Source organism: Phormidesmis sp. 146-20 (genome assembly GCF_052939475.1).
The window spans coordinates 1,251-58,921 of sequence record NZ_JBJPHT010000013.1 but is presented as its reverse complement, the minus strand read 5'-3'; the positions used below and the strand labels follow the sequence as shown (position 1 = coordinate 58,921).

52 protein-coding genes and 1 pseudogene (1 of these 53 only partly in view) are annotated in these 57,671 nt (G+C 48.1%); 25 read left to right on the top strand and 28 right to left on the bottom strand.

Annotated elements, in window-relative coordinates; genetic code table 11:
• A pseudogene (arsH, locus tag ACKFKH_RS12960) lies at positions 1–202 on the top strand (arsenical resistance protein ArsH); its annotated part reaches 422 nt to the left of the window's first position; the annotation flags it as partial.
• 102 nt (positions 203–304) lie between these two features.
• Here arsH and ACKFKH_RS12955 read toward each other — a convergent pair.
• From ACKFKH_RS12955 to ACKFKH_RS12935, 5 genes are all read right to left on the bottom strand, one after another.
• Positions 305–664 (bottom strand): hypothetical protein, encoded by a 360-nt coding sequence (locus ACKFKH_RS12955; protein ID WP_446858718.1) that lies wholly within the window; start codon positions 662–664, stop codon positions 305–307.
• A gap of 699 nt (positions 665–1,363) precedes the next feature.
• Positions 1,364–2,323 (bottom strand): XdhC family protein, encoded by a 960-nt coding sequence (locus tag ACKFKH_RS12950; RefSeq protein WP_446858717.1) that lies wholly within the window; start codon positions 2,321–2,323, stop codon positions 1,364–1,366.
• A complete protein-coding gene (gene xdhB, locus ACKFKH_RS12945; RefSeq protein WP_446858716.1) occupies positions 2,320–4,650 on the bottom strand; it encodes a xanthine dehydrogenase molybdopterin binding subunit in 2,331 nt (776 codons plus the stop codon). The genes ACKFKH_RS12950 and xdhB overlap by 4 nt, the downstream gene beginning before the upstream one ends.
• Positions 4,647–6,104: a xanthine dehydrogenase small subunit gene (gene xdhA, locus ACKFKH_RS12940; RefSeq protein WP_446858715.1), complete on the bottom strand. Its 1,458-nt coding sequence runs from the start codon at positions 6,102–6,104 to the stop codon at positions 4,647–4,649. Before xdhA ends, xdhB begins: the two co-directional genes overlap by 4 nt.
• Before the next feature lie 358 nt (positions 6,105–6,462).
• Positions 6,463–7,293, bottom strand: coding sequence for an aldo/keto reductase (locus tag ACKFKH_RS12935; protein ID WP_446858714.1), 831 nt, complete (start codon positions 7,291–7,293; stop codon positions 6,463–6,465).
• A gap of 307 nt (positions 7,294–7,600) precedes the next feature.
• Here ACKFKH_RS12935 and ACKFKH_RS12930 point away from each other — a divergent pair, with 307 nt between their 5' ends.
• Positions 7,601–8,113, top strand: coding sequence for a class I SAM-dependent methyltransferase (locus ACKFKH_RS12930; RefSeq protein ID WP_446858713.1), 513 nt, complete (start codon positions 7,601–7,603; stop codon positions 8,111–8,113).
• A gap of 299 nt (positions 8,114–8,412) precedes the next feature.
• Here the strand turns inward: ACKFKH_RS12930 and ACKFKH_RS12925 are convergent, their stop codons facing one another.
• Positions 8,413–8,664: a c-type cytochrome gene (locus tag ACKFKH_RS12925; protein WP_446858794.1), complete on the bottom strand. Its 252-nt coding sequence runs from the start codon at positions 8,662–8,664 to the stop codon at positions 8,413–8,415.
• Positions 8,665–8,814: 150 nt separating this feature from the next.
• Here ACKFKH_RS12925 and ACKFKH_RS12920 point away from each other — a divergent pair, with 150 nt between their 5' ends.
• From ACKFKH_RS12920 to ACKFKH_RS12895, 6 genes are all read left to right on the top strand, one after another.
• Entirely contained in the window at positions 8,815–9,006 is a 192-nt protein-coding gene (locus ACKFKH_RS12920; RefSeq protein ID WP_446858712.1) for a hypothetical protein, read from the top strand.
• Between the two features lie 173 nt (positions 9,007–9,179).
• Positions 9,180–11,672 carry a CHAT domain-containing tetratricopeptide repeat protein gene (locus ACKFKH_RS12915; RefSeq protein WP_446858711.1) on the top strand — a complete coding sequence of 831 codons (2,493 nt, stop codon included), beginning with the start codon at positions 9,180–9,182 and terminating at the stop codon, positions 11,670–11,672.
• 447 nt (positions 11,673–12,119) lie between these two features.
• On the top strand, positions 12,120–12,836 hold the full coding sequence (locus tag ACKFKH_RS12910) for a DUF928 domain-containing protein (protein WP_446858710.1): 717 nt from the start codon (positions 12,120–12,122) through the stop codon (positions 12,834–12,836).
• A gap of 32 nt (positions 12,837–12,868) precedes the next feature.
• Complete coding sequence (locus ACKFKH_RS12905; protein ID WP_446858709.1) at positions 12,869–15,019, top strand: CHASE2 domain-containing protein; 2,151 nt, start codon at positions 12,869–12,871, stop codon at positions 15,017–15,019.
• 711 nt (positions 15,020–15,730) lie between these two features.
• Complete coding sequence (locus ACKFKH_RS12900) at positions 15,731–16,597, top strand: polysaccharide lyase (protein ID WP_446858708.1); 867 nt, start codon at positions 15,731–15,733, stop codon at positions 16,595–16,597.
• Between the two features lie 412 nt (positions 16,598–17,009).
• Positions 17,010–17,843 carry a cobyrinic acid a,c-diamide synthase gene (locus tag ACKFKH_RS12895; protein ID WP_446858707.1) on the top strand — a complete coding sequence of 278 codons (834 nt, stop codon included), beginning with the start codon at positions 17,010–17,012 and terminating at the stop codon, positions 17,841–17,843.
• A gap of 18 nt (positions 17,844–17,861) precedes the next feature.
• On the opposite strand, the gene ACKFKH_RS12890 is transcribed toward ACKFKH_RS12895, so the two are convergent.
• From ACKFKH_RS12890 to ACKFKH_RS12875, 4 genes are all read right to left on the bottom strand, one after another.
• The gene (locus ACKFKH_RS12890; protein ID WP_446858706.1) at positions 17,862–18,863 is read right to left on the bottom strand and encodes an aspartate carbamoyltransferase catalytic subunit; all 1,002 of its coding nucleotides are present in this window, start codon (positions 18,861–18,863) and stop codon (positions 17,862–17,864) included.
• A 176-nt stretch (positions 18,864–19,039) separates the two neighbouring features.
• The gene (locus tag ACKFKH_RS12885; RefSeq protein WP_446858705.1) at positions 19,040–19,210 is read right to left on the bottom strand and encodes a hypothetical protein; all 171 of its coding nucleotides are present in this window, start codon (positions 19,208–19,210) and stop codon (positions 19,040–19,042) included.
• Positions 19,211–19,268: 58 nt separating this feature from the next.
• Complete coding sequence (locus ACKFKH_RS12880) at positions 19,269–19,967, bottom strand: molybdopterin-dependent oxidoreductase (RefSeq protein ID WP_446858704.1); 699 nt, start codon at positions 19,965–19,967, stop codon at positions 19,269–19,271.
• Complete coding sequence (locus ACKFKH_RS12875; protein ID WP_446858703.1) at positions 19,968–20,594, bottom strand: cytochrome b/b6 domain-containing protein; 627 nt, start codon at positions 20,592–20,594, stop codon at positions 19,968–19,970.
• Between the two features lie 200 nt (positions 20,595–20,794).
• Between ACKFKH_RS12875 and ACKFKH_RS12870 the strand changes: the two genes are divergently transcribed.
• Positions 20,795–20,980 carry a hypothetical protein gene (locus ACKFKH_RS12870; protein WP_446858702.1) on the top strand — a complete coding sequence of 62 codons (186 nt, stop codon included), beginning with the start codon at positions 20,795–20,797 and terminating at the stop codon, positions 20,978–20,980.
• Positions 20,981–21,070: 90 nt separating this feature from the next.
• Here the strand turns inward: ACKFKH_RS12870 and ACKFKH_RS12865 are convergent, their stop codons facing one another.
• The 3 genes from ACKFKH_RS12865 to ACKFKH_RS12855 all read right to left on the bottom strand — a co-directional run bounded on the left by ACKFKH_RS12865 (position 21,071) and on the right by ACKFKH_RS12855 (position 22,813).
• Positions 21,071–21,562 carry a DinB family protein gene (locus ACKFKH_RS12865; protein ID WP_446858701.1) on the bottom strand — a complete coding sequence of 164 codons (492 nt, stop codon included), beginning with the start codon at positions 21,560–21,562 and terminating at the stop codon, positions 21,071–21,073.
• Positions 21,559–22,440, bottom strand: coding sequence for a DMT family transporter (locus ACKFKH_RS12860; RefSeq protein WP_446858700.1), 882 nt, complete (start codon positions 22,438–22,440; stop codon positions 21,559–21,561). The genes ACKFKH_RS12865 and ACKFKH_RS12860 overlap by 4 nt, the downstream gene beginning before the upstream one ends.
• A gap of 181 nt (positions 22,441–22,621) precedes the next feature.
• Positions 22,622–22,813 carry a hypothetical protein gene (locus tag ACKFKH_RS12855; RefSeq protein WP_446858699.1) on the bottom strand — a complete coding sequence of 64 codons (192 nt, stop codon included), beginning with the start codon at positions 22,811–22,813 and terminating at the stop codon, positions 22,622–22,624.
• Between the two features lie 188 nt (positions 22,814–23,001).
• On the opposite strand from ACKFKH_RS12855, the gene ACKFKH_RS12850 reads away from it, so the two are divergent.
• Both ACKFKH_RS12850 and ACKFKH_RS12845 read left to right on the top strand, forming a co-directional pair.
• On the top strand, positions 23,002–24,447 hold the full coding sequence (locus ACKFKH_RS12850) for an aminotransferase-like domain-containing protein (protein WP_446858698.1): 1,446 nt from the start codon (positions 23,002–23,004) through the stop codon (positions 24,445–24,447).
• A 124-nt stretch (positions 24,448–24,571) separates the two neighbouring features.
• A complete protein-coding gene (locus tag ACKFKH_RS12845; RefSeq protein ID WP_446858697.1) occupies positions 24,572–25,468 on the top strand; it encodes a GUN4 domain-containing protein in 897 nt (298 codons plus the stop codon).
• A gap of 92 nt (positions 25,469–25,560) precedes the next feature.
• Here the strand turns inward: ACKFKH_RS12845 and ACKFKH_RS12840 are convergent, their stop codons facing one another.
• The 5 genes from ACKFKH_RS12840 to ACKFKH_RS12820 form a co-directional block, all read right to left on the bottom strand.
• Positions 25,561–26,643, bottom strand: coding sequence for a glycosyltransferase family 4 protein (locus ACKFKH_RS12840; protein WP_446858696.1), 1,083 nt, complete (start codon positions 26,641–26,643; stop codon positions 25,561–25,563).
• A gap of 289 nt (positions 26,644–26,932) precedes the next feature.
• Positions 26,933–27,109, bottom strand: a complete 177-nt coding sequence (locus ACKFKH_RS12835; RefSeq protein WP_446858695.1) for a hypothetical protein — start codon at positions 27,107–27,109, stop codon at positions 26,933–26,935.
• Between the two features lie 6 nt (positions 27,110–27,115).
• On the bottom strand, positions 27,116–27,295 hold the full coding sequence (locus ACKFKH_RS12830; protein ID WP_446858694.1) for a hypothetical protein: 180 nt from the start codon (positions 27,293–27,295) through the stop codon (positions 27,116–27,118).
• A 441-nt stretch (positions 27,296–27,736) separates the two neighbouring features.
• A complete protein-coding gene (locus ACKFKH_RS12825; protein WP_446858693.1) occupies positions 27,737–28,372 on the bottom strand; it encodes a cation transporter in 636 nt (211 codons plus the stop codon).
• 65 nt (positions 28,373–28,437) lie between these two features.
• The gene (locus ACKFKH_RS12820) at positions 28,438–28,737 is read right to left on the bottom strand and encodes an ArsR/SmtB family transcription factor (protein WP_446858692.1); all 300 of its coding nucleotides are present in this window, start codon (positions 28,735–28,737) and stop codon (positions 28,438–28,440) included.
• Positions 28,738–28,997: 260 nt separating this feature from the next.
• On the opposite strand from ACKFKH_RS12820, the gene ACKFKH_RS12815 reads away from it, so the two are divergent.
• The 3 genes from ACKFKH_RS12815 (at position 28,998) to ACKFKH_RS12805 (ending at position 29,923) form a co-directional block, all read left to right on the top strand.
• Positions 28,998–29,162: a hypothetical protein gene (locus ACKFKH_RS12815; protein WP_446858691.1), complete on the top strand. Its 165-nt coding sequence runs from the start codon at positions 28,998–29,000 to the stop codon at positions 29,160–29,162.
• Complete coding sequence (locus ACKFKH_RS12810) at positions 29,159–29,377, top strand: hypothetical protein (protein ID WP_446858690.1); 219 nt, start codon at positions 29,159–29,161, stop codon at positions 29,375–29,377. The genes ACKFKH_RS12815 and ACKFKH_RS12810 overlap by 4 nt, the downstream gene beginning before the upstream one ends.
• A 201-nt stretch (positions 29,378–29,578) precedes the next feature.
• Positions 29,579–29,923, top strand: coding sequence for a hypothetical protein (locus ACKFKH_RS12805; RefSeq protein WP_446858689.1), 345 nt, complete (start codon positions 29,579–29,581; stop codon positions 29,921–29,923).
• Between the two features lie 324 nt (positions 29,924–30,247).
• Here ACKFKH_RS12805 and ACKFKH_RS12800 read toward each other — a convergent pair whose 3' ends face one another.
• The 4 genes from ACKFKH_RS12800 to ACKFKH_RS12785 all read right to left on the bottom strand — a co-directional run bounded on the left by ACKFKH_RS12800 (position 30,248) and on the right by ACKFKH_RS12785 (position 36,456).
• On the bottom strand, positions 30,248–32,779 hold the full coding sequence (locus ACKFKH_RS12800) for a glycogen/starch/alpha-glucan phosphorylase (RefSeq protein ID WP_446858688.1): 2,532 nt from the start codon (positions 32,777–32,779) through the stop codon (positions 30,248–30,250).
• 392 nt (positions 32,780–33,171) lie between these two features.
• A complete protein-coding gene (locus tag ACKFKH_RS12795; protein WP_446858687.1) occupies positions 33,172–34,491 on the bottom strand; it encodes an aminotransferase class III-fold pyridoxal phosphate-dependent enzyme in 1,320 nt (439 codons plus the stop codon).
• 277 nt (positions 34,492–34,768) lie between these two features.
• Positions 34,769–35,332, bottom strand: coding sequence for a hypothetical protein (locus tag ACKFKH_RS12790; protein WP_446858686.1), 564 nt, complete (start codon positions 35,330–35,332; stop codon positions 34,769–34,771).
• 353 nt (positions 35,333–35,685) lie between these two features.
• A complete protein-coding gene (locus ACKFKH_RS12785; RefSeq protein ID WP_446858685.1) occupies positions 35,686–36,456 on the bottom strand; it encodes a DUF554 domain-containing protein in 771 nt (256 codons plus the stop codon).
• A gap of 662 nt (positions 36,457–37,118) precedes the next feature.
• Here ACKFKH_RS12785 and ACKFKH_RS12780 point away from each other — a divergent pair.
• The 9 genes from ACKFKH_RS12780 to ACKFKH_RS12740 all read left to right on the top strand — a co-directional run bounded on the left by ACKFKH_RS12780 (position 37,119) and on the right by ACKFKH_RS12740 (position 44,822).
• Positions 37,119–37,361, top strand: coding sequence for a hypothetical protein (locus tag ACKFKH_RS12780; RefSeq protein ID WP_446858684.1), 243 nt, complete (start codon positions 37,119–37,121; stop codon positions 37,359–37,361).
• Positions 37,362–37,575: 214 nt separating this feature from the next.
• On the top strand, positions 37,576–37,791 hold the full coding sequence (locus ACKFKH_RS12775; RefSeq protein ID WP_446858683.1) for a hypothetical protein: 216 nt from the start codon (positions 37,576–37,578) through the stop codon (positions 37,789–37,791).
• Positions 37,792–38,094: 303 nt separating this feature from the next.
• Entirely contained in the window at positions 38,095–38,457 is a 363-nt protein-coding gene (locus ACKFKH_RS12770) for a DUF2237 family protein (RefSeq protein WP_446858682.1), read from the top strand.
• A 475-nt stretch (positions 38,458–38,932) separates the two neighbouring features.
• Positions 38,933–39,247 (top strand): hypothetical protein, encoded by a 315-nt coding sequence (locus ACKFKH_RS12765; protein ID WP_446858681.1) that lies wholly within the window; start codon positions 38,933–38,935, stop codon positions 39,245–39,247.
• 371 nt (positions 39,248–39,618) lie between these two features.
• Positions 39,619–40,854: an LL-diaminopimelate aminotransferase gene (locus ACKFKH_RS12760; protein WP_446858680.1), complete on the top strand. Its 1,236-nt coding sequence runs from the start codon at positions 39,619–39,621 to the stop codon at positions 40,852–40,854.
• Between the two features lie 234 nt (positions 40,855–41,088).
• Positions 41,089–41,847: a class I SAM-dependent methyltransferase gene (locus ACKFKH_RS12755; protein WP_446858679.1), complete on the top strand. Its 759-nt coding sequence runs from the start codon at positions 41,089–41,091 to the stop codon at positions 41,845–41,847.
• Complete coding sequence (locus ACKFKH_RS12750) at positions 41,844–42,320, top strand: N-acetyltransferase family protein (RefSeq protein WP_446858678.1); 477 nt, start codon at positions 41,844–41,846, stop codon at positions 42,318–42,320. Before ACKFKH_RS12755 ends, ACKFKH_RS12750 begins: the two co-directional genes overlap by 4 nt.
• Before the next feature lie 88 nt (positions 42,321–42,408).
• Positions 42,409–43,209, top strand: a complete 801-nt coding sequence (locus ACKFKH_RS12745; protein ID WP_446858677.1) for a sulfite exporter TauE/SafE family protein — start codon at positions 42,409–42,411, stop codon at positions 43,207–43,209.
• A gap of 167 nt (positions 43,210–43,376) precedes the next feature.
• Positions 43,377–44,822, top strand: a complete 1,446-nt coding sequence (locus tag ACKFKH_RS12740) for a mechanosensitive ion channel domain-containing protein (protein ID WP_446858676.1) — start codon at positions 43,377–43,379, stop codon at positions 44,820–44,822.
• A 205-nt stretch (positions 44,823–45,027) separates the two neighbouring features.
• Here ACKFKH_RS12740 and ACKFKH_RS12735 read toward each other — a convergent pair whose 3' ends face one another.
• Both ACKFKH_RS12735 and ACKFKH_RS12730 read right to left on the bottom strand, forming a co-directional pair.
• Entirely contained in the window at positions 45,028–48,315 is a 3,288-nt protein-coding gene (locus tag ACKFKH_RS12735) for an efflux RND transporter permease subunit (RefSeq protein ID WP_446858675.1), read from the bottom strand.
• Positions 48,315–49,610, bottom strand: a complete 1,296-nt coding sequence (locus ACKFKH_RS12730; RefSeq protein ID WP_446858674.1) for an efflux RND transporter periplasmic adaptor subunit — start codon at positions 49,608–49,610, stop codon at positions 48,315–48,317. The genes ACKFKH_RS12735 and ACKFKH_RS12730 overlap by 1 nt, the downstream gene beginning before the upstream one ends.
• Before the next feature lie 1,096 nt (positions 49,611–50,706).
• On the opposite strand from ACKFKH_RS12730, the gene ACKFKH_RS12725 reads away from it, so the two are divergent.
• Together ACKFKH_RS12725 and clpB are read left to right on the top strand one after the other, a co-directional pair.
• Positions 50,707–51,444 carry a response regulator transcription factor gene (locus ACKFKH_RS12725; protein WP_446858673.1) on the top strand — a complete coding sequence of 246 codons (738 nt, stop codon included), beginning with the start codon at positions 50,707–50,709 and terminating at the stop codon, positions 51,442–51,444.
• 222 nt (positions 51,445–51,666) lie between these two features.
• Positions 51,667–54,291, top strand: coding sequence for an ATP-dependent chaperone ClpB (gene clpB / locus ACKFKH_RS12720; RefSeq protein ID WP_446858672.1), 2,625 nt, complete (start codon positions 51,667–51,669; stop codon positions 54,289–54,291).
• Between the two features lie 104 nt (positions 54,292–54,395).
• Here the strand turns inward: clpB and ACKFKH_RS12715 are convergent, their stop codons facing one another.
• The 4 genes from ACKFKH_RS12715 to ACKFKH_RS12700 all read right to left on the bottom strand — a co-directional run.
• Entirely contained in the window at positions 54,396–54,620 is a 225-nt protein-coding gene (locus ACKFKH_RS12715) for a hypothetical protein (protein ID WP_446858671.1), read from the bottom strand.
• Positions 54,621–54,653: 33 nt separating this feature from the next.
• Positions 54,654–55,019: a type II toxin-antitoxin system PemK/MazF family toxin gene (locus ACKFKH_RS12710; RefSeq protein WP_446858670.1), complete on the bottom strand. Its 366-nt coding sequence runs from the start codon at positions 55,017–55,019 to the stop codon at positions 54,654–54,656.
• A complete protein-coding gene (locus ACKFKH_RS12705) occupies positions 55,012–55,251 on the bottom strand; it encodes a hypothetical protein (RefSeq protein WP_446858669.1) in 240 nt (79 codons plus the stop codon). The genes ACKFKH_RS12710 and ACKFKH_RS12705 overlap by 8 nt, the downstream gene beginning before the upstream one ends.
• A 31-nt stretch (positions 55,252–55,282) precedes the next feature.
• Positions 55,283–57,671: leucine-rich repeat protein (locus ACKFKH_RS12700; RefSeq protein WP_446858668.1), on the bottom strand; the 2,389-nt coding region annotated here is incomplete at its 5' end.

Below are 57,671 nucleotides of genomic sequence, written 5' to 3'. Positions count from 1 at the left end.
AATGTTTACGATTCCTAATCAGTCTTCGATCGCTAAAGCGTATCAGGAATTTAATGAAGATGGCACGATGAAAGATTCGCCTTACCGCGATCGCGTAATCGATGTGATGGAAGAACTCTACAAATTTACATTGCTGTTGAGAGAACAAGTAGATTACCTAGCCGATCGCTATAGTGAACGCAAAGAGAAAAAGGTGGAGTGAGTGTGATGATCACCGCCATACCAAGATGAATGGCACTGACTTAGGAAATTTAAGGGTTTTGATCTCCTGAATCAGTTCAGTTCCTTGGATGGGGTGCGAATATTATGGGGTCGATCGCTCCATCTTTGGTCGCTGTCGAGTGAGAATACTCATCACTTCTCCAAACGAGGGTGCAGGCAGTAAAGGACTCCAATCGGTGGCATTTGCAAATCGTCGGACGTGTAGATTTTGAATTGTCTCCGTTACCCCGTCTGAGGAACCGATAATTAACACTCGCAGGATTTCAAACTCATCAGAGTGAGGAATCGCAACGTCAGGTAAAAGATCCTGAAGCGGAATGCGAAGCGAAGTAATCGTGAAACGGGGAATGGAATCGGGAAGGAAACGGCGCTGAATCAATTCTAGAAATGCGTAGGCGAAATCGCACAGCCAAAAGCCAGCGTTCAAAAGGCGCTCTGCCATGTAGGTACTCCAATTTTAGGTCTCCAAAGAAACCCAAAAAACTAGCCGCCCCAAAGAGCAGAACAAGTCGGAGCGACCAAAGGAGTGATAAAATCCTCCATTAGCCCTCTTGACTGGGAACAGCAGTCTTGCGGGTTAGCTGCCCTTCGTTGCTTGCTACAACTTGGGGCGGCGACAGACTCAGTTTTTTGGGCGATCAGACAACTTTCCCGTGACGAAAAGATGTCCTTGATTTGAGAGAATATCTGGAATTTTGATTCTCGTCAAGTAGAGATTGGAGTCATTTTGTGAAGCGAGCCGTTTGATAAGTGAACGTGAATTCGATGAAATCGTTCGCTACGGTGATTAATCCGGGCAACCCCCTAAATCCCCCATTCTGAGGGACTTTGAACCAGAAGTCTGACCCTAAAGTCCCCCAAAGTTGGGCTACCGTGTACACACAAGTTGATTGATCCGTCATTGCCGAGACCCTTCGCCCCCTAAATCCCCCAATTTTGGGGGACTTTGCTAGGCAATCTCTCTGGGTCAAAGTCCCCCAGATTGGGGGATTTAGGGGGCTGAAGCCGATTGAAACGAAGCGATTCCGGCCTTGTGTGTACACGGTAGCAAAGTTGGGGGGTTGGGGGGCAGAAGACTAAAACAACGCAGCGAAAAGTCTCAATCGAATTTACGTCAACCGAATTTACGTCAACAAATTCCTTAGACTCTAAAGCGCTTGCTCAGACAACGGCCAGTGCCCCCACGACGCACCAAAATCAGTTCCGCAACAATGCTGACAGCAATCTCTTCGGGAGTCAGTGCCCCAATATCAAGACCGATCGGCGCATAAATCGATCGCAATCTACTTTGAGAAATTCCTCTGTCTTCTAGTGATTGATAAACCTGTCGTACTCGTTTCTCGCTGCCAATCATTCCAATATATTGACAATTTAATTTTTGGTTCAATAACGTTTCTAAAGCCATTAGATCTTGTTGATAGCCGCGTGTCACTAGAGCAACGTACAGCATTGTGTGATCTGTAAATTGATCAATCACATCAGCGATCGCTTCCGTGTAAATTTTGGAGGCGTGAGGGTAGCGGTTTGCATTCGCCCATTCAGCGCGATCGTCCTGTATCACGATTTGAAATCCGCTCAAGTGCGCGACTTTTGCCAACTGTTGGCCGACGTGTCCTGCACCAATGATCAGCAGCGTGGGTGGGGGCTGTAGCGTTTCTGTAAAACTGTTGGGGGTTGATTCGTTTAGCAAATGAGGCAACTGATCTGCATCAAAGGGGGTGACCAATGTGGCGGATTGTCCGGCTTTGAGACAATGTAGAATTTGTTGAACTAGAGAAATTGTCCACTCTCCAGACCACCGTTCTAGCCACACCTGCATTTTGCCTCCACAAACGCCCTGAGTTTTTCGCTGAGGGGTTCCTGTGAGATCAATTTCGACAAACTGTTTTTTGCCTGTTTGCAGCACGATCGCGGCTTGCTCAATGATCGAAGCTTCTCCCGCACCGCCCCCAATGGTTGAGAAGATCCGATTGTGAGAGCCGATGATCATCTTTGCGCCGACTTCTCTGGGCACCGAACCTTTGACACTGACCACCGTTGCGACCACGACGGATTCTTGACCCAACCATTCAGCCAATCGAGCATAAAAATCCAGCGTCATGTCACCAAAACGGGATCAACAATAGAAGCAGCCGGAGTCCGAACCTGCTCGATCGCCCACAGGGTGACTTCTGGAGTCAAAGGAGACGAAAGGGGCACTTGGTTAGGCTGTCCAAACGCGGCAATGGCTTCTCGAATCGCTTCTCGGACGGCGATCGCCAACATAAACGGAGGCTCCCCGATCGCTTTGCTGCCATAGATCACACCATCTTGTGCGGCTCGTTTTAGTAAGTGCACGTTGAAGTGTTCGGGAACTTCGCTAATCGTGGGAATTTTGTAAGTACTGGGGGCATCGGTTCGCAGTCGTCCTTGAGCATCCCACACCAATTCTTCCATCGTCAGCCAGCCCATTCCCTGCACAAATCCGCCTTCGATTTGACCTTGATCGACTAGCGGATTCAACGACTCGCCCACATCATGCACAATGTCTACTTGGCGTAGTTTGAATGTGCCCGTAAAGCCATCGACTTCTACTTCACAGACCGCAGCACCATACGCAAAATAATAGAACGGCCGACCTTTGCCTGTGGTTTCATCCCAATAGATATTCGGCGTGCGGTAATAGCCCGTGGCAGACAGACTAATGCGATCGCTATAAGCCTGTTTCACCACATCAGCAAAGTTGACAGAAAGTTGAGGATAGCTGCGACAGAAGATGCGATCGTCTTCAAACACCAGATCTTCGGGCGTATCCAACATCATCATGCTCCCCGCCACCGTCGCCAGCCTTTCTCGAATCGTTTCACACGCATTTTTGACCGCCTGACCATTCAAATCTGAGCCACTCGAAGCGGCTGTTGCAGAGGTATTCGGTACTTTGTCAGTGCTAGTCGGCATCATGCGAAACCGTTCTAACTTCACGCCCAAGGCTTGAGACGCAACTTGTAGCATTTTGGTGTGCAGTCCTTGCCCCATCTCTGTGCCACCGTGGTTGAGTTGAATGCTGCCATCGGCATAGACAAGAATCAACGCTCCCGCCTGATTGTATTGGGTCTTGTTGAAGGAGATCCCAAACTTGACGGGCGTAATGGCCAACCCACGTTTTTTGTAAGCATTGGACTGATTGAATTGAGCGATCGCGACCTTCCGTTCTGCGAAATTGGCGTTGGCTTTGGCTTCATTCCAGATGCGCGTCAGCCGATTGTCATAGAGTTCTTGTCCGTAGTGCGTGGTATTCGTTTCGCCAGCCCCGTGATAGAAATTGCTCTCGCGCACCCCATCCGGCGGCAGATTCAAATGGCGGGCAATGCGATCGATCACTTCTTCGATCACAATCATCCCTTGTGGGCCACCAAATCCCCGAAACGCTGTATTCGAGACGCGATTCAGTTTAGCAATCTGCCCCCGCACTTCCACATGAGGAATGTAGTAGGCATTGTCTACATGCAGCATTGCTCTCAATAGAACGGGAGGCGACAGATCGAGACTCCAGCCGCCATCCGCATAGAGATCCACATCCAAAGCAGTGATCATGCCATCTGCCGTAAAGCCAACTTTGTATTGACACAGATAGCCGTGTCGTTTGCCCGTGAGAATCATATCGTGGTGTCGTCTCAGCTTGACTCGTGCGGGACGGCCGGTTTTGTGAGCGGCGATCGCAGCCACCGATGCAAACGGATTCGCCTGAGATTCTTTGCCGCCAAATCCACCGCCCATTCTCAAACAGGTCACAACCACTTGGTTACTTGACACACCCAACACTCGCGCCACAATGATCTGAGTTTCAGTCGGGTGCTGTGTTGATGAATAAACCTGATAGTGTCCCTCGCCATCCGGAATCACCCAACTCGCCTGAGTTTCGAGGTAGAAGTGATCTTGTCCATTCATTTCGACTTCCCCTTCGAGGCAAAAGTCTGAAGTTTGAAGTGCCGCTTGCGGGTCGCCTCGACGAACTAACTGCGATCGATTGTGAAAGCTCTGAGCAACAATGGCATCTTTAATGCTCAAGATCGGCTCCAATGGCTCATAGTCAACGACTACTTTTTCGGCTCCTAGTCGAGCGGCAGTCTCAGTTTCACCAACCACCCAAGTAACCGCCTGTCCCCAATAGCTTGCTTCATCCGTGGCTAGTAACACTTCATCGTGAACAATCACCCCAGTATTGTTTTCTCCCGGCACATCATCAGCAGTCAGAACCGTTACAACACCCTCCACCTCGTAAGCCGCAGACACATCGATTTTAGTAATCCGTGCCCTCGCATGGGGAGACAGAACGGGGAATAGCGACAACATACCCGCAGGAATGGGCTGATCGTCTGTGTAGACTGCTGTTCCGCTGACGTGAGCTTCTGCACTTTCATGACTTTTGCGTTTGCCAACTGCGCTCATGATGCCACCTCTTCTCGCTTGTGTGCCTCACCGAATTCTACAAAAAATTTCTCAAATAGATTCGCCACCAACAGCTTCCGATAGTCTGCACTGCCTCTCAAATCTGTCAACGGGGTAAAGGCTTGTTTGAGGGCTGACTTTGCCTGCTGCACTGTTTCAGCATTCCAGAGCTTGCCGATTAATAGGTCTTCAACGGCGATCGCTCTCACAGGCGTTGCGGCTACTCCTCCATAAGCCAGCCGAGCGTGAATAATTCGCTGATCTGCATCCAGATCAATCACAAATGCCGCCGCTACAATGCTGATATCGTCCGTTCCGCGCTTACCGATTTTGTAGGATTGACTGCGGCGATTGATCCCGCTCACTTTAGGAATCCGTACTGAAACAATCACTTCACCTGGCTGTAAATCGGTTTGTCGATATCCCTTAAAAAAGTCGATTAGAGGAATGGTGCGTTCACCTCTAGCGCTGGCTAATCGCAACGTGGCATCAAGGGATAAGAGAACGGGAGGCAGATCCCCGATCGGGGAAGCCGTCCCAATATTGCCGCCCAACGTAGCACGAGTCCGAACTTGCCGAGCTGCAAACCAAAACAGCATCTCATCCAAACTAGGAAAGACTCCCCGCAGCCGATCCTCAAAGTGACTCAACGGCACAGCCGCCCCAATTTCTACAAAGTCTGATGTGTTCTCCAGCGTTTTCAATTCTGCTACCGCTTCGAGTGAGATGAGGACAGGAAACGATTGGCGATGGTAGCTAATTTCTAATCCTAAATCGGTTCCCCCAGCAATCAACTTTGCATCAGGGTACTCATTCATCAATGCAAAGACTTCTTCTAATCGAGTCGGACGATAAAAGAACTGTTCGTTGCCGTGATATCGAATTTCGTTCAGATTCGCGTCCGTATGTTTCAGCCGTTCTTCAAAGTAATCAGTTGACTCATCCGATTGCTGGGCGACCCCTTGCGGGGAACTCGAAGAGATCGCTTCCTGGGCCGCCCGTCGAATCGCGAGATAACCCGTACAGCGACACAGATTTCCCTCGACACAAGCATCATTTAAATTGCGATCGTAATAAGCCGCAAACAAACTCATCACAAATCCCGGCGTACAGTACCCACATTGAGAACCGCCCGTTTTCACCATCGCCGCCTGTACTGGATGGAGCGTTTCCTGACTCACCCCTTCAACCGTGACAATTTCTCGCCCCGCCACCGACCCCAACGGAATTAGGCAGCTATTGACGGCTTGATATTGAGGCTGACCATGAGTGCCCTGAGCGACGATCGCCACCGTACAAGCTCCACAGTCTCCATCACCACAGCCTTCTTTAGTCCCAATCCGTCCACTCTGCCGCAAATATTCCAGCAAAGTCATCGTCGGCGACACGTCTTTGAGTCGAACGGTTGCCCCATTAATCATAAGAGTCAGATGGTTTTCGATAGCTTGGGTCACGTCTCAATGAATTGTAAAGGACTGATCAATACAAGTAATCTTAGCGCTTCACCCAAAGTCTCAACTGGTTCAAAGTCCATTAAATTGGGGGGTTGGGGAGCAAAATGCCAAACAACGAAGCGAATGAATTTTTTCAAATTGAAGCTTGATCGCTCTCTTGCATACTGTATTCACTTTGTCGTTGATGATGTGTACTGACCTATACTTTTCAGCCAAAAAACCGTTCACCCTCACTCACCCAGGGCAAAGCCTGCCCCCATTTTTTGTTAAACACAAAAGAATCTAATGGCTTGCGTTGACGAGGAGAAAACTCACGATCGCGAGATTGCTCCGACAGCGGGTTATTTGCAGGTGACTTTTAAAGCATTTCTAGTGGTTTTGCAGTACGAGGCGGCGGAAAGGCTTGATTCAAATCAGCTAGATCTTCTGGCGTTAAGACGATCTCAAGCGCTGCATAATTTTCACGAATGCGATCGGGATGACTCGACTTTGGAATCACCATCACATCCTTTGGCTGAAGTAACCAGGCGATCGCGATCTGGGCCGGAGATGCAGTGTGTCGATCGGCAACCGTTTTCAAAGTGGAATTCTTCAACAATCTGCCTTGTTCGATCGGTGAGTAAGCCATGAGAGGAATGCTATTTTTGCGACACCAAGGCAACAAGTCCCACTCGACTCCACGACGGCTGAGATTGTAGAGAATTTGATTCGTCGCCGTCAAACCTTGATCAAACTGGCGGGCTTCTTCCATATCAGAGCGATCGAAGTTACTCACCCCAAAATCGAGAATTTTTCCAGCCTGACGCAGTATGTGAAATGCCTCAAACGTCTCTGATAAAGGAACTGAACCGCGCCAATGTAGCAAATAAAGATCCAGATAATCAGTGCCCAGTCGCTTTAGGCTACGATCGCACGCCTGTATCACGCCCTGACGAGTGGCATTGTGCGGATAAACCTTGCTGACGAGAAACACTTGATCTCGCCGTCCCGAAATGGCTTTGCCGACGATCGTTTCTGCGCCGCCTTCTCCATACATTTCAGCGGTGTCGATTAGAGTCATTCCCAGATCCAATCCTAGGCTTAGGGCATCGGTTTCGGCTTTGCGGGTGCGATCGGCTTCTCCCATTCGCCAAGTGCCCTGTCCCAAAATGGGCATTGGTCTTCCAGACGGCAGTTTGACTGTCCACATAGTCTGCAATTCACCTGATCAATTAGTTAATCAATTAATAGTAAGGACACTCAGATCTGTAATCAAGATAGAAAAGGCATAAATTTTGTGGCTTAATCAACCCTCTAAACCGCCAAACTTCTCGAATGGGTCTATCAAAGACTGCCTGAAATGATAACGGAATGCTAGCGTAAATGGGGACTTGTGTAAGCAAGGAATCGAATGAGTTTGTTTACGTTACTCATTCTGAAAATATGGTGAGGGTTTCTGCATCACTTTCTGGAGTAGCATAGTCAGTCCAGCAATCGTTAGTTTGAGGTGGCGAATAATGGTAACGAAGTTGCAGCAGTTGGTCAAGACGATCTCAAGATCCACACTTTTGAGCAGAGGCCATAATCTCTGGACTTTGAACCAACAGGATTGGAACCTACCTTTAACAAGGATAGAAAAGTTATTGATTGGAGCGTATTTGATTTTGGATGACTACTCGCGTGGAGAGTTTCCTCCAAAATTTAATGATGAGAAAACGACTCATGACGCAGAGATCGCTTACCGTTTTTCATTGCCAGAAGTCACTGCCTCCGAAGTTGCTGAAAGTGAGCTTCGCAAACCATTTTGGTTTGGATATGGAACAAGAAAGTATCTTACAGACCTTATCGATCTCGTGGTCATGCTTGAAAGACTACAGATTCATCCGCCACAAAAACTACTCGAACTTGGATGCGGATCTGGATGGATGTCAGAATCACTAGCTTTAATGAAGTTTGATGTAGTGGGTACTTCAATCTCTCCTCATGATATTAGGGATGCTAAGACTAGTAGACTGTCAATCTTTAATTGAGGGATAAATTTTCTCAAAATCTGCTTTCATTCGAGGGTTACAGCCCCTAGCTGTCTCTCATTTTAATCTTGACAGACCACTAGGATTAAAAGCTTTGAAGCGAAAAATCTCAAGGTCAACCTAGAATTCATTGAAGTTCCAATGGAAACAGTTGCGGCAGCAGTCCCACATCAGGGGTTATTTGATGCTGTATTAGTTTTTGAAGCATTGCACCACGCTTATGACTGGAGGAAAGGGGGCGTTCCTGGATCCAAAAGCGAAGCGAAGCGTTCATCGAACTGACGGTAAAAAGATACACGCTACCAGCCTTTCTCAGCCTTGTCTAATACATAGGCAGTCACAGAGGCAATTTGTTCTTCCGTGAGGCGACCTTTGAAAGCGGGCATTGCGCCTTTACCTTTCGTGACCTGAGTGACGATCGCCGCTGTCGTATCTTTAGCATTGGCAACCAGAGCATCTTTCTTCAACGTCTTGGCAGCATTGATCACGTTTCCGCCGCCCATATGACAGGATGCACAGTTTACATTAAAGACTTTGGCACCTGCGGCAATATCAGCATCCGCGAGAGCAGGCTGGTCAGACTCATAAATAACAGAGCCACTGTAAAAATGAGTGTTAGAAGTGTTCTCATTGAGGATCAGTAGATCGAGAATTCTTTAGGAAAGGGGTAGAGTCAGGCAAGAAAGAATTGAAATTACGCCATGACTCCGGCATCCCCAAGTTCAGTATCTGCCCTTCCCGCCTTGACGGATGAATCGGCTTTGAGCGCAACCCTCGATCGTCTGCTCAAACATTTGACCGTTCCCACCCAAGGCGCTATCGAGATCCCCGCACCACCGAAACTGGACAACAGCGACAACAACACCTGGTTCAAACCTTGCAGCAGCGGATAGAGCAGTTAGGGTATCAGGTTCAACTGACTCCCATTGCCGCCGCTCAATCACCCGTCTAATCCTCTATTTTCAAAGCGAGTCTAATATGTAGCTGTGAGTAGCAAAATTAACGATCGTGGCTAGAATAGAGGCACTCTAAACCCGGTAGTACTCCGTTCCACATTTTGCGTTCTATGAGAGGCATTCCTGCTCGGCTCCTGACTATCTCGGCGATCGCAGCACTTCTGACAATCGCCCCTGCGGTTTGGGTGCAAGCTCAATCGATTGCGCCAGGCAAACCCCAAGCTGACCGACTGTTCAAAACGGGTAGTGACTATCTCAAACAAAATGTTCTAGTTCCAGCTTCTCAATCTTTGGAGCAAGCCCTGAGCGCCTATCGTGCGATCGCAGATATCGAAGGACAAAGGGCTGTTTTGCTGCAATTAGCGATCGCTGAAGTTCGATTAGGCAAATATGACCAGGCTTTCAGTCGCACTCAGCAAGCCCAAGCCCTTCCGGGTCGTCATTCTTCTCAAGGCGCGATTCTCAGTACGCAAGGCTCAATTCAATTAGAACGGGGCAACTACCGAGAAGCTTTGCGATTGTTTAGGGCGGCAGCAGGAGGACAAGGCGCAGACATCGGTGCAGAAACTCGTAATCGTCTGGGAATCGGCGAAACGCTACACGCATTAGGATTTTATACACAGGCACTCGACGTTTTACTGCTAGCCATTCGTGCGCCCGGCGATCTCGTCGATCAGGGTCGTGCCTTGAATGCGATCGCAGATGTCTACTTCAGCCTGGGACAATACGACACTGCAAAAACCTACTACAATCAAGCGCTAGCAGTGCGTCAAGGGGTCGGGGATTGGTTGAGCTACGATCGAACACTTCAAAGTCTGGGGCGGGTCAGTCAAGTTCTCAAACAACTCAACCAGTCGCAAACCTATTATCAGCAAGCGCTGAAAGGAATGACCGGGCGGGGAGACCAGACTGGAAAGGTCAGTGTGTTTCGAGGAATGGCTCAACTGGCAGCAGAGCAAGCCAATCCCAAACAGGCACTTTCTTACTACGAACAAGCGTTAGCAACAACTCGTCTGGCGGGTGATGCAGGTCGAGTAGCCGTTCTGAACGATTTAGGATTTTTCTACAAAAGTCAAAACCAGTTTGAGTCTGCGATCGCGACCTTAGAAGATGCGCTGAGACTAGCCCGACGCAATGGAGATGTGCAGGGTGAAATCAGAGCCTTGAGCGGGATTGGAGAAACTCGGTTACAGCTTGATCAAAAACTTAACCAAAAACAATCCGGACAAGCCAAACAGGCTTCCAAAGTTCTGCAAACTGCGATCGAACGGTTTGAATCTTTGCGCCCTGGGCTGCGAGATGCAGATAAAGTTGCGCTGTTTGAAACCCACGCTCATATCTATCGATTGCAACAGCAAGCCCTGATTCGCCAAAATCAGCCTGCCCAGGCATTAGCGATCGCAGAGCGAGGACGAGCCAGAGCCTTTGTCGAACTGCTCTCACAGCGCTCAAAAGAAGAAATCGCCAACATTCAACCGCCCACCGTGACCGAGATTCAGACGATCGCCAAACAGCAACGAGCCACGATCGTCACCTATTCGATTATCTACGGCGCAAATCACGAAGAATCTGAACTCTATAGCTGGGTCGTCAAACCAACCGGAGAAATCAATTTTCGCCAAGTTGACCTCAGCAAACTGCAAAATCGACCGAATTCGATAGACACGCCTACAGTCCCATCTCGCGGGGCTACTCCTGAAGGAAGTGACTCATTCATAACGAATTTTGTGATGGCTATCCGAGGCACTATCACGCAACCTACAGAAAGCGCTTCAGAGCCTTCGACCGTTTTATCCTCGACTCAAACTGCCTATCAAATCTTGATTCAATCGATCGCTGATTTATTGCCCAGAGATGGCACCGCTCGCGTCATCTTCATTCCCCAAGATGCCCTTTTTCTGGTTCCCTTTGCTGCCCTCCAGGATGCGAAGGGTCAGTATTTAATTCAAAAGCATTCAGTTCAGGTGTCTCCTTCAATTCAAGCTTTGACGCTGGCCCGATCGCGCCTATCAAATCAGAAGTCTGCGCTCATTGTGGGCAATCCAACGCCCATGCCGAACAACTTGCCTAACCTACCGGGAAGCGAACGAGAAGCGACTGCGATCGCGCAGTTATTAAACACTCAAGCGATCGTCGGTCGAGAGGCCACTAAATCGCGCGTCCTTAAAAGAATTTCTCAGGCTTCCATCATTCACCTTGCGACCCACGGGCTACTCAACGACAGACAAGCTCTCCAAAGTTCGCTGGCTCTTTCTGCGTCTGATCAAGGCGGACTGCTCACGGCTGAAGAAATTTTTGATCTGCGATTAGGGGCTGACCTCGCGGTTTTGAGCGCTTGCAACACAGGACGCGGCAAAATTACAGGAGATGGCGTGATTGGCTTATCGCGATCGCTGATGTCGGCTGGCGTTCCGAGTGTGGTTGTTTCGCTTTGGCTGGTTCCCGATGAAGCAACGGCTTACTTAATGAATAGCTTTTATCGTCAACTCAAACAAGGCTCAGACAAAGCGAGAGCCTTACAGCAAGCGATGTTAGACACCCAGAAAAAGTATCCCGACCCCAAAGACTGGGCAGGCTTTACCCTGGTCGGAACCGCAGATTAGAGAACTGTACTTCCTCAGCAATCTATGGATTCGATGAGATGGTTCGCTTCGATTGTAGAGTTGGGTTGCCCCTAGATCCCCCACAAGTGAGAGACTTTGAACTAAATTCACGTGAATTCGATGATAATCCTTCGCTACGGTTACCACTCCGGGCAGCCCCCTAAATCCCCCACAAGTGAGGGACTTTGAACGAGAAATATTGTCTCAAAGTCCCCAAAAATTGGAGGGTTGAGAGGCAGAAGTGCCCAATAACGAAGCGAGAAAACGCCATCGAATTCACGTTAAATTTTTGTCGGAAAGTCCCCACAATTGGCAGCTTGGGGGGCAAAAGCGCTCAACAACGAAGCCAAGGAACTATATCGAGGTAGCCTCCCCTGAACAGCATTTTCCTGATCGACTATCGATCTCGTAGAAGAATAACTAATCAAAGATAGAGGCTGCCTGAAAATGAAAGCTTTTCGCCTTTTGACCGTCACAGCGCTGTTATTGACCAGCATCGGATTCGTCAATCCTGAAATCAGTGAAGCGCGATCGAGATTTGTCTTTCGGCCACCTCAACGCAAAAATCCCCCTTCAACTGCGGGTGCTGCTAGTCGGAGCGGTTTCTGTCTCGGTCAGCAAGAACCCTTGAGCGTGTTAGCACCTCGTGATCGGGTCAACCTGACCAGCCGTGAGCAACTCACTTTACTGGCATACATTCCAAAAACTTCAGCCCGATCGCTGCGGGTTGTTCTCGATATCTACCCCAGTTCTGGTACTAGCCGACCCAAAAGATTTTACGAAGCGGTTGTTCCCGTTTCAAAAACCCCTGGCATTGTTCGGTTACCGTTGAGTAGTGCGACAACTCCCAAGCTACAACCTGGTCAGCTTTATCGTTGGACAGTGGCGCTGCGATGCAGTGAGCAAGATCGGTCAGATGACACCGTATCCCGTGGATGGGTTGAGTATCTCCCAGTGAATACTACCCTTGCTCAAGCCCTCAAACAAGCCTCTCCAGAGCGTCGATCGTCGCTACTAGCAGAAGCAGGACTCTGGCACGATACCCTTCTCAGCCTGGACGAAGCGCGCAACCCTAACAATGCAGCCTGGAAGAACGACTGGAAATCACTCCTGACAGTAGCAGGGCTAGAATCACTCTCAAACGCCCCCAGGATTGACAAATGATTAGATTTGCAGGAATCTGCATCCCGCCTGCTATGAAACGCTTAAAACAACAACTCTGGCAAGGGCGCGGTGTTCTGATTGCGGCTCCAAGCGTCACAGCGATCGTGCTGTTGGTGCGTCTGAGCGGCAGCTTACAATTTTTAGAATGGGCAATGTTTGATCACTGGGTGCGCTTGCGGCCGTCGGAGGCTCGTGAGACGCGCATTACCCTTGTAGGAGTGACCGAATCCGATGTTCAGCGCTATGGCACTCCGCTCACTGACGAAACGCTTGCCGCAGTCCTCGAAAAGCTCAAACAACATCAACCTGCTGCGATCGGACTCGATTTGTATCGAGATATTCCTGTCGGAAAGGGCTACGATCGCTTGGTCAAAGTGTTTAGATCAACACCCAATCTAATCGGGGTGCAAAAGGTTGTCGGTAGTGCCGCGAGTGGTTCTGTTGCGCCTGCTCCCGTGTTGCAGCAGTTAAATCAAGTGGCGGCGAATGATGTGTTACTAGATACAGATGGCAAAATTCGACGCGGACTGTTGAGCGTCATGGACGGCAATACCCCAGTACCAAGCTTTGCAGCCCTGCTCTCGACGCTCTATCTAGAAAAGCAAGGCATCTTTCCTGAAGAAGTTGCCGATTCGCAGGTAAAGCTGGGAAAAACGATCGTTGCTCCCTTTCAAGAACACGATGGCGGCTATGTTGGCGCAGAAATCGGTGGCTACCAAATTTTACTCAACTATCGCGGCGGCAGAAATAGCTTTGATCACGTCTCAGTTCAGCAAATTCTCGAAGGAACCGTCGATCCAAACCTTCTCAAAGGGCGCATTCTGATCATCGGTGCAACAGCCGAAAGCTTGAAGGATTCGTTTCTCACCCCTTACCGTGACCCCATGTTGGGAGTTGAGATTCATGCAGCGCTAACGAGTCAGTTGATCAATACTGCGCTGTTCGATCGTCCTCTTATTCAATCTTGGTCAGACGTGAATGAGGGCATTTGGATCTTTTCGTGGTCAGTCATTGGGGCATTGCTCGTTTGGCGACGATCGCGACGCTTTGATGCTCTACAACTGTTAGTCAAGTTTTTAGCTGCGACGGTTATCTTAGGTGCAATCAGCTATCTTGTTTTCCTAAAAGGCTGGTGGATTCCGATTGTTCCGGCAGGGTTATCACTAGCTGGGGCAACGATCGCCATCACCGCATTTCAAGCACAATCCTCTTCCCAACTGCGTAAAACCTTTGGGCGCTACTTAACCGATGAAGTCGTCACCCAGCTACTAGAAACGCCAGAAGGCTTGACCTTAAAGGGCGAAAAGCGCAAAGTAACCACGCTAATTTCTGACTTGAGAGGCTTTACTCATCTCTCCGAAAAGCTTGCGCCCGAAGAAGTAGTGCGGATGCTCAATCTCTACCTGAGCGACATGACGCGCGTCATTAAAAGCTATGGGGGCACGATCAATGATTTAACCGGGGATGGAATTGTGGTTCTCTTTGGTGCGCCACTCCAGAAAGTAGATGATGCAGAACGAGCGGTAGCCTGTGCGATCGCAATGCAGCTCGCCATGACATCGGTCAATCAACGCAACCAGGAACTCAACCTACCCGTTCTAGAGATGGGCATCGGACTCAACACCGGAGAGGTCGTCGTCGGTAATATTGGGTCTGAAGATCACACCAAATACACGGCGATCGGAAGTCATGTGAATCTTGCTGCCCGAATTGAATCTTTTACAACGGGTGGACAAGTTTTAATTTCGCCCAATGTTTGGCAAGAAGTTCGGGAAATTGTCACCGTTGAGAGCCAAACCGAAGTTTTGATGAAAGGGATGACAACCCCTACAATGCTTTATGAGATCAGCGCGATCGCGGGTTGCCACACACTAAATCTGCCCAGTAGACCGTTGATCCTCAAGCAGTTGGCAAGCCCGATCGTGGTAAGAGGTTTTCTTCTGGATGGCAAACATTTAACAGACCAACAGGTTTGCGGAGAACTGGTTCGTCTATCTCACAAAGTGGCTCACCTCCAAACAGTTCAAACGCTTTTACCTCTAACTAACTTAAAGCTAAACTTAGCTCTAGCAGATTCTGAAGTTGAAGTTTATGCAAAAGTATTAAATCAAAAGGTTGATCACGGAACAGGCTACTACATCCAATGGACAACGGTGGCACCGGAGCTAGCGTTATTGTTATAGAGAAAATAGGCTGACGTTGTGTGATCCCTTGCGGTTGAGCTACGTAAGCTCACAGAATCAGCTTTCTGATACCTTCTATCGATCGAGATCAGATATGAAATTGAACCATCTTTTTGCTTATCTAATTGGATTCATTGCTCTAATATTATCTTTTCTTGTTTATATTCAATATATAGACCAGTTAGGTTTTCCTGATGGTTTTATAACTGAGCCGCAATATGCACAGAGGCGACTAGCTTATATATTCATTGGAATCAGTATTACTCTAAGTTCGTACTGTATCTATTTAGGCATAACCTCTCGACGAAAAGAAATCAGTAAAAAGGTGTTCGCTGTCACCATTTTGTATTTGATTTCTGTAATTGCTACAGTAATGGTTGACTATTACTACCGCTCACATCTAATTAATAGTACTGGTGGCTAAAGCAATCTCACAGTTCATGAACTAGCCTCACGTTTAGACTGTCCTTCAGGATGCATTCTTGATTATTTTGTTGGTCGATTCGATCGTGGACTGGTTAAAATTTAGCCAAATAAGAACTTGAAAATAAACCTTAACGGTAACTTATTCAAGGTTTAATACGGATTTATTCTGAGATTTGTCAGCTTCGCTAGTATAAAGTAGTGCCTGTTTCGCCTATGTCTAAACGTTTGTTGACAGCCGAAAACCGCTCAGGGCAGGTCTCTCATCTTAGTAGCAGAGGAAATCCTGTGAAACTTTGTCACATCTTGACAACGATCGCCTTGATGTCGCTTACCTTAAATAGCTGCCATTATTTCACCTCAGCAACGGCTGTGCAGTCAGACTCACCCGACGACTCAACTGAAATTGCGGCCGCGCGAAGTCCTACCCCGGTCTGGGCAGGCACCTTTGATCAGGCAAACTGGCGGCAGCAGTGGAAAGTGCAAAATCAGGCGAGTTGGGGCTGGCAAAATTTTGAGGTCGTTCCCGATTCGACCCGTCGGTTTTCTAAAGTGCTGCGCGTCTCATATCCCAAGGGATCTGCCAGTCCTGAGTCGGCCCGCAAGGGTGGAAGCGCGATCGGTGGTGGGCAATTTTTAGCGAGTTTGGGCATCAAACCTGCCGACAAACTGCGTCTGAGCTACTTTGTCCGATTCTCCAAAAATTTTGATTTCGTCAAAGGTGGCAAGCTCCCCGGACTTTTTGGCGGTGTGGCTAACAGTGGCGGCAAAACGCCCGACGGGACAGACGGATTTTCGACCCGCTATATGTGGCGACGGGATGGAGCAGGCGAAGTCTACGCCTACCTGCCCACCAGCAAAGAGTACGGAACGTCACTCGGTCGCGGAGCCTGGAACTTTGAACCCGGAGTCTGGTATCGATTAGAGCAGGAAGTAACCCTCAACCGACCCGGTAAAAAAGATGGTCGAGTCCGCGTGTGGATCAATGGCAACCAAGTCTTTGAACAAGCAGGCGTGGTCTTTCGATCGACTTCAACCTTAAAGATTAATGGCGTGTTTTTCTGCACATTTTTTGGGGGAAGTGATAAGTCGTGGGCTACTCCCAAGTCTGTGTATGCTGATTTTGCCAACTTTTCAGTGACAGCAGGTAGCTAGATTTTCCGTAGATTCACACCTTTTCATCCCTGTCATCCTGATGGGGACTTTTTGTATGGAAAAACAGATTAGGACAGTTCAAACGGCAACCACTTGCTGCTAACAAGGCGTGAATTCGTTGAAGTTTTTTCGCTTCGTCGTAAAGCATGTCTGCCCCCACGCCGGGAAACTCTCAAGATTTCTGGATCAAAGTCCCTCACGGGTGGAGAATTTAGGGGGCGTTCCCGAATGGAGAATCGCATTGGAGGATCTGATCGAATTCGCGTTAACAGCGGGTAGAACGTAAGCGTTTGAAGTGAGCTGCGTAGGGCATACTAATGCTCACACTCCAATTTCGCCCTTTACATGGTTTCCAGTGGAGAATTTAGGTTTATAAAATCACTGCTAGCCTTCGCAGGATTAGCTTTAGGGAATGAATCAGCGAATTGAGATAGAATCCATTTCTTCTAGTTACCCATCAGGGGTCGCACAACCTCACGGATCTTTGCCTCAAAGTGAAATTGAAAACATTCTAAATAAGCTTCCATCTGAGGCAAAACAGTGGGCCGAAAGCTTGCCCTGGAATCAACGTCGATATGTCCTTTCGCTGTGTCATTTACTCTGTGCAGCGACTCCTGATACTCAAGCAGAATTTCTAGATGAATATACTGCCAACGGACTGATTGCCAGACTGGTTGAGAATCGAGAGATTCAGCAAAAAGTTAAAGACAATCTCCAAAAGTTTCACATCCAGATAAGATTAACAGAAACAGTCGTTAGAGGCTATATTCGACAGTTTTATATTCACTCAGTGCAGGATGCGCGTCGTAAGCCTGACTTATTTTTAGAATCTGCTTTACGAATTGTCGCCAGCACTGAAGAACGTAACAATATTTTTAACTACATTTTGGGATTTGAACTATTAAAAATGATCTTTAAAATGAGTTGGCTTCAGCATGAGAAACTCTATCGGCTACAAAGAAATCAAGAGGAGTTTCTCACAACTTATATTAAGCCAGTTCAACATGCTCATCGCATCAATCAAATTATCATTCCTAAAGATGAAAAGCTGTTTTTTGCTCGTCGAGACTACTTCGTGCAAAAGCCTACAATCTCAGATAGAAAGCTGGTTGAGCTAGCGATCGCCACCTTCACCACCGAAGTCACGACTAGTTTTGGCTTTTCGATTATCCGCCATCCCGGATCACTGGCTTTTAGCTACGAAGAGATTTTCGTGCGTGAACAAGACTTAATTTTTCCAAATTAATCAAAGTTGAAAACGGCATTATCTTCCGCTAATTTCTTTGCCGCCTCCCATCAAATAAAGTAACGCCATTCGCACAGCAACCCCGCTGGTTACCTGTTGTGAAATCAAACTAAACTGCGGATCATCCATCAAATCAGAGCTAATTTCTACCCCCCGATTGACCGGGCCGGGATGCAAAACTTTTACCTGCGATCGACACTGTTGAAGGCGATCGCGCGTCACGCCAAACTGTTGATGATATTCTCGCAAACTGGGCAACAAATGGCTGGTCATTCGCTCTTTTTGCAGCCGCAAAGTCATCACAAAATCAGCATCTTGAAGGGCGGGATCGAGTGTCCAGTGAATAAACAATTTGCGATCTAAAGAATTGTCATCTTTGACATAATCAGCAAACCATTTGGGCAACAACGTTGGCGGTGCTGCTAAATGCACTTCAGCCCCACTCGCGGTCAGACTCCAGATATTAGAACGAGCGACGCGAGAATGCAAAATGTCACCGACGATCGCGATCTTTTTGCCTTTTAGTAATGACAATCGTGGGTTTTCTGAGTCGAGCAAGGTGCAAATCGTAAACAGATCTAGCAGCGCTTGAGACGGGTGTTCGTGCTGTCCATCCCCGGCATTCAACACGCCCACTTTCACGCCTAGACGATCCATTTCGGCGGCGATCGCTTGCGGCACTCCCGCTTCTTTGTGGCGAATCACCATCATGTCGGTGCCCATCGCCAGATAGGTTTTTGCGGTGTCTAAAATCGTTTCTCCTTTGCTCAGAGAAGACGTGCCGGGGGCGAAATTGAGCGTATCGGCAGAGAGACGTTTGGCGGCGAGTTCAAAACTGCTGCGGGTGCGGGTCGAAGATTCAAAAAACAGGTTGGCGACGACTTGACCTTGCAGCGTGGGCACTTTTTTGGTGCGGCGAGACAGCACTTCTCGAAAGCTACTGGCCGTTTGCAGCACGATGTCGTATTCCGCAGGGGAAAAGTCTGCGAGAGAAAGTACATGATGACGAGTCCAAGACATGAAAATTGTGAGGAACGATACAGCAGAGATCAATCACTCAAATATTCATAACGCAAAACGACCCCTTGCGGGTAACTCGAAGCGACCCCTTGCGGGTAACTCAGAGAGATCGCCTTCTCATTATCCTATGCTCAAATTGTCTGGTGATCGGCACCGCAACCTTTAGCTTAACTGCATCAAGGACTAGCGCGAACAAACTTCAAATCTTGACGGTGAAAGTCAAATCGGGCATCCTCGATCGCCGTGATCACTCGACAATTCAACCAGCGCCCTTTTTTTCCTGGCAACCCATCCGCCACTAGACAGACTCGGTAGGGCTGATTTGCGTCCAGGTTTCTGGTGATCATGCCTGTCGCTCCGGCTTTAGTTAAATGAAGTCTATTTAAGAGAACTGGTTGTGAAAGCTTACAATCCGGCAAACCATTCGTAGCCTTGATCTTCCCAGTAGCCTTTGCGGGGAAATAGGCTGTTGGTTAATGTAATGCGGGTCACCCATTTACTTTGTTTGTAGCCGAGTTTGATCGGGGCAGCCAGTCGGAGCGGGGCCCCATAGTCGATCGCCAGTTTCTCCCCATTTTTCTGATACGCCATCAGCGTTTGTGGATGCAGACAGGAGGCTAAATCCCAACTTTCGTAGTAGCGATCGGCTGACTGAAAGTACACATATTTCACGCTTTCTTTAGGCTGTGCCAGGGTGATCAAATCGCGCAAACGCACGCCGCCCCACTGCACGATCGCCGCCCATCCCTCGACGCAGACATGACGAATCACCATCGAAGTCAACGGCAGTTTGTAAATATCATCAAGACTAAGCTGCATGGGTTGATTGACCTCGCCATCGATCGTTAATCGAAAGGTTTTTGGATCAATTTCGGGCGTAAATCCGAAGGTATTAATAATTAGCTTGTTTGGCTCAATTTTGCTAATCGGAAATTCTGGAACGGGCGTTTGCGGCTTGAGTAATAATTCTTCAACTCGTTGGTTAAGAGGTTCAGAAACAATCCCCACAAGGTCAGCCAGCGGACTCAACGCACAGCCACCGAGCAGCAAACCACCACTCGACAAACCCGCAGTTTTTAGAAATTGGCGACGGTTAACTTGCATTTAGTCCTCGATCTTTAATCTGCGCCAAAACATCGATTCAAGTAACGGAGAGCCACCGACTTTGAGGGCGAGCAGGGAATGCACGATCGCAAACACAATCACCGTCGGCACCGTCATAAAATGCACCACGCGCATCGATTGCCAATCGCCAAACATTTCCACAATCCAGGGAAACTGAGCAGGTTTGTACATACCCATACCGCTGAGAATTGAGAGGAGCAGAATGGGAACGATCGCGGTATAAACCACCCGATGCCAGGCGTATGCTTTGCGTTTGGGATTTTTGCCGATTTGCAGTGCTTTGAGATCGTTGAATCCGACAAAACGATGTTTCCAGCGACGGCTAATCAGAATGTAGAACCCATACCAGAGTAGGTTGAGAGAAAATAGCCACATGCCAAAAAAGTGCCAGTCTCGACCGCCAGCCAGCCAGCCTCCTAGCAAAAAGATCGGCGGAATCTCCAGCCCGGCTCGTCCTCCAAAAACGGGGTTGGCGTTGTAGATTTGCAGTCCGCTGGTCAACATAATCGACAAACTGACCACATTTGCCCAATGAAATACTTTGGCTAGAATCGCTTGTTTGGGCAACAGGGGCGGCTTTGAGCTTTGAGCGGAGTCAGCAGTCATGGTCAAACAATCCGGTATTCTCCCTCACTATTGTCATACAAATTACCAAAAAACGTGAGTTAAGCAGTCTCAGTTTGAGCTATCCGCTAGGAGTTTTTTCAGAAGTTCGATGAAGGTTTTCGCTGCGTTGTTTAGTGCTTTTGCCCCAAGCTGCCAATCATGGGGATTTTAAGGCAAGTGTTCTGGCTTAGGATCGTGAATTGAATAAGATCGATGATTGCCTGGTTGCTTCGCCCCCTAAATCCCCCAGTCTGGGGGACTTTGAGAAAGCAGACATTCTAGAATTTAAGGCAGTTTCGCGGTTCAAAGTCCGCCAAATTTGGGGGATTGAGGGGGCAGAAGCCGAATTAAACGACGCGAAGCCGCGAGAATTACAGGTTGTTTAATTCACGATCTTTAAGGTTTCGTACTGAGGGATTTAGGAGTCATTTTTGAGTGAATCACTACAGAGAAGCATTTCTCGAATTCACGTTGAGCTATGTCAAACCAGGCAGGTAAGGCAAATCGGTGGTTCCTACTGGATATCCAAGTTGGGTGAGCAGGGTTGTCAATTGACCGCGATGGTGAGTTTGATGGTTAAAAAAGTGGGTGACTAATAGCCAAGCGGGACGAGTGTAAGAATTAACGGGCTGAGTGACACTAGTGTAGGTAAAAGGCTCGTTGAGCCATGAATCTGAAAGTTGAGCCGCCCAGGTGAGAATCTGGCGATCGCTCCTCTCACGTTCTTGGCGAAGTTCCTCAAAATCAGCGTACAAATCTTGATCGAGTCTGGCAACAAAGGGAGTTTGGGTAAAGCGTCCCAGCCAGATGCGATCGCCCACCAAAATATGATTTAGCGTACCGTGAATGGACTTGAAGAATGCACCCAGATCTTCTTTGCGCTTGGCATCGGGAATGTTGGCACAGATTTCATACAGGTTTTGATTCATCCAATGGTTGTAGGCGGCCAGGGTGGTGTAATTGTTCATATTGGCTCACTGCGAACTACCTTTGATCTTCTGCCAAAATGCACCGTTGTCAAGACGATCGCTAATACCAAAAACATTTCGCCAGAAAGCCGTTCAGAAAAGAGAATTGCAGCGGCAAAAATTGTCACAAATGGTTGAAGTAACTGAAGTTGACCAATTTTAGCAATACCGCCCATTTCTAACCCTCTGTACCAGGCAAAGAATGCTAGAAACATACTAATGAGACTGACATAAAGAAAGCCAATCCACGCAGATAAGACATTGTGATCGCTGGAAATCGTCACGGTCGAGCAAAAGAGAGGAATCGCGATCGGTAATGAGAAGACCAACGCATAGCAGATCACACGCCAACTGCTGATTTCTTTCGCTAATCTGGCTCCTTCTGCATACCCAAAGGCTGCACTGATGACTGCGAACAATAAAGCAATATCTGCCTTGTGTAAAACGCCGCCACTGAGGTCAATGGAATAAAGCACGATCGCTGAACTGCCAATCAATCCTGAAATCCAATATCCCAAAGATGGTTTTTCTTTAGCAAGAATGACGGCAAACAAGGCGGTGAATAAAGGAATCAGACCAACGACGATCGCACCCTGAGAAGCCGGAACAGATTCCATTGCATAAGCGCTAAACAATGGGAAGCCAAACACAATTCCCAATGCTACTGTGATCAGTCGTCGAGCTTGTCGAGGCGTTGGTTTTCTGCTTTTGGTGATTACGAGTAGTAATAGACTGAGTATGCCAGGAATAATCGCTCGACCTACACCAACAGCAACGACTCCAAACAAAGGAATAGCCGCTTTTGTCGCAGGTAACGTCAAACCAAATCCACAAACGCCTAAAAGCCCAAACAGGTATGCCTTAAATTCGTCTTTCATTCAAAAATGCTGAATGTGAGCTTTGACGATCGCATCTGACGTAAATTCAATCATTGGATGCAAGTCAAAAATTTTGTCTTAAAGTTCCCCAGAATTGGCAGCTTGGGGATCAGAAGTCTTGAACAACGCAGCGAAAAAACTTGCTCAAACTGACCTCATTTGAATTCTCCAGCAGCTTCAACTACCAATTGTGATGTTGATCCAGCCAAGCCCGAACTTCTGCTTCAGAATTAAGGGTGCTAGAGGTTTGATTGGTTGGATTGTAGATTTGATAGTAAGTGTTGCCGCAGCGATCGCGCTTCTCTGTAATTCTCGGTTCTAAACTTGTTGTCATTGCATTCATTAATCCATGCAAAACTTGACGGAAACGCATTGCTGATTCTCCTGTGTTACGATTTCAAACATTCAATTTTTGAGTTACTCTACGATTCATTTTCTCTGATCTTTCTTGAGCAAAACAGAGGCAGTTAAGCTAAATTGTGATGGGTACAGTTCTAGCTGGGACAACTGTAATGGTTGAGATCGCCCCAAACTGTATTGGTTCCCCTCAAAAGAACAGCTATGAAAGTCGAACTAATCGAAAAATCTCAGGACAAAAACCTCTACCAACAAGTCGCCGATCGACTTCGCAAACTGATTCTTGAAGGAACGCTACAGCCGGGCGATCGTCTACCTTCTGTTCGCAAACTGCATCAACAACTCTCCGTTAGCATCTCTACAGTTCTCGAAGCTTACCGATTGTTAGAAGACCAGGGATGGATTGGAGTGCGCCCCCAGTCGGGATATTTTGTCAAATTGCGCTTGATCACACCCGCCGAACCCAATCAGTCTGAATTGCCCAAACCCAACTTGCCTGTCGAAGTTTCTCTCGCTTACCGACTCGGCGTGACCAAACTTGACCCTACACAAATCAACTTAGGGGCAGCCGTTCCTAGCGTGGAATTGTTGCCGATCGCTACCCTCAATCGCCTCATGAGTCAGGTAATTCGCGCCCATGCCGACGCAGTTCATTCTTATTCGCAACCCAAAGGCTGTGAGAGTCTGCGTCACGAAGTTGCCAGGCGATTGATGGATGCTGGGTGTTCGGTTAATCCCGATGCAATGGCGATTACCAATGGGACAGCAGAAGCGGTTTATTTGTCCCTTCGAGCCGTGACTCAGCCAGGGGATGTAGTCGCGATCGAGTCCCCTTGCTATTACGGTCTGCTCGAAGCTCTGGGTGCCCTTCATCTCAAAGCTTTAGAATTACCCACTCATCCCAAAGAAGGCATTTCTCTAGAGCATTTGGCAGCCGTTTTAGAAAAGCGTCAGATTGCGGCCTGTGCTCTGGTGACAAACTTTAGCAATCCTCTGGGAAGTTGTATGAGTGATCTCAAAAAGAAACAACTGATCACTTTGTTGGATGAATACGATGTGCCGCTGATCGAAGATGATATCTATGGAGATTTGTATTTTGAAGGCACTCGGCCCAAAGCGGTCAAAGCCTTTGATACTCAGGGACGTGTTTTATATTGCGCCTCTGTTAGCAAAACCCTTTCCCCTGGATTGCGCGTCGGTTGGGTTGTGCCAGGACGTTATCAAATGCAAATCGAACAACTCAAAATGACCATGAATTGGACAACTGCGATCGCCCCCCAACTCACGGTGGCCGCCTTTCTCGCTAGTGGAGGATACGATCGCCATTTGCGTCATCTGCGGCGCGCTTATCAGCAACAAGTCGATCGCATGACTCAAGCAATCTGCGAATATTTTCCACCCGAAACAAAGGTGACGCGCCCCAACGGTGGCTATGTGGTGTGGTTAGAATTGAGCAGTCATTTTGATGCCATGATTCTATATGAACAAGCTCTCGAACAACACATCAGTATTGCTCCCGGTGTCATGTTCTCGCCCTTTGGCAACTATCAAAACTGTCTGCGCCTCAATTGTGGAATTCCCTGGAGTCAGGAAGTCGATCGGGCAATGCAAACCCTGGGAGCGCTAATCAAACAACAGTTGTCCAGATAAAGTTTTTCGCTTGACCTTGAATTGTCCCTACCTGGGCATTCTGAAAATAGGCGAATTTGATGGAAGTGACTCGCTGCGGTTGTTAATTCAGGCAGATCTCTAGATCCCCCACGAGTAGAGGACTTTGAAGCAGCATTCTTCTCTCAAAGTCCCCCAAAATTGGCAGCTTGGGGAGCAGAAGTGCCGAACAACGCAGCGAAACCCCTTCATCGAATTTACGTTAAAAATCAAGACGATCGCATTCACGATGACCAACCAACCTCAACACGATGATGTCGTCCTGGGCGGGTCTCAAGTCCCGACGGGAGGGCTGATTTTAGGCGGATTTGAGGGACTGAGACGACGCTTAAAAAGTCCGATCGCCACCCACCGATCTGCCGCGCTGATCGAATCTCTTCAGTCTGGAGAGCGAGGATTAAACTTGGTGATTCGGGCGCTCAACGATCGCTCAGAAGAGGTTCGGCAAAGTGCTTATTTGTTGCTCAAAGACCGATCAGAACCGAGAGTTCTCAAAGCAATTCAACAGTATTACGTCAGCTTGAACTATGAATATCTGCGAAGTCTTTTGGCAGCAAAACGGTGGCAAGAAGCCGATCAAGAAACAAAAGTCGCTATGTTCAAAGCCTGCGGATTGCGGTTGACCGATCTCTCCGAGATACCCGCAAGGGGTCGCTTGACTTCAGAACGCATTGCGATCGACTTCCCCTGTCAAGATTTACAGATTCTCGATCAGCTTTGGATGGACTACAGCGGCGATCGATTTGGCTTTAGTGTGCAGTCTGCTTTTTGGCAAAAAATAGATGCAACCTTTTGGGATAAATCAGAAGTTTGGAGGCGGTTTGGCGATCGAGTCGGCTGGCGGGTCAATCGTTTGATCGATCACCATTGGAAACGCTACGACCAACTGACATTTAACCTGAAAGCACCGACAGGTCACTTGCCCTACTTAGGCGACGAATTTGGCATTTTTACAATAGAAGCGATCGCAACTCGAATACGTTCTTGCACCCTAGGAAACTAATTAGAATTCAAAATAAAACTGAATTTCTGAATGGAGAATGATCAACTATAAACGGTTAATTAATCACTCTCCTAACAGCTAAATGTTTACCGCTAATTTAACAACGTTGCAACGGTGCGATTGCGACTGTGACCATTTTGAGCAAAGCGATCGACCAAAAGTTGACGATACACTGCCTCATACCCATCCACCATTTGTACAACATCAAAATGATTGGCAATGTGATCACGACAAGCCTGACGATCGATAGTATGCACCTGATCAAGCGCATCAATACATTCGTCAACGCTGTGACACAAAAATCCTGTCTTACCGTGGACGATGATTTCGGACGTAGATCCTAGCTCCATCGCGATCACAGGCGTTCCGGCGGCCATCGACTCCACCATCACCAAACCAAACGGTTCTCGCCAGGTAATCGGAAACAGAGTCGCCACCGCATTCCCCATCAGCGTATTTTTTTGAACGTGATTGGCTTCCCCTAAATACTCAATCTGCTTGCCGTCAATGTAGGGTTTGATCAGTTCCTCATAATACTCAACGTCTACGCGATCGACCTTGCCCGCAATCTTTAAATGCCAGCCTGTGCGTTTTGCGATCTCGATCGCCGTGTGAGTTCCCTTTTCTGGTGAAATACGCCCTAAAAAAGCCAGATACGGGTCTTGATCTGGCTGCGCATAGAATTTATGACTATTTGTATTAATACCGTTATAGACCGTCGCGACGTAATTTAAGCCTAATCTCGGTTCTCTTTGAGTGTTTGAGATACTGACATAAGGTTGGTTACGAGCATGTTTAAAGAGCTTTTCGTTATCCATTGTAAAAGCCCCGTGGAGGGTATGCACCGTGGGCGTTTTGACGAGAGGGGCACAGGGCAAAGCAGCACAACCGATGTGAGAATGAATGATGTCAAACTCTTGCGATCGCTGATACACCTCGCTCAATTGCAACATTTCATAAATCGCATGTTCTTTGACATTGCCATCTAACCGTAGCGCACGGGGATGAACCGCCTCGATCTCAGCCAAACTGTGAGAATCACCACTGGCAAACAATGTCACCTCATGACCTCGACGCACTAACTCATCCGTGATCAAGCTGACAACTAACTCAGCCCCCCCATAAGCAGGAGGAGGAACACTTTCCCAAAGGGGCGCAATCTGAGCGATTCGCATATACAAGTCTCCAGATTTACAAAAAAAATATTATCTGGTTATGACTTTACAAAACACTTAGAGATTTTTCATCCAACCGTGGGAGGATTACTGAGTGATACTTTTGTCAACGAGTTAGAGAACGCCTAACGATCGAGCCAAACAATACCCTGGCTAGATGCCAATGTCGCTGCCAACTATACTCAGAGCAATGGATGTGAGCGAAAACAAACTAACCCCCCTGGAGCATGAGAGCGGCACTCCCGATCGTCGATCCTACAAACAATCTCAAGTCCAATAATTAGTCGGGTCATTCGATCGCCTCAGCGAGGGTTAGTTCGATGAATTTTTTTGCTGCAATCACATAAACGGTGGCATCAGCGAAGAAAGAAGTGGTGCCCGATTTCGCTTGAGACCGATAGATGTAAGGCAACTGGGTGTCGGTCGGGGTGCCATAGCACGGAATCAGATGCAGGTCGATTGCCAATCACTGCTAAGGGACTTGCGTAGAAATAACCTCCCAATGCTTCTCTAGCTCTTCGACTCGTTGCTCTAACCCCGTGATGCGTTGCAGTAATCCTTCCACTAAGGCAATCACCGCATCTTCTGCCTGAGCATACACGGCACAGATTTCTGCTCGACTGATTTCTCGCTTCGGAGGGGTCTCGCTCAATGTCTTTGCCTCTTGCACCTGCCCGCTTCCCAGAAGCGTAGTGTCTCTCTTGCCCGCCCTCAATTCGTTACTAAGATTTAAGCGTGAGTAGTTACTTTCTGTTCATTGCTCTGGATCTCTGTAATCTTCTGCTGCGCCTGATTTACAAGAGATTGGAATTTGTCTGCAAAGCCGACCATGACGATAACCTTGCTGTCTTTTGAGCAAGCCATAACTCAGAAAGGGTAGAATCATTGTTCTCACGCTGGGTTATGAGCTAACGTCTTCAAGCTTTGACCTCCCAACCTAGAATCCTGAACTACTGTCTATACCTAGATTTAAGCAGCCAACGTTCGTGTTCAGCGGCAGCTAACATCCTTCGCATCCCACCCATAACCTCTGTTCCGTCTGCTGCAACACTATTGTTAGACTGCGATCGCTATTGCACGATTGAAAACCTAACTATGCCTGCTGCATCTCTCTCCAAGACTGCGAAAGCACTTTCCCTGACGACTTTGCAAAGACAAACGTTAACAACAAACCTACAGCTAAATCTGGAAGTACAGAGTGCGTCAGAAAAACTAACCCTGCTGCCACAAGAACGGACGTATTCGCAATGATGTCATTTCGTGAACACAACCACACAGAAGACATATTTAAGTTATCCTCCCGGTGTCTAGTCAACAGCAGCAGACAGAATAAATTGGCAAGTAACGCTAAAACTCCAACCGTACTCATGATAGTTGCTTCCGGGATTGTGCCCGCAAATAGTTGATAGCTTGCTCTTGCGAAAACTGCAATTGCAAACAAAAACATGATGATTCCTTTGAGAAATGCTGACCCAGCCTGAGCTTTACTGCCCTTGTTAATGACATATAAACTGCTGGCATAGACCAACGCATCACCTAACATATCGAGTGAATCTCCGGTTAAGGATAGCGAATCTGCTCGAACTCCTGCCCCAAACTCAATGACGAACATTCCCAGATTAATGAACAGCACCGCCCAAAGCACCTTGGCTTGCTGTTTTTTCAGTTTTGATAGCTCACTACTCTTATTTTGGCAACAATTGTCGCTCATAGCCCACTTTTTACTCAAACATTCAAACTAATGTTAGAACGTTACTGCAAAAAAGTCTACATTCAAACCAACACTGGAATGTTTCACTCGGCAAGTTGCTTTAAAGCGTGGCAAAGAATCTCAGCTACACGCTGGTCTTTCAAGGAGTAGTAAGCGAGTTTGCCATCGTTTCTGTACTTCAAGATTTTGAGGTCGCGCAGTTTTCGCAGGTGATGAGAGGCAGACGCGATCTTGCCTTCAAGCAGGGAAGCCACATCACAGACACAAAGCTCTTGACCGTCGCTGAGAGCATGGAGAATCTTCAAGCGTGACTTATCTGCCAAAGCACCGAAAAGAACTTGAGCATTTTCCAGAAGATCGTCTTCTGGCAGTGCGTCACTCACCTGAGTAACTAACTCCGCGTTAAAACATCGAACTTGGCAAATGTCGCTTGGCTTGGCTTTAGTCACAAATCTTGACGGGCACGAGTTTTACAACTTAATTCTAGTTAATTACAGTAACTTACGGAGGCGTTCATAATTGTGACCGTCAGCTTTGCTGGGGGGTCTTGAAAGTCCGGAATCAGACCCCAAATACTTTCGATAGCCTGGCTTCCTTATTCTCCTTGCACTAACTCAGGGAGAAATTAACATAGCAGTCAGGAATGTTTTTCCTTGGCTCGATCGCGCTCACTGTTGAGTTGCACTTCTCAATGGGCAGACACTATCGAGTCCGGGCGACTTTGGATTTGCAGGAGCGGTTTCTAATGGTGTCGTCTGGCATTCTGCCGGACATTGGCGACAGTATTGACGACTTTGTGCCTAGTTGAGCGCGATCGTCTCCAATCAACTCGCCCTGCTCAAGTGGGATGGCAGCAGTGACTTGATCACCGAGTACCAGGTGATTCGCATCTTGCCCAACTATCATCTTCAGCGACCCCTTGCGGGTAACTTGAAGAGATCGTTCACTCGATTTGACTGGGTGATGGATGACCCTGCTCTGATTCAGGTGAAGGAACTGAACAACAATGTCATTCAACTGTAGGATAGGCGTTGCTGAATCACAGAATGAATTGCCCTCAATCTGGAGGGGAACCAAACGTTCAAAGTCCCCCAATTTTGGGGGATTTAGGGGGCGAAAAGATGGACACTTCTTACAGATTTATCCCTTCAATCAGCAACGCCAGGATACGACGATAGAAAAGATTGAGATCTGGCATCCGTCCCAACCCCCACCCCGCCATTTATGACAGGCTTATTTTGGAAGTTTGTTGAAAGAGGCTACACTCCTGACTCAGTTGAGCTTCTAACCCATTTCAATGGATTTTGCACCGTTAGCCTCGGATTGATTCGAGGGCGGGTTACTCGGAAAGTTGCAAGATTTCAGTTCACAATTACCGCTTTTGCGATCGCAAATACAACTCACGTATTCATCAATACTGCTTTTGCGATCGCAGTTTCTAAACTCACGAAGACAAATACTGCTTTTGCGATCGCAGTTTCTAAACTCACAAAGACAAATACTGCTTTTGCGATCGCAAATACAACTTTGATGAAGACAAATACTGCTTTTGCAATGACTAATCACTAACCACTCATAACAAAACATGAATTCGATGATCATCCTTCGCTACGGTTGCCCATCCGGGCAGCCCCCTAAATCCCCCACAAGTGAGGGACTTTGAACGAGAAATATTGTCTCAAAGTCCCCCAAAATTGGGGGTTGGAGGGCAGAAGTGCTGAACAACGAAACGAGAAAACTCCATCGAATTCACGTTAACAAAATGAGCAATGATTGCAATCCACAGAATTAGCCGCAGAGTTAACCCCACAAAAAACAGCCCTGAAACCAGCTTCACAAGAAACGGTTTGGGGCTGCTTAATTTAGATTTGCAGATTTAGAAACCGAAAGACATTAAATGCTGCTCGTCAACGTCGTGTGTTCTCCTTTGATCAGTTGCCCATCCACATCCAGATTGACCGGAATCGGTTCGACATTCCAGATTTCTTTGCAGTACTGGCTGATCGTGTTGTCAGACGAAAATTTGCCCATCCGCGCCACATTTAGAATCGATTTGCGAGTCCAACTGGTCTGGTCTGTGTAAGCCTCGCTCACCTGATCCTGACAGTCGAGATAAAACTGGAAGTCTGCCAGCAGCATGTACTCGTCTTTGAACAGCAAGGAATCAACGATCGACTTAAACAAATCTGGCTCCTTGGGCACAAAGAACCCGGACGCAATCTGATCGATCACCTGCTTAAGTTCGGGGTTGTCGTGATAGTAGTGCATCGGGTTATAGCCCTGCGACTTCATCACCATCACTTCTTGCGCCGTCAGCCCAAACAAGAAGAAATTCTCTGCGCCCACTTCTTCGCGGATTTCAACGTTGGCTCCGTCAAGGGTACCGATCGTCAGGGCCCCGTTGAGTGAAAATTTCATGTTGCCTGTGCCAGAGGCTTCTTTGCCAGCGGTCGAGATCTGCTCAGATAAGTCAGCCGCAGGATAAGTAATCTGCCCCAGTGAGACGGAGAAATTCGCCAAAAACACGACCTTGATCAAGCCTTGAGCATCCGGATCATGATTCACGACGCTGGCGACTGAGTTGATCAATTTGATCACCAACTTCGCCATAAAGTAGCCTGGAGCCGCCTTTCCACCAAAGATGAAGGTGCGAGGCGTAATGTTCAGAGATTTTAGCGTTCCATTCGCAGCGGCACGTTTGATCCGGTTGTACAGCGTGATCACATGCATGATATTGAGCAGTTGACGCTTGTATTCGTGAATCCGTTTCACTTGAATATCAAACATCGAATCTACATCAATCTCAAGATCATTGTTTGCTTGGATGTAGTCCGCCAGCGTGCGCTTGTTGTCTTGCTTGATCTTACGCCATGCCGCTTGGAATTCGGGATCATCTGCAAAGGCTTCTAGCTTTCTTAGATCGTCCAGATTTTTGAGCCACTGATCCCCAATTTTGCTTGTAATTAGTTGCGACAGTACAGGGTTACTCATCAGCACCCACCGCCGCGGCGTTACGCCATTGGTTTTATTCTGGAACTTTTCTGGATACATCTCAAAAAAGTCATGCATCACATCGCGCTTGAGCAATTCGGTATGCAGGGCGGCGACTCCATTGGTCGTGTGACTGCCCACAAAAGCCAAATGCGCCATGCGAATGTGCTTTTCGGGGCCTTCTTGTACCAGTGACATCCGCTCAAGTCTGGCTTTGTCATTGGGGAACTTTTGACGAATCTCATCTAAAAAGCGGTAGTTGATTTCGTAAATGATCTCCAAGTGTCGAGGCAGCAACCGCCCAAACAGACCGACCGCCCAGCGTTCCAGCGCTTCAATCAGTAGCGTGTGATTGGTGTAGGCAAAGGTTTTGCGCGTAATCTCCCACGCTTGTTCCCATTCGAGGAAATGCTCATCAATTAGCAAGCGCATCAATTCTGCAACGCCGATCGACGGGTGCGTATCATTTAACTGAATCGCTACTTTGTCGGGGAAGGCATCAAAGTTGTCATACGATCGCAAATACTGGCGAATAATATCTTGCAACGAACAAGACACAAAGAAATACTGCTGTTCTAAGCGGAGTTCCTTACCCTGGGGCGTGTTGTCGTTGGGATACAGAACCTTGGAGATATTTTCAGAATAGGTTTTGTCGGCAACCGCTTGCGTATACTCTCCAGCATCAAACACCTGGAAGTTAAAGTCTTCACTGGACTTAGCACTCCACAGACGCAGCGGATTCACCGTATTGTTCTTAAATCCGGGGATCGGCGTGTCATAGGGCGTTCCATAAACTGTATTGCGAGGCATCCACCGGACTCGATAGTGACCATTCGCATCCGTGTAGGCTTCGGTGTGGCCGCCAAACTTAACTTCTACCATGTAGTCAGGGCGAGCAATCTCCCAGGGATTGCCAAATCTCAGCCAGTTATCGGGGCGTTCGTGCTGCCAGCCGCCTGCGATCATTTGGTCAAAAATGCCATATTCGTAGCGAATCCCGTAGCCCATTGCTGGAATTTGCAGCGTCGCCAACGAGTCCAAAAAGCAAGCGGCGAGTCGTCCAAGACCACCATTGCCCAGACCGGGTTCTTCTTCGCGCTCTAGCAAATCTTCGAGGTTTAGCCCCATCTCTTTGGTGACGGCTTGCATCTGGTCATAGATGCCCAAATTGGTCAGATTATTTATTGAGAGCCGACCAATCAGAAACTCTGCCGAAAGATAGTAAACGGTCTTGGTCTCCTTCTCTGCGTATGCCTTGGCGGTTTTAATCCGCCGATCGATGAGTCGATCGCGCACCGTGTATGCCAATGCCATGTAGTAGTCATACAGAGTGGCGAACCGCTCGTCTTTACCTTGAATGTAGTAAAGGTTATCGGTGAAGGCGCGCTTGATATTTTCCAGCGACATTCCGGTACGATCGTTCTTAACAGACATAGGCTTGTTGCTTGATCTCTTATTGATTGGCTTAGTAAACCCAACTTACGAACCCTACAGCCGTCGATCGTCTGAATTAAGTGCCCGAAAATACAGCGAGGGTAATTTACTAGAAAAATTAAGATTTGCTGGTTCGTAGTGGGTGAGTCGTGATGTGCGTTAGCCTACCACTTTCTGACAAGGTTTATACGGTTTAGCGAGTTTGGGTCACTCTCCAGAGTGCGGCGTTTTCATTTTAGAACAAGTTCAAGTGAGGAGGGAGGAGGGAGGAGGGAGGAGGGAGATGACAAGTGAAGCAGTAAAAATCTTTAACGCTCAATTCCGAACCGTCCTCATCCCTCATCGCGAAGCGGATTACTCCCAAAGGGGGAACAGATCATCAGAGTTCTCCCTCATCCCTGCTTGAGAACATTGCTGAGAATCTCGATCAATCGATCGACGTGTGATTTCTCGATAATCAATGGAGGCGACAGGGCTAGAATATCGGCGGTGTTGCGAACGAGTAGTCCTTGCTCAAAACAACTGACCATCGCGTTATAAGCCCGAACTCCAGGTTGGTTAGGAGTGGGTGCAAGTTCGATGCCAGCAATCAGCCCGATATTGCGGATGTCAATTACGTTTGGCAACCCTTTGAGAGAATGCACCGCGTCTTCCCAATAGCTGGCCAAATTTTTGACGCGATCGAACAGTCCTTCTTCTTCGTAAATATCCAATGTGGCTTGCGCGGCGGCACAGGCGAGCGGATGGCCGGAATAGGTGTACCCGTGGAAGAGTTCGATCGCATTCTCTGGCCCATTCATAAAAGCGTCGTAAATGCCATCTCGCGCAAATACTGCTCCCATTGGAACCGTGGCATTTGTAATTCCCTTAGCGACAGTAATTAAGTCAGGAATCACGCCAAAATAGTCGGTCGCAAATCCGGTGCCCAGACGACCAAACCCCGTGATTACTTCGTCAAAAATTAGGAGAATGCCGTACTTATCACAAATGGCTCTGAGCTTCTGCAAATAGCCTTGAGGCGGAATCAGAACGCCTGTTGATCCGGCAACAGGTTCGACAATCACAGCGGCAATATTAGAAGCATCATGCAGGGTGACAATGCGCTCTAACTCGTCGGCAAGATGGGCACCCCACAGCGGCTCACCTCGACTAAAAGCGTTTTGTTCTAAATTGTGCGTATGCGGTAAATGATCGACACCGGGAAGCAGACTGCCAAAAAACTTACGATTGGGCGCAATGCCGCCGACTGAGATGCCGCCAAAGCCAACGCCGTGATATCCGCGTTCTCGACCAATCAAGCGCGTCCGAGTGCCTTCTCCCCGAACTCGATGGTAAGCCAACGCAATTTTGAGGGCCGTATCGACAGCTTCTGATCCAGAGTTTGTAAAAAACACATGATTCAAATCACCGGGCAGCATTTTTGCCAAGCGATCGGCTAACGCAAACGGAGCCGGATGGCCCATCTGAAAGGTTGGCGCAAAATCCAAAGTAGAGACTTGCTGATGAATCGCTTCGACAATTTTTTCGCGACAGTGCCCTGCATTCACACACCACAGTCCTGCCGTTCCGTCTAACACCTCGCGATCGTCGATCGTCGTGTAGTACATTCCTTTTGCAGCAGCCATCAAGCGAGGCTTGGCTTTAAATTGGCGATTGGCCGTAAAGGGCATCCAGAACGCATCGAGACTGTCAGGAAGGTCGATCGTGGTCATCAGAAAGTTCCTCTATCAATAAACTAACTATTAACAAACTAAGCAGATGGACTAAACGTAGTTTTTGGCTATCTTCTGAAGTAAATTTCAACCGCTCAATACAGGGTCATAGAGTCTACATATAACAAAAAACCCTGACGATGGTTGCAGGGTTATCAAATATTGATTTGTGAATCGTTCAGGAAAGCTTGATAGAGGCATGACAATCCACGCCTCTAGGATAGGAACAGAACTTAGGAAAACGGTCAGCCTCAACGAAAGGTCAACCGCCCTCTGATCAACCTGCTGCTTTTTTGCGGCCTCTGGTCGAAGGCGTTTTAGTCGTCGTCGCTTTGGGAGCCGCTTTTGTTTTGGTGGCAGCGGGTTTTGCTTTGGTGGTCGCTGTCTTGACGGGCGATTTGGTCGCAGCAGCAGCCTTGGTAGAAGCCCCTCTCGTGCGTTTTGCAGGAGCCTCAGCCGGGGCTGGTTCTTTTTCGGGGGCAGATGCGCCGTTTTGTAGATTTAGCGTTTCGGGCGACACACTTAAGTTTTGGCTTTTGCGTCTTCTGCGTGTTTTCAGCTTGGTTCCATCTTTATCTTTGCGGGCAGAAGAAAGATAATACTTTAGCGTTGACGGACTGATTTCGACTCCCTTCTCCGTTAGCATCTTTGAAACTTCTGCGTAGCTATACCCCCGATCGAGTGCTGCCGAGATCTGATCTTTGAGCAAATCGATTGCTTCGCGCAGTGACCAAATTTCTTTCGGCTTTTCCGGCAAGTCTTCTAATATCGAAGCGGCTTGATCGATCGAACCCTTCGAGACTAGCGTTGACGTGGGTGATCTCCTTTTGGTTGTGACCATTGCTCTGTTCCTATTGTTTAAATGACGTTGACTACTTAACTCTGGTATTCCCTGACAACAGGTTTTTTAACCCTAAAACTTGACCTGGGGTATTGGCTGGTTGAGATTATTAGTTTAACTTTTAGTCTCTTGAGCCGTTGATGAACCTATCATCATCATGACCATCGTCGTCAATTATAGAGACATTTTAGAATTTAGAATCAATTCTAAAAAAATTTATTTTCCCGTTGGCCAGATCCATTCCCAAGTTCTCACCTTAGAGGTCTTTCTAGCTTGTCAAATCTGATCGCACAAGGAGACCTAAACGCTACCCAACTGAGTCAGACTTTGTTGACCAACTCGTTTGCGGATGATTAACCCAAGCGTTGAGCGATCGTATAGAACAACGGTGCTAAGACGAGGGCAGGAAGAAATGCAGCAATGCTTAAGGTTGTGACTTCTAGCAGATTTAAACCTAATCCCAAAATCATCAGTCCGCCGACTCCGGAGGTGAGTAAAACTTGGGGCGCATTGACGGGATCGGGCAGCACTTGAGACAACAATCCGGCAAACAGAGACAGTCCGCCTTGATAAATCAGCAGTGCGATCGCGCTAAACCCCACCCCGATTCCATAGCTGCTGCTGAATGCGATCGACGCTAACCCATCCATTGCCGACTTGATTGATAGGAGCGTGTTGTCTCCTGACAAACCATTTTTGAGGCTGCCCAAAATGGCCAGCGGCCCGATGCAAAATAACAAGCTGGCAGCGACAAATCCTTCTGTAAAACTGCCGCCTCCTTTAAAGAGATCTCTCAGCAGGTTCCCCAGTTTTTGCAGCTGGGCTTCAATCCGTCCCCATTCACCCAAAAGACCGCCTAGTACGATCGCCAACAAGCCCAAAATTACTCCGTCAACTCGCCCTACTTGAACTTTGAGCAGGCTGTTGGCCATGGTGATGCCTAGAAACACGGTCAGCAGTCCTAATCCCTGGGTAATGATGCGCTGCATTCGAGTGGGCAGGCTGCCTCTGGCGAAGAGTCCGATCGTCGTTCCTAAAATCACAGTGACGACATTGATCCAGGTGCCACTCGTTTTATCCCAAAGGGTGAGCGTGAGTAGAGACGATAGAGAAGAAGCTATCAAAATTAAATTCCATTTGTGACAAAGCTTGATTTTAAGGGATGGAGGAAGTTAGTAGGAAATCGGTTGTAGCCAAAGCTTGTCTAATCCTGGAGCTTTAGAAGCTGTTTGTTGTTTAAATCAAACAAATCGAGTTTGATGAAGGTTTTTCGCTTCGTTATTGAGCGCTTCTGCCCTCCAAGCTGCCAATTCTGGGAGACTTTAAGAGAGGAATTCTAGTTCAAGGACTCGTACAGAGCGGGGAATTTGAGGAATAAGTCGAATCAATGGACAAGGTGAGTGTTTTGATTGAATTTACGTTTTATTAAACAGCGATCGAGAGGTAAGTCCGGAGCATTTTGCAGGCGATCGAATTTAGAAGCGGTCTATGTCTAAAGAAAATGAATACTCTATCTAACAGCGTATTTTTGCCGGAACTCACGCTACTCATATTGAAGTATTAGTATTCTATCTAAAGGCAGAAACTGAAGAGTGCACAAAAAGTTAGTATCAGTCTGAGTCTTTAAAGAGACTGCTAATTCAGTATTTATACGAATGCAGTAGTCGTTTTTGGAAAGACAGTAGATGAATTTTAATATGTTTATCTACAGGCAGACCTCTGCTTATTTACTTTGTTCTGCTTGATTTCTAGAACAATTTTTCACTGTCCCATTCAGCATTACGTCATGACAAACGTTAGCAATCTGGCACTGATAGAGGAGTTCTTTTTGTTGATGCAACGCCCCGGTGACGCTGAATCTGAGCCTACTTTGATCACAGCAACGATCGACCTTTCTGAGTTCGATTTTACAGAGGCAGAGTTGCAAAAGCTGAGAAGACTAACCCGCAAGTTGGAGCTGTCGCTTTTGACTGAGTTTTGTAAGTACTTTGAAGCGGCTTCGGTAGTGGTAGAGGTTCGGTCTGATTAGATATTTGTCTTATTGACTAAGGTAGATTATCGAATTTGAGTAGGTCGAATAAACTGTCTCTTGAGGACGATAAAGGCGATCGACAATTTCAACTCTTGGCAGAGGAATTAGGGTGCATTTCTTTTTAGATTGAGTCAATCCAAGATTCGGCTTTATCTCAATCGCTACATTGAATGAGAGAAGCTAATCCTTCAATCCAGTTAAGGAGTCGGTTATGAGGTCTCTCAATATGATTGCTTCTCCCAAATTCAACCCCGATCAAGTTGTGCAGTTTGTGGGCGGTGAGGGCAAAGTCAGAAGTCATTATCCAGATTCGGGTAGCTGGTCATATAAGATCGAGATGGCAATGGGGCCAGAACCCGATATGGGCAGAATTGGCTATGAGACGACGATTTTGCTGCTTGAGACAGATTTGCGTCCCGTAGAGTGATGCTCATGTTCATCAACCTCTATCAAGCTCCATAAGGTTATTAGTGATCGACCAATTGAATCATTAAACCAGGTTAGCGATCGTTCACCGTTGACTAGGAGATTTCTATTAAATTTAAATATTTTTTAGACCTGGGAGTTTTTGATCCACATGGGCTGAGAAGATTTAGCTCTTTATATTAGAGGGAGTGGATCACGTTGGGCAAACTGACGAGGGCTGCGGAAGCCTCGATCGGCGTTATCCTAAATAAGTTCTTCTACAATGGGTGAGAAGCTTTTCTTTCTGATTACCCCTGGAGTCATGATGACAGACGCAAAGAATGTATTAGGCGGAACGTTGGAGAGTTGTTCGATCGACCCAATGACCGGATTTTTTCGCAACGGCTGCTGTGAGACGGGGCCTCAAGATGTGGGAACTCATGTCGTTTGCGCTCAAGTGACGGATGACTTTTTGAGCTATACAAAATCGCAGGGCAACGATCTCAGCACCCCGATGCCGATGTATGAATTTCCAGGACTCAAGTCGGGCGATCGATGGTGCCTTTGTGTTTCGCGCTGGAAGGAGGCTTTGAATGCTGGGTTTGCTCCTCCGATCGTGCTTTCAGCCACCCACGAAGCTGCTCTCAAAGTTGTTCCTCTCGAAGTGTTGAAAGAACACGCTATCTAGTCAGCACGCTCTAAGTTTCACTTCAACTTAATAGAAACGTGACATGAATTCCAAATTGAAGTATTAAAGTACACAGGGTAGAGAAGCAAATTCATTTAACATAGAGAAAATTGGCGTTGCTGGATCAGGGGATGAATTGCCCCAAAGCGGCGGGAAACCCAAGGTTCAAAGTCCCCCAATTTTGGGGGATTTAGGGGGCGAACAGATTCATCCCTCCAATCAGCAACGCCAGAAAATTTATGTTGGGCTTCTCATATTGCAGTGATTTGACAGGGGAGTGATGATAAAACGAGTTTTCCTTGCGGCAATAATTGTTCTAGGTGCGTCAGCGTTGTTGGGCTTTCCTCGGAGCGTTCACTCTATTCAAAGGTATAGTCAGTATCTACAAAGGCCTAGTCTGATCTCTGAGTGCCCCGATTTAGTTACACAGTCCAACTCTATTAGTAATGCTAAAATCATTCATCCGACTAAGGTAATGGTAAAACCCTGGCGAGGACGGCATCAGGTTTACGGCATTTTTGTTTTGCCTCCAGGGTACAATGCGACCGAATTTTTTCAGATTTCGCTAAAGGATGCGGGTTCCTATTGTGGTACGGTGTCGGGGCTGGACGACTTTATTATTGATACGGCGATCGCTCCCGATGAGCTACTGGTAGAAGAATGGAAGAACGATCGATTGGTCGTGGGCCGTCTCAGAACTCGCACTGCTTTGTGGGTCATGTCAAAGGGCAAGCAGGATCTCTTAAATCTGCCTCAAAACTGGTCTTTGCAGCTTGAGAAAGGAATTTGATTTTGGCGTTGCTGAATCAGGGGATGAACTGCCCCAAAGCGGCGGGAACTCCAAGGTTCAAAGTCCCCCATTTTTGGGGGATTTAGGGGGCGAAAAGATGGACACTTCTCACAGATTCATCCCTCCAATCAGCAACGCCTTGATTTTTAGTCGTCTAATATCAATACTCTCAATTAATGGGCATTCATTAACGTGAATTTGATGAAGTTTTCTCGCTACGGTGTTCAGCGCTTCTGCCTCCCAAGCTGCCAATTCTGAAGGGCTTTATTTTTCCTGGTGAAGTTCAGAGTCCAGACCAAATTCTGCAAGGTCTATCATCAGGCCTATAGCGCTGCGGTAAGCTGTTGTACAACGTTCGTAGCGATCGACTTATGGCCACTATCAATGACAATTACCTGAAGCTCAAAGCGGGCTACCTGTTTCCAGAGATTGCGCGACGGGTGAATGCGTTTGCAGACTCAAACCCAGATGCCAAAATTATTCGTTTGGGAATTGGAGATGTCACAGAACCGTTACCCGAAGCTTGCCGGACTGCGATGACCCAAGCGATCGGAGATATGGGCGATCGCTCCCTTTTTAAGGGCTATGGGCCTGAACAAGGCTACGCTTGGCTGCGTGAGAAAATTGCAGAACATGACTTTCGATCGCGCGGCTGTGAGATTGACGCTTCTGAGATCTTTATTTCTGATGGCTCAAAGTGCGACTCTGGCAATATTTTGGATATCTTTGGCGATGACAATACGATCGCGGTTACTGATCCAGTTTATCCAGTTTATGTTGATACCAATGTGATGGCGGGTCACACAGGCGATGCCAACGAAAAGGGTGAGTATGATGGGTTTGTCTATTTGCCGATTACCGCAGACAACAACTTTACGGCTCAGATTCCTGCTCAAAAAGTTGATCTGATTTATCTGTGTTTTCCCAACAATCCGACAGGCGCAACGGCGACTAAAGAACATCTGCAAGCGTGGGTTGATTATGCAAAAGCGCATGGATCAATCATCTTTTTTGATGCAGCTTATGAAGCCTTTATTACTGACTCTAGTTTGCCTCACTCGATTTATGAGATTGAAGGGGCGAGAGACTGTGCGATCGAGTTTCGATCGTTCTCCAAAAATGCAGGCTTTACGGGGACTCGCTGCGCTCTGACGGTGGTACCCAAAACCTTGACTGCTAAAGCCAAAGACGGCTCAGATGTAGAACTCTGGAAACTGTGGAATCGTCGTCAATCGACCAAGTTTAACGGCGTGTCTTATATTGTCCAGCGGGGAGCCGAGGCCGTCTACTCAGAGGCAGGAAAAGCGCAAATCCAGGCGCTCGTCAGCTTCTACATGGAAAACGCCAAAATCATTCGCAAACAACTGACGGCAGCAGGCTTAAAGGTTTACGGGGGAACCAATGCGCCCTATGTGTGGGTTCAGACTCCCAACGGGCTGTCAAGCTGGGACTTTTTTGATAAGTTGTTGCACAGCACAAATGTCGTCGGAACGCCTGGATCGGGCTTTGGTGCCGCAGGTGAAGGCTACTTCCGCATTTCAGCTTTTAACAGCCGCGAGAATGTCGAAGAAGCGATGAAGCGGATTTCTGATAAGTTCAAAGTTTAACTGTTCCAGTCATTTTTAGCGCGATCGAACCGCAGTGAGATCCCTGATTTCTTCAAAGAATTGGGGATCTTTGCTTGTATCAGAAAACATACAAGGTATGACTCATATTTTTTAAGTATTAGTTGAGTGTGAAATATATATTGGACATTCATGATTGAGTTGCGTATCGTAAGAGTTATCAACAGAAAACAATTCTGAGAACGCTAGAGAGAATGACTCGATCGCTCTAAAACAATGCTAAGAAACCAATGGAACGCTAACCTCTATGAAAGCAGACATGCATTCGTCTGGCAATCTGGAGAATCACTGATAGAATTGCTATCACCCCAATCTGGAGAACGAATTCTCGATTTGGGATGTGGCACCGGACAACTCACACAGCAGATCGCAACTCACGCTCAAGTTGTCGGAGTCGATCGCTCGCCCACCATGATCGAGACTGCCCAGCACAACTACCCCGACCTCAAATTTTTGGTTGCAGATGCTCAGAGTTTTCAAGTCGATCGTCCCTTTGATGCCGTCTTCTCAAACGCTGTCCTACACTGGATTTCTAACCCTGACAGTGTAATTCAAAGTGTCTACCACGCGCTGCGATCGGGCGGCCGATTTGTAGCAGAATTTGGCGGAAAAAGAAACGTACAAGCGATCGTGCGGGCACTTTATCACGCCCTGGAAACGATTCACTCAACGCCTTCTGATCACTGGTACTTTCCGAGCATTGCCGAGTACACGACTCGATTAGAGCAACACGGATTTGATGTGACCTATGCAGTGTTGTTCGATCGCCCCACTCCCTTAACGGGCGAAGATGGGTTAGCAAATTGGCTACAAATGTTTGCCAGTCGATTTTTAGAAAAGCTCTCAGATGAGGCGCGTTTGCAGGTGATTCAGTCAGTCGAGCAGGAATTGCGTCCCACCCTTTACAAGACAGACCACTGGACAGCAGACTATCGCAGGCTTCGCATCATTGCAGTCAAACGGGGGACTTTATGAACGTGAGAGTAGCAACTTCCAGCGATGTGTCATTGATTTTTGCGTTTCTAAAAAAGAAGGTTGAGTTCGATCGCAACATGGGTGCTTTTTCTGGTCATCTGCGATCGTCTGAAGAAAAAATATACAAGACGCTGTTTGGTTGTTGCCCTTTTTCCTATGTGTTGTTTGCAGAGGTTTCGGGGGTTGCGATCGGGTTTGATTTATATGGATTTCGCTACTCGTCGTTTGCAGGACAGCCGAGTATTTGGCTAGACGATTTGTATGTAGATGAAGCGATGAGAAGTCAAGGTGCAGGAGCCGCCTTAATGAATCATCTTGTACAGATTGCTCAAGAAAACCATTGCACTCATCTTGCCTGGAATGCGGATGCGAGGAACGATCGCGGACTGCAATTCTATAAACGTCTGGGCGCAACTGTCATTGAGCAAACCGGAAATCGTTGTCTCCTTAACTGGGCACCTAACCTGTCTTAAAGTCCCCCAGAATGAAGGGTTGGGGAGCAGAAGATGCTAACAGCAAAGCGAAAAGCCTTCATTGAAACCCTACACCAAAAATAAGTAGATGACTGACCCATTATCATTACCGTCAGCGTTGTTTTTAGTGAGTGCTGGTGTATTCGCAGGCGTGATGAATGGACTTGCAGGAGGCGGTGGTTTGATCGGGTTTCCAGCGTTGATCATGACAGGGATTCCTCCGATCGCGGCGAATGCAACTAATGCGGCCGCTTTGTGGTTCGGAACCGTTGCCAGCAGCGTTGCCTACCGTCGAGAATTGCCATTCCAAAAAACACAATTTTTGCTTCTCAGCGTGGTTAGCATTGTAGGTGGCGTTTGGGGTTCCTATTTGCTGCTGCATACTCCTCAAGCTGCTTTTGAATTTCTAATTCCTTACCTGATGCTGACTGCGACGGTGTTGGTTGCGATCGCTCATCCCCTCACAAAATGGCTAGAAAAACAGAGGCTAGAAAAACAAAGAAATCATTCTGCCAGAATTCAGATTCCATTGGGTGTGATTGTCTTGCTTCAGTTTGCGATCGCGGTCTATGGTGGGTTTTATGGGGGCGGGGGCGGCATTCTCATGCTGTCCGTTCTAGAACTGATGGGACTCGACACAATTCACACTATGAACGGCTGGAAAAACTGGCTGGCAACCTGCATCAATGCGGCGGCAATCATCAACTTCAGTTTGGCAGGCACGATTGTCTGGAAATCGATGGGTGTGATGGCGATCGGGGCATTGCTTGGTGGTTACAGTAGTGCTTATTTTGCGCGTCAAATTGATCCTTTACTGATTCGCTACTTTATTATCGGCGTTAGCTCTAGCATTACAGCATATTTTTTCTGGTATCACCCTGTCTATTAAACAAGATTCATCTGCTCATATCCAGACTCTTTTTACAGCGTTGAATTGGCATTAATTCACTTGTACTGATTAAACCCGTGATTTGCCAACCGAGTCTCAGCGCATTACAGTTGAGTTCAGTCTACTGTTGTCCATCTCATTTGTCCCCCAATCTGCTGAGTAGAATTGTGCAATTCGTCTCTTTTGCTGATTTATTTGATTTGTCTCAAGGAGCGCCCATGCGAGGTGGAGAGAGTATTGCATCGCTGGGCTTAATCGCTACTCTGATTGGGTCAGCGATCGTCACCTCAATTTTGGCGCGTTTGCTGCGAAACTGGTTGAGAAAGCGGATTCTTTTTAAGATGGGACTCGATGAAGGCAGTCGAGAAGCGATCGCGGCTATTATTAGCTATAGTGCTGCTGCGATCGGATTTGTGATTATCTTACAAACGGCAGGCGTTAACCTCAACTCGCTGACATTTTTGGCGGGTGGATTGGGCATCGGCTTAGGCTTTGGGCTGCAAGAATTAGCAAAAAATTTCATCAGCGGGCTGACTCTTTTATTTGAGCAACCGATTAAGGTCGGAGACTTTGTAGAGGTCGATGGACTAACCGGAACGGTGCAAAAAATTTCGATTCGCTCCACCATGATCCAGACGAATGACGGCGTTTCTGTGATCGTTCCTAATCTTAATTTCATCGTCAACAAAATCGTTAATTGGAGTCACCAAGATCCCAAATGTCGGCTTCGCATTCTAGTTGGCGTAGCTGAAGAAACGGATTTGCTGCTGGTGACAGAACTGCTGCTCAAAACAGCTTATATGGAATCGAGAGTCTTGAGTAATCCTGCGCCAGAAGTGTGGCTACAAGACTTTGGAGATGGCACGGTCTGCTTGGAGTTATTAGTGTGGATTAATCAACCAAAATTTAAAGACCCGATCGCCAGTGGGTTGAGATTTGCGATCGAATATGAGTTTCGCCAACAGGGAATTCGAGCCTTTAGTAACAGTCAGGTTTTGTCGCTTCGCCCGATTCGCTCATCTGCTACACCAAACTTTGATGAGACAGACTTTAGTGAAATGGCGACAACCCTAAATGAGCCGCTTCCTTATTATTCGCAACCGTCAACGCTGCGCCAACTGCTCAGACAAGTGAGCTATTTTGAGACCTTTACTGACCTCAATTTGCTACAGCTTATCCAACAAGGCTATCGTCAAACCTTTGATGCAAACTCAATAATTGTCCGAGAAAATGAGCCAGGAGATTCGTTTTATATCATTCTCTCAGGGTCGATCGAGGTGTTTTCTGAACGAGCCAACAAGCATTTAACAACGCTGCATGTCGGTGACTTTTTTGGTGAATTGTCTTTACTGTTGGGCATTCGTCGCACTGCAACCGTCCGCGCTTTAGAAGACACGGTACTTTTTGTAGTCAGTCAAGTCGGAATGCAAAAATTATTAGCCAATCATCGCGGGCTTGCTGACTTAATTGCTCAAAGGTTAGCCGAGCGCCAACAAGAATTGACCCAGAGACAACAGCTTCTCAAAGATTTAGATCTCCTCGATGAAGTCGATATCGAACAGAACCCGATCGTCTGGATTCGTAAACGGTTAAAAATGCTGTTTGAACTCTAGAAGCCGATCGCTTTCTCTAACTGTCACTAAACTAACGTGAATTCGATGTAGTTTTCTCGCTTCGTTATTCAGCACTTCTGCCCCCCAACCCCCCAATTTTGGGGGACTTTGAGACAATATTTCTCGTTCAAAGTCCCCTACTCGTGGGGGATTTAGGGGGCTGCCCGGATTATCAACCGTAGCGAAAGATTTCATCGAACTGCCATTAAACTAAATCTTTCTCTTTTTCGGGCGATCGCTCACTACTTTCGATCTCCTCAAGGGCGGGGGGTTTTCGTCTCGATCGCCAGTGGAATAACTCGTGTAACAACACATAAAAACAAGGAATGATGAATAGCGTCAGTAACGTGGCGAGGGATAGTCCTGAGAATACGACGATCCCCAGGGGACGCAAAAATTCGCCACCCTGACCGACACCCAACGCCAACGGAAACATCCCCAGTACGGTTGTGATAGTGGTCATAAGAACGGGACGCAATCGTTGAGGAGCCGCTTCTAGAATGGCAGTGCGTCGATCGACACCCGTGCGATCACGAATCTGATTGGCAAGTTCGACCATAATGATCGCATTGTTGACGACAATCCCAACCAATAAAACTGCGCCGACGATTACAGTAGCACCGATCGAAGTCTTGGTGACATACAATCCCAAAATTCCGCCCGCCAACGCTAAAGGAATCGTCAGCATGATCACTAAAGGATCAATCAAGGAATTGTACTGTACCGCCATGACGACAAACACCAGGAACGCTGCCAATCCGCCCAGAATGGGAAGTGAGGACTGTAGCTGTTGGTTACTTTCTGCCGCAGCACTGGGTAACACACTCACGCCTTGAGGCAAGTTAACAGATCGAAGCACCTGATTAACTTGAGCCAGCGCTTCTCCTAAACTGGCATTTTCGGTGAGGTTTCCGGCGATCGCAAATACCTGTCTCTGATTAATGCGTTGTACCTGTCCGGGAGCTTGTCCTTCTTGAATGCTCGCAACATCTGAGAGCCGAATCTGACGATTGTTTTCAGTGAATAGTGGCAGCCGTTCTAGTTGAGCAGGACTGCGAATGGAGTCTTGATCCAACTGCACTCGCACATCAACCAAACGGTTTCCTCGCTGCAATTGTGTGGGGACTGTTCCAGTAATCGCTGTTTGAATCGTATCCCCAATGTCTTGAGTGTTTAAACCTAGAGCCGTTAAGCGTTCTGAATCTGGGATGATTTGTACTTCTGGCTGACGTTGATCCGCGTCGGGTCGAAAACTTGCCAAAGTCGCCTGTTGTTCCAAAGCTTGCAAAACCTGCCGCCCAGCTTGGTTCAGAGTTCGCTCGTCTTCTCCTTGCAGCAGCACATCAATTTCTGCCCCTCTAACAGGTGAGTTACTCAAAATCACCCCGCGCACCTGACCTGGACTCAACCGCAGCCGAATGTCCACCAGATTTAATCGATTCAACTCGCGGGTGACTTTTGCTACATAAGCAGCGACATCTGTCCCCGGTTTGAGCGTGATCGTACTGGAACTTCGCAACGGATTTTCACTGGTATTGCTGCCAAATAGAAAGCCGCCAATCGTCGAGAAAACGTACTCTGTTTCCGGTTGAGCGCGCAGAATTTTGTCCGTCGCTTTCATGACTTTACGATTGGTTTCAAGCGGCGTACCGGGCGGAAATTGAGCAATCAGATTGGCTTGTCCGGTGTTGATGCGGGGCAGAATTTCTTGAGGAATCTGGCCCACCATCCAAAAACTGCTGCCGCCCAAAATCAGGACTGTCAAACCGATAACTAGCCAGCGCGATCGTAGCGCTCGATGCAGCAGCCCACCATAGCCGCGTGTCGCATCTTCAAACCGCCGATTAAACTGCCTTAACAGCCAAAACTCTCCCACCCGACTCGACCAGCGAATGGCCAACAATCGAGAAGTCAACATGGGCACAACGGTTACAGCAATGAGAATCGAAGCGGCCACAGAAAAGCTAATGGTTAAAATCAATTCGTTGAACAGTAGCGCGATGAATCCGCCGATTAGCAGAAATGGCAAAACTGCAACAAGGTTGGTACTGGTCGAAGCAATTAATGCAGACTCCACTTCTCGGCTACTTTGAGCCGCCTGCTGAATCAATTGCCGAGAGGTGAGCCGCGTCCGCGTGTCTTTTCCGGGTGTCATGCCCGCCCCTTCTGCAATGTTTTCGAGCATGACGATCGAGTTGTCTACAACAATCCCAACGCCTAGCGCCAGTCCCCCTAAACTAAAAATATTCAGCGATAAACCAAATAATCCCATCATGATGATTGCTGCCAACGTCGCTAAGGGAATCGCTAAAACGATAATAAACGTTTGGCGAAGCGAACCCAAAAATAATAGAACGGCGATCGCGGCTAATCCTGCCCCAATTAATCCAGAAGTCGCCACGTTGGAAATGGCATCGCGAATGAAAACAGATTCATCCAGCGTTGAGGTCAACGTCACATCTTCAGGAATCAGCCGAGACTGACGCAGTTCTTCGATCCGTTTCTTGACTCCTTCAACCACCTCGATCGTATTCGCTTCTGGCTGCTTCTGAACGCTAATTTTGACGGCTGGCGACCCATTTAATGACGCAAAAACTCGCTGTTCTGCTGTCCCGTCGATCACCTCTGCAAAGTCTCTTAGATAGACGCGGCGATCGTTGGTTTGAGTATTACTTTGAGTATTCGCTTGAGCGTTGGTTGAATCGGAGGCCTGAGTACCGCTAGAATTGCCGACCGCAAAGGAGAGATTTTCAAGCTGTTGAGCGTTTTGAAATCGCCCGATTGTACGAGTCAAGGGTTCAGAGTTACTGCCCAAAATCCGCCCGCCTGAGATGTCTTGATTGGTGTCTGTCAGTTCGTTCAGCACGTCAGTTAGCCCAACGCCTTGAGCCTGAAGGCGATCGAGATCTACCTTGACCCGCACTTCTTCCTCAATGCCACCCGACACATCTACCGCCGCCACACCCGCAACTACGCCCAATTCACGCGCCAATTCTTCGTCAGCAAACACGCGCAAATCCACGTCTCGTAGAGATTCAGAAGTCAGCGCTAACTCATAAACAGGAAGCTGGGAGGGGTCTACTTTGAATAGCGTCGGGTCTTCGATCGTATCCGGCAATCTGCCTCTGGCTCGGTTAAAAGCTGCCGTTGCATCATTTAATGCCTGGTCAATATTTCCACCCGGTCGAAAAAACAAATCGACGCTGACTTGCCCTTCTCGCGTTTGAGAATAGACCTGCACCACGCCCTCTGTCGCCGAAAGCGCTTCCTCTAAAGGCTTCGTCACTTCATCAACAGCAACTTCGGGAGAAATCCCCGGCGCGTTGACTCTCACCCCAATTCGCGGATAAGTAATCGAAGGCAACAGATCAACCTGAAGCGTCGAAATAAAGAAGAACCCCATCACAATCACTGCCAATGTCAGCATCAGGGTGCCAATATGTTGACGAATTGCAATGCCACTAAGACTAAAGCCCGATTGAGGGGTCTGCATTATGATCGCTCCTGCTCAGAAATTACACTCGTTCGCACTACTTGACCATCTTTGAGCGGCTGACTGCTCCGAGCCACAAACGTCTCTCCAGGCTTGAGTCCCGACAGAATTTCAACCTGTCCGTTGGTGCGTTTGCCCAGTTTGACCGATCGCGCCACCACTTGTGAACGATCGCCTTCTTTTTGGATTGTAAATAGGGTTGCAGTGGTGCTTTTTTCTGGTTCCTCTTTTTGTCCTTCTGCTGTTTGCACTGCGGTTTGAGGAACGACGACGCGCTGGGTTTCAGACTGTGAAAAATCGACTCGCGCCAGTAATCCACTTCCGATTCTTGACCCTGTGTTGGGAATGGTCACTTCGATGGGAATCAGTCGCGCCGTTGCGTCAGCGTCCGGAGAAATGCGGGTGACTCTGCCGACAAACTCCTGATTGGGAATGGCATCTAGCCGCACCTGTACAGGCTGCCCAACTCGAATATTTCCCAGTTCTAACTCTGACACCTGAACCGCAATTTTGACCTGGCTGAAATCTCCTACCCTCAAAATCTCAGTTCCCGCTTGAGCAAGATTTCCTGGCTCTGTCACTCGCTGTAAAACCGACCCGGTAACGGGAGAAGTTAGCGTGGTGTAAGACTGGCGTTCGGCTTCTTGATTGACAGCGGCTTGTTGGGCTGCCACCCTTTTTTGAGCCGTGGCCACCGATCGCTCTCTGGCCCCGATTTGCGCCTGAGCCGATCGTAGTGCCTGGAGTGCGGTGCGGGCTTCGGTTTGCGCCTGTTCTGCTTCTTGAGTGGGAATGGCTCCTTCTCGCGCTAATCTGCTGGCACGGGCTGCATCTGCCTGGGCTTGTTGAAGTTCTGCCTGGGCGCTTCCGGCTTGAGTCCGAGCTTCGATTACGTCTGCGAGGGCCCGATCGACTTCTGATTCTTGGGCGGCTAATTCTGCTTCGGCTTGACGCACGGCAGATCTTAGTAATGCATCATCCAATCGTCCCAGGGTTTGACCTTGCCGCACGCGATCGCCCACATCGGCATTCAGGCTGAGAAGCTGGCCTTCGACCTGCGATCGTACTGAGACTTCTCGAATGGGTTTGGTCGTTCCGGTATATTCCAGTCGTTTTTGTAGCGAATCAGAACGAGCGATCGCGACATCGACAGCCGTTGCTTTTTCGCCCGCAGGTCGGGCCTGTGTTTCTGCCTCCGCTCTAGGAAAACCGTTACAGCCTGCCAAACCCAACAGCATCACGAGAATAATCGGAACCGGAGGAGCTAATTTCTGCGATCGAGTAGTCTGGCTCATAGGGAAGCTCCCAGTTCTCACAAATGAGATGGCTCTTTATAAAACTTCACTCACAGAGTAAGGTGTAATCATTAGCACTTCAATCTGTAATAAGGCAGAGATCAAAGAAGCCGTTAGGATCGTGGATTAAATAACTCCGAAATTTCACCCTCACCCTAGCCCTCTCCCCAAGGAGCTGCCGTGTACACACAAGTCGATCGATCTGTCATTGCTGAGATCTTTCGCCCCCTAAATCCCCCAAAAATGGGGGACTTTGAGCCGTTGTCCTGGCTTTGAACTTTGGAAATCTTTCCTTTGTCAAAGTCCCCCATTCTGGGGGATTTAGGGGGCTGAAGCCGCCTGAAACGAGGGAGAAGGGTTGGCGAGGGCTTCGCCCCACTTCGTGAGGAGGGCGATCCGAGACTCTACAATTGTCGAAGTTATTTAATTCTCATTCCTTAGTGATGATTCTGGCGTGTTTTTGAACGTAGGAAAGTTTTGTCGTCGTGTTGAAGAAACGAATCGCTAAATGAAGCGATCGACCAAAAGAAACTAACGTCATTCTGAATCACACCAGCATCATCACTTGTGTATCAGACCTCTATCAGAATGCGTTTTATACGAATTAACTTTTTACTCCACCATCATTCATCTAAACTCATCTGAATTCGATAAGATACTTGGCTGCAACGATCGATTCAGAGACATCTCTCAATAGAGAACGATGAACAGAGTCTTGTCCAAAAGTTCCCCAAAATTGGCAGCTTGGGAGGCAGCAGATCTCACCAACAAAGCGAAGTTTTTAATCAAATTGATGTTAACTCCAGGGTAGCCATCGCCCGCACGAATTGATAAGAAAATGGGTTTAACCCAATCTTTAATCAGATTTAACCTGCTAAGTTCCTGATTTGTTTATTGTTTTGATGGTTAGATTCATTCAATCTCTATTTAATGTTGAATGTTGTAGGTGATAAAAATCGTTTGCGTTGTCTTTTCAAAACAGGAGTCAATTAGCCGCAGTCTACTTTATCTTCAAAATTTGGTTTGCACTTCAGGAAGCCTGAACAGATTTTCTAACCCAACCTGAGTTGCTAAAACTGCGGTATTCGATAACTTTATGCGATCGTTCGGAGCCTCTCAATCATCCCCCTGTATTCTAGTTGTCGAAGATGAAGCCGTTATTCGGGAAACGATCGCGACTGCTCTACGAGAAGAGGGCTATCAAGTGATCACCGCTGAAGACGGTCGTCAGGCGCTTGATTTGGTGATCAGTGCTGCGACGCGAGAAGATGGATCTAGCGCGATCGACCTGATCATTCTCGATCTGATGTTGCCCTACGTGAATGGGCTGGATGTTTGCCGTATTCTTCGCCAACAGGGAAACCTCACCCCAATTCTCATTCTCAGTGCGCGAGGAACCGAAATGGATGTGGTCGTCGGGCTAGAAATTGGAGCCGATGATTATCTCGCCAAACCGTTTGGACTGCGGGAATTAATTGCGCGTTGTCGAGTGTTGTTGCGGCGATCGTCGCGCACTCAATCCATTGCGTCAGAACAGTCAACGCTTCAGTTTCAAGACATCACCCTCTATCTACAAGAATACAAAGTGACGGTGCGAGATCAACAGGTCAATCTGTCGCCCAAAGAGTACACGCTGCTAGAGTTATTCATGCAAAATCCGCGCCGAGTTTTTTCACGCGATCAGCTTTTAGAGCGAGTCTGGGGTCTGCAATCGATGAGCGATCCTAAAACGGTAGATGTACACATTCGCTGGCTCAGAGAGAAGCTAGAAATTGATCCGAGTTCTCCTCAATACATCATCACTGTGCGCGGATTTGGCTATCGGTTGGGCTAAACGCTTCAGGTGCCTTTTGCTGATCAGTCATTGCTGCATGATCAATTTGGCTCATTGACAACCTGCCCATCTTCAAATTCGATTCCTTGATTATGACCTGCCAGAACAAGCGCTCTTCGGGAAGGACTACCCAAAAGGTGTGAACTCCGATCTGTCACGAATCCGTTGACTTCTCTACAATGGCTGTATCAAGTTAGAACGTTATAGGTAGAGGGGGACGCGATGCAGCCAACCAACCCCAATCAATTTACAGAGAAAGCCTGGGAAGCGATCGTTCGCACCCCGGAAATCGTCAAAGAAGCCAATCAGCAGCAAATCGAAACCGAACACTTAATGAAGGCACTGCTGGAGCAAGATGGGCTTGCCACGAGCGTGTTTAACAAGTTGGGAATCAAGGTGCAGCAACTGCGCGATCGGGCGGACGAATTCATCAAAAAGCAGCCAAAAATCTCTGGGAGCGGCAGTTCTGTTTATCTCGGTCGCAGTATGGATGTGCTGCTCGATCGGGCAGAAGACTCGCGCAAACAGTTTGAGGATGATTTTATTTCTATCGAACACCTGCTGCTGGCCTACGCCAAAGATGATCGCTTTGGGAAGGTTCTGTTTTCAGAATTCAAATTAGACGACACTAAACTAAGAGATGCGATCGTCCAAATTAGAGGAAGTCAAAAGGTGACGGATCAAAACCCCGAAGGCAAGTACGAATCTTTAGAGAAATACGGACGCGATCTGACTCAGTATGCGCGAGAAGGCAAACTCGACCCGGTGATTGGGCGCGATGATGAGATTCGCCGTACTATCCAGATTCTGTCGCGTCGGACAAAAAACAATCCCGTTCTGATTGGTGAACCTGGAGTTGGGAAGACGGCGATCGCCGAAGGTTTAGCTCAACGAATCATCAAGGAAGATGTCCCTCAATCTCTCAAGGGCCGTAGATTAATCACGCTGGACATGGGTTCTCTAATCGCGGGCGCAAAGTATCGTGGTGAATTTGAGGAGCGATTGAAAGCAGTTCTCAAAGAAGTACTCGACTCTGATGGACAGATCATTCTCTTTATCGACGAGATTCATACTGTCGTTGGCGCAGGTGCTACACAGGGCGCAATGGATGCCGGAAACCTTTTGAAGCCGATGTTGGCCAGAGGTGAACTGCGCTGCATCGGGGCGACGACCTTGGACGAGTATCGCAAGTACATTGAGAAAGACGCGGCGCTAGAACGTCGGTTTCAGCAGGTTTATATTGATCAGCCTAGTGTCGAAGATACAATCTCGATTTTGCGCGGCTTAAAAGGTCGCTATGAAGTTCATCACGGGGTCACAATTTCTGACTCTGCACTGGTGGCGGCGGCGACGCTTTCGACTCGGTATATTAGCGATCGCTTCCTTCCCGATAAGGCAATCGATCTGGTTGATGAAGCTGCTGCCAAACTGAACATTGGAAAGACTTCTAAACCCGACGAATTGGATGAAGTCAATCGCAAGATTATTCAACTGGAGATGGAGGGACTGTCGCTGCAAAAAGAGACTGATCGAGCATCTCTAGAACGACTGGATCGCATCGAACGAGAACTCGCTGACTTCAAAGAAGAGCAAAGCCGTTTTAACGCTCAATGGCAAGCCGAACAGGGCGTAAGCGACAAACTACAGGAGTTGAAGGCAGAAATCGATCGCGTCGATACTGAAATTCAGCAAGCCGAGCGCGACTACGATTTGAACCGAGCGGCCGAGTTGAAATATGGCACTCTGACCAGTCTCAATCGCCAGCTTCAAGAAATTGAAGACCAACTCGCCCAAACCCAAAAGAGCGGTAAATCACTGCTGCGGAACGAAGTCACCGAATCCGATATTGCAGAAATCATTTCCAAGTGGACGGGCATTCCGCTTAGTAAACTGGTCGAGTCAGAAATGCAAAAGCTGTTGACCTTAGAAGACGAACTGCATCATCGCGTGATCGGTCAAGACGAAGCGGTGACAGCGGTGGCGGATGCGATTCAGCGATCGCGGGCCGGTCTTGCTGACCCCAACAAACCCACGGCCAGCTTTATCTTCTTAGGCCCAACTGGTGTAGGCAAAACTGAACTTGCCAAAGCGCTCGCCGCTTACCTGTTTGACACCGAAGAGGCAATGGTACGCATCGACATGTCCGAATATATGGAGAAACACGCCGTCTCGCGTCTCATCGGTGCGCCTCCTGGATACGTTGGCTATGAAGAAGGCGGACAGTTGACCGAAGCCGTTCGTCGTCGTCCTTACTCGGTGATTTTGTTTGACGAAATTGAGAAAGCGCATCCTGACGTATTCAATGTGATGCTACAAATTCTCGACGATGGGCGCGTCACCGACTCACAAGGTCGAACCGTGGACTTTAAAAACGCGATCATCATCATGACCAGCAACATCGGGTCGCAGTACATTCTGGATCTAGCGGGAGACGACGATCGCTACGAAGAAATGCGCTCACGAGTCATGGAGGCGATGCGATCGAGCTTCCGTCCAGAGTTCTTGAATCGGATTGACGAAATCATCATCTTTCACAGTCTCCAAAAATCAGAACTGCGCGAGATTGTCAAAATTCAGGCGCTGCGATTGTCTGAGCGGTTGAGCGATCGTAAGATGTCTCTCAAACTATCGGATGCGGCCCTCGACTTTTTGGCGGATGTGGGTTACGACCCGGTATTTGGGGCCCGTCCACTCAAGCGAGCCATTCAGCGAGAATTGGAAACGCCGATCGCGAAGTCAATCCTACGCGGTGAATTTAGCGAAGGGGACACAATTTTCGTCGATGTCGGTGAAACTGAGCGGTTGGAGTTCCGCCGCTTGCCTTCTGAAGTGCTAACCACTCAATAAACCAAAGACCGAAAATCAAAGCTAAGAACTGGGGTGGGCATCGTTCCGCCCCTTTTTATTTCAAGTTGAAAGGTTAGCTAACTAACCATGCCGATCGAGAGGCTTTAAACGTACTCTGGATTGCAGTCGGCAAAGTTGATACACTCGCTGTCTAGAAACCCAGCTATTGCCATTTTTAATACCATCTCAATCGGATATCCTGTTTCAGCAGCATGAGCTAACAGCGATCGCTGAATTCGGTCTGGAAACGCAGCCAGCATCATTTTGGCGGCAACGGGGCTGAGGTGTTCGCTCGTCTGTTCTGGTGATGAGGAAGCGATATTTTGCATTAGTCCCTCGCTGGATATCTGGACATATAGGTTTTATCGTGTGGTAACTGATTGGTCAGTGTCTAGGTTTAGTACCAGTGCGAGTCCTTGACCGATCGATCGCATTGTCAGATCATCCACAAAACCCAGTTGCCGAATTAACCGTTGTTGTGAAACCGATCGTACTTGGAAGGTGTCGGCAGCAGAAGCTTTGGTTAGTTGGTTTTCGGGAGAGGGCGTGAGGCAAACCATCCAAGGAACTTCAGAGAAGGCTTCGTTCCAACCTGTGATGGGAACAACGACTTTTAGCCGCAGGGTGCCGATAGCATCGTTATTTACGATAATGGCAGGACGGATCTTACTGATTTCGTCACCAAGAGTTGGGTTGGCATTGTAGAGCCAGATTTCGCCTCTACGCATAGTTTTGATAGTCCTGGATGTCTTCAGGATCTTCGTCTGTCCATTGTGTGAGTTCGCTGCTTTCTTCGTAGAAAGGTTTCATCCGTTCGGCAATTTGAACTAGATTGAGTTTGGCGGGAGTCGTTTTTGAAGCCATATTTTGACGCAGAAGACGGGAAGCGACTTCGATGACTTCTAAAGTTTCTTCTGGAGTGAGATGTTGCAGTGCTTTGAGGACTTCAGCTTTGCTCATAAGGCAGATAAATTATCGCAATGGCGCTGCTTCATTTTATCTTGTCCGATTTTGTAGTTTGAGTCGGTTCTTTGGTCTCATCGGATTTGAGGGGTAGCTTACGATCGCCCTTCTCTTTTGAGTCTTGACCTTTCGGCGAGGAAACGGCTTTCCAAAAACCATCTAAGGTTCCTTGAAAGGTGGTGTTATCAATGATGCCTGTGGTTCTCAGGATGAAGATGAAGCCTACAACGAAGGCAATGAGAGTCGCCGTCACAGTCACAAGTAGATTCAATCCAGGAGTGTAGTGGGCGATCGCGACAAAAATCGCGGCGACGACTCCTAAAATAACGAGCATTAAGACACTGGTTGGGACGAGACCGGGACGCTGCGGAGATGGAGGGAGAGGACGGAGGGGACGATCGAGGCGAGTTTTGCGACTGCGATCGAGGCGATCGTCGAGGGTGTCTTGGCGTTGGGAGTGAGATTCTACGCCTTCGAGGAGGTTGCGGAGGTTGTAGGTTCCTTTGAGGCGGGGGAGAGAGGCTTCTTGTGTGCCTTGGCGTTCGAGGTCGCAGAGGTAGGTGTAATCGACAGGCACTTCTCGTCCGGTGGGGTGGTCGTTGACGACTTCTCGAATCACCAGGAATTCTTGGACGGCAAGGTTGGTGTGGAGTTTGGTGAAGTCGGCGCGGATAGTGGTGAGGAGCGAACTGGCGCGGGAGCCTTGGGCTTTGATGCTGATGATGTTGTCTTCTTCGTCGGCGCGGACGAGGGCTTTACTGTGGTCGAGGGTGAGAACGACTCCACTTCGCCAGCGCATGGTTTTGTAAATTAGGGTGTGGTTGCGGACGATGAAGCGGGAGATGATGCTGCTGGGGAGAATGTCGTAGTGATATTGGAAGTGGAGCGGGGCGGTTTCGTAGCTGTCTACGTCGGGTTCGTCGATCGGTAATAGATCAGAGATGAGGTAGCGATCGCCGTTGTAGCTGTCGAGGGGAAAGCAGAGTTCAAACTTCTCCATCAGTCCCATGAGGAAGGGGCGTTTGTTTTGGGGATAGCGATCGGGTTGTTTGAGGATGGTGCTGAGGTCGAGGAGGGCGAGGATGCCTTTTTTGTTGACCATCAGATCATGGTTGTTGAGGATGTCGTATACGCCGCTGGTGACCCATTCGGGGTTGAGGACGTTGGTTTCGTTGAGGCGGGGGTCTTTGCGGTAGTTGAGGACGATGCCGAGATCGTGGAGGACTTCGACGAGGATTTCCTGGTCTTGGGGGGTGGTGATTTCGGCTTGGGTGCAGAGGGTTTGATATCTCTCATAGGAGATGAAGTCGTAGCTGGTTCGCATTTGTTCGAGGTCGGTTTTGATGTCAAACCAGGCTTGGGGGAAGAGGTCGCGGATGTGGGGGATTTGGTCGATCTGGTTGGTAATGGCTTGCCAGAGTTGGTCGATGCCGTCGCCTGTTTTGCAGGAGGTGGAGAGGACTTGTTTGATTTGGGGGTATTTCTTTTTGAGGGTGCGAGTTTTGAGTTCCAGGGGGTGTTCGTCTGAGCAGTTGCCGATGATGATCACGGGGGAGTTGCCGCCGTAGGTTTCGATGAGCTTGAGCCAGTATTCGACGCGGTTTTGCGGTTCATTTTTGCGGTTGTCGAGGACGAGGAGATAGAGGCTGCGTCTGGTGAGGAAGAATTGGTGGGTGCTGTGCATGACGCGCTGCCCGCCAAAGTCCCAGAGGTTTAGCTGGATGGTTTGGTCGCCGTTGGGCAGTGGACAGGGTTGGATGTTGATGCCTGGGGTTTTGGCTTCGTTGGGGTTGAAGGTGTTGTGGGTGAGCCGTTTGAGGAGTGAGGTTTTGCCGACATCGCCTTCGCCTACAAGGAGAACTTTTAATTCGTTCAGAGGACGTTTATTGGCGGATTGAGTAACAGATTTGAGGTAGGCGAAGATTATCTGTGGTTCACCGTCGTCCAATATTGTTTTCCCCCAGCCTTTGCGAATAATTTCAGGCGGCAGATTCTGGATGGGGTTATCTTCTAGGACAAGTCTTTTGAGATTGGACAGTTGAGCGATCGCGTCCGGGATAACGGTGATTTGATTGCGAGAGAGGACAAGCGCTGTGAGATTGGACAGTTGAGCGATCGCGTCCGGGATAACGGTGATTTGATTGTTAGAGAGATAAAGCTCTGTGAGATTGGACAGATGAGCGATCGCGTCTGGGATAACGGTGATTTGGTTACTATTGAGGACAAGCGCTGTGAGATTGGGCAATTGAGTAATCGCGTCCGGGATAACGGTGATTTGATTGTCAGAGAGATAAAGCGCTGTGAGATTGGACAGATGAGCGATCGCGTTTGGGATAACGGTGATTTGGTTGCTATTAAGGCGAAGCGCTGTGAGATTGGACAGTTGAGCGATCGCGTCCGGGATAACGGTGATTTGA

Bases quoted from the DNA above. Each gene is read 5' to 3' on its own strand.
- ACKFKH_RS12955 (WP_446858718.1), bottom strand. From the start codon at position 664: ATGGCAGAGCGCCTTTTGAACGCTGGCTTTTGGCTGTGCGATTTCGCC.
- ACKFKH_RS12950 (WP_446858717.1), bottom strand. From the start codon at position 2,323: ATGACGCTGGATTTTTATGCTCGATTGGCTGAATGGTTGGGTCAAGAA.
- xdhB (WP_446858716.1), bottom strand. From the start codon at position 4,650: ATGAGCGCAGTTGGCAAACGCAAAAGTCATGAAAGTGCAGAAGCTCAC.
- ACKFKH_RS12935 (WP_446858714.1), bottom strand. From the start codon at position 7,293: ATGTGGACAGTCAAACTGCCGTCTGGAAGACCAATGCCCATTTTGGGA.
- ACKFKH_RS12930 (WP_446858713.1), top strand. From the start codon at position 7,601: ATGGTAACGAAGTTGCAGCAGTTGGTCAAGACGATCTCAAGATCCACA.
- ACKFKH_RS12920 (WP_446858712.1), top strand. From the start codon at position 8,815: ATGACTCCGGCATCCCCAAGTTCAGTATCTGCCCTTCCCGCCTTGACG.
- ACKFKH_RS12915 (WP_446858711.1), top strand. From the start codon at position 9,180: ATGAGAGGCATTCCTGCTCGGCTCCTGACTATCTCGGCGATCGCAGCA.
- ACKFKH_RS12910 (WP_446858710.1), top strand. From the start codon at position 12,120: ATGAAAGCTTTTCGCCTTTTGACCGTCACAGCGCTGTTATTGACCAGC.
- ACKFKH_RS12905 (WP_446858709.1), top strand. From the start codon at position 12,869: ATGAAACGCTTAAAACAACAACTCTGGCAAGGGCGCGGTGTTCTGATT.
- ACKFKH_RS12895 (WP_446858707.1), top strand. From the start codon at position 17,010: ATGAATCAGCGAATTGAGATAGAATCCATTTCTTCTAGTTACCCATCA.
- ACKFKH_RS12890 (WP_446858706.1), bottom strand. From the start codon at position 18,863: ATGTCTTGGACTCGTCATCATGTACTTTCTCTCGCAGACTTTTCCCCT.
- ACKFKH_RS12885 (WP_446858705.1), bottom strand. From the start codon at position 19,210: ATGATCACCAGAAACCTGGACGCAAATCAGCCCTACCGAGTCTGTCTA.
- ACKFKH_RS12880 (WP_446858704.1), bottom strand. From the start codon at position 19,967: ATGCAAGTTAACCGTCGCCAATTTCTAAAAACTGCGGGTTTGTCGAGT.
- ACKFKH_RS12875 (WP_446858703.1), bottom strand. From the start codon at position 20,594: ATGACTGCTGACTCCGCTCAAAGCTCAAAGCCGCCCCTGTTGCCCAAA.
- ACKFKH_RS12865 (WP_446858701.1), bottom strand. From the start codon at position 21,562: ATGAACAATTACACCACCCTGGCCGCCTACAACCATTGGATGAATCAA.
- ACKFKH_RS12860 (WP_446858700.1), bottom strand. From the start codon at position 22,440: ATGAAAGACGAATTTAAGGCATACCTGTTTGGGCTTTTAGGCGTTTGT.
- ACKFKH_RS12855 (WP_446858699.1), bottom strand. From the start codon at position 22,813: ATGCGTTTCCGTCAAGTTTTGCATGGATTAATGAATGCAATGACAACA.
- ACKFKH_RS12850 (WP_446858698.1), top strand. From the start codon at position 23,002: ATGAAAGTCGAACTAATCGAAAAATCTCAGGACAAAAACCTCTACCAA.
- ACKFKH_RS12840 (WP_446858696.1), bottom strand. From the start codon at position 26,643: ATGCGAATCGCTCAGATTGCGCCCCTTTGGGAAAGTGTTCCTCCTCCT.
- ACKFKH_RS12815 (WP_446858691.1), top strand. From the start codon at position 28,998: ATGTTTTTCCTTGGCTCGATCGCGCTCACTGTTGAGTTGCACTTCTCA.
- ACKFKH_RS12805 (WP_446858689.1), top strand. From the start codon at position 29,579: ATGACAGGCTTATTTTGGAAGTTTGTTGAAAGAGGCTACACTCCTGAC.
- ACKFKH_RS12800 (WP_446858688.1), bottom strand. From the start codon at position 32,779: ATGTCTGTTAAGAACGATCGTACCGGAATGTCGCTGGAAAATATCAAG.
- ACKFKH_RS12795 (WP_446858687.1), bottom strand. From the start codon at position 34,491: ATGACCACGATCGACCTTCCTGACAGTCTCGATGCGTTCTGGATGCCC.
- ACKFKH_RS12790 (WP_446858686.1), bottom strand. From the start codon at position 35,332: ATGGTCACAACCAAAAGGAGATCACCCACGTCAACGCTAGTCTCGAAG.
- ACKFKH_RS12780 (WP_446858684.1), top strand. From the start codon at position 37,119: ATGACAAACGTTAGCAATCTGGCACTGATAGAGGAGTTCTTTTTGTTG.
- ACKFKH_RS12775 (WP_446858683.1), top strand. From the start codon at position 37,576: ATGAGGTCTCTCAATATGATTGCTTCTCCCAAATTCAACCCCGATCAA.
- ACKFKH_RS12770 (WP_446858682.1), top strand. From the start codon at position 38,095: ATGACAGACGCAAAGAATGTATTAGGCGGAACGTTGGAGAGTTGTTCG.
- ACKFKH_RS12765 (WP_446858681.1), top strand. From the start codon at position 38,933: ATGGTAAAACCCTGGCGAGGACGGCATCAGGTTTACGGCATTTTTGTT.
- ACKFKH_RS12760 (WP_446858680.1), top strand. From the start codon at position 39,619: ATGGCCACTATCAATGACAATTACCTGAAGCTCAAAGCGGGCTACCTG.
- ACKFKH_RS12755 (WP_446858679.1), top strand. From the start codon at position 41,089: ATGCTAAGAAACCAATGGAACGCTAACCTCTATGAAAGCAGACATGCA.
- ACKFKH_RS12750 (WP_446858678.1), top strand. From the start codon at position 41,844: ATGAACGTGAGAGTAGCAACTTCCAGCGATGTGTCATTGATTTTTGCG.
- ACKFKH_RS12745 (WP_446858677.1), top strand. From the start codon at position 42,409: ATGACTGACCCATTATCATTACCGTCAGCGTTGTTTTTAGTGAGTGCT.
- ACKFKH_RS12735 (WP_446858675.1), bottom strand. From the start codon at position 48,315: ATGCAGACCCCTCAATCGGGCTTTAGTCTTAGTGGCATTGCAATTCGT.
- ACKFKH_RS12730 (WP_446858674.1), bottom strand. From the start codon at position 49,610: ATGAGCCAGACTACTCGATCGCAGAAATTAGCTCCTCCGGTTCCGATT.
- ACKFKH_RS12725 (WP_446858673.1), top strand. From the start codon at position 50,707: ATGCGATCGTTCGGAGCCTCTCAATCATCCCCCTGTATTCTAGTTGTC.
- clpB (WP_446858672.1), top strand. From the start codon at position 51,667: ATGCAGCCAACCAACCCCAATCAATTTACAGAGAAAGCCTGGGAAGCG.
- ACKFKH_RS12715 (WP_446858671.1), bottom strand. From the start codon at position 54,620: ATGCAAAATATCGCTTCCTCATCACCAGAACAGACGAGCGAACACCTC.
- ACKFKH_RS12710 (WP_446858670.1), bottom strand. From the start codon at position 55,019: ATGCGTAGAGGCGAAATCTGGCTCTACAATGCCAACCCAACTCTTGGT.
- ACKFKH_RS12705 (WP_446858669.1), bottom strand. From the start codon at position 55,251: ATGAGCAAAGCTGAAGTCCTCAAAGCACTGCAACATCTCACTCCAGAA.